Source organism: Flavobacterium sp. (genome assembly GCF_039930565.1).
GTDB lineage: Bacteria > Bacteroidota > Bacteroidia > Flavobacteriales > Flavobacteriaceae > Flavobacterium.
The window spans coordinates 1-42,091 of record NZ_JBDTTP010000032.1 but is presented as its reverse complement, the minus strand read 5'-3'; the positions used below and the strand labels follow the sequence as shown (position 1 = coordinate 42,091).

The 42,091-nt window shown below is 33.6% G+C and carries 42 protein-coding genes and 1 riboswitch; of the genes, 24 read left to right on the top strand and 18 right to left on the bottom strand.

What is annotated here, in order from left to right; all coding sequences use genetic code 11:
- Positions 1–210 precede the first annotated feature (210 nt).
- From ABI657_RS09990 to ABI657_RS09970, 5 genes are all read right to left on the bottom strand, one after another.
- Positions 211–666 carry a hypothetical protein gene (locus ABI657_RS09990; protein WP_348097111.1) on the bottom strand — a complete coding sequence of 152 codons (456 nt, stop codon included), beginning with the start codon at positions 664–666 and terminating at the stop codon, positions 211–213.
- A 348-nt stretch (positions 667–1,014) separates the two neighbouring features.
- Positions 1,015–2,433, bottom strand: coding sequence for an SDR family oxidoreductase (locus tag ABI657_RS09985; RefSeq protein ID WP_348097110.1), 1,419 nt, complete (start codon positions 2,431–2,433; stop codon positions 1,015–1,017).
- A gap of 6 nt (positions 2,434–2,439) precedes the next feature.
- The gene (locus ABI657_RS09980; RefSeq protein WP_348097109.1) at positions 2,440–3,123 is read right to left on the bottom strand and encodes an SDR family oxidoreductase; all 684 of its coding nucleotides are present in this window, start codon (positions 3,121–3,123) and stop codon (positions 2,440–2,442) included.
- Between the two features lie 36 nt (positions 3,124–3,159).
- Positions 3,160–4,464, bottom strand: coding sequence for an AarF/UbiB family protein (locus tag ABI657_RS09975; protein ID WP_348097108.1), 1,305 nt, complete (start codon positions 4,462–4,464; stop codon positions 3,160–3,162).
- Positions 4,464–5,123 carry a TetR family transcriptional regulator C-terminal domain-containing protein gene (locus ABI657_RS09970; protein WP_348097107.1) on the bottom strand — a complete coding sequence of 220 codons (660 nt, stop codon included), beginning with the start codon at positions 5,121–5,123 and terminating at the stop codon, positions 4,464–4,466. Before ABI657_RS09970 ends, ABI657_RS09975 begins: the two co-directional genes overlap by 1 nt.
- A gap of 97 nt (positions 5,124–5,220) precedes the next feature.
- On the opposite strand from ABI657_RS09970, the gene ABI657_RS09965 reads away from it, so the two are divergent.
- Entirely contained in the window at positions 5,221–6,132 is a 912-nt protein-coding gene (locus tag ABI657_RS09965) for a TIGR01777 family oxidoreductase (RefSeq protein WP_348097106.1), read from the top strand.
- Between the two features lies 1 nt (position 6,133).
- Here ABI657_RS09965 and ABI657_RS09960 read toward each other — a convergent pair whose 3' ends face one another.
- The 5 genes from ABI657_RS09960 to rmuC all read right to left on the bottom strand — a co-directional run bounded on the left by ABI657_RS09960 (position 6,134) and on the right by rmuC (position 9,668).
- Complete coding sequence (locus tag ABI657_RS09960; protein ID WP_348097105.1) at positions 6,134–6,706, bottom strand: YceI family protein; 573 nt, start codon at positions 6,704–6,706, stop codon at positions 6,134–6,136.
- 225 nt (positions 6,707–6,931) lie between these two features.
- Positions 6,932–7,327 carry a VOC family protein gene (locus ABI657_RS09955; protein ID WP_348097104.1) on the bottom strand — a complete coding sequence of 132 codons (396 nt, stop codon included), beginning with the start codon at positions 7,325–7,327 and terminating at the stop codon, positions 6,932–6,934.
- Positions 7,328–7,369: 42 nt separating this feature from the next.
- Positions 7,370–7,918 (bottom strand): acyl-CoA thioesterase, encoded by a 549-nt coding sequence (locus tag ABI657_RS09950; RefSeq protein WP_348097103.1) that lies wholly within the window; start codon positions 7,916–7,918, stop codon positions 7,370–7,372.
- A 5-nt stretch (positions 7,919–7,923) separates the two neighbouring features.
- Positions 7,924–8,289: a 6-phosphogluconate dehydrogenase gene (locus ABI657_RS09945; RefSeq protein WP_348097102.1), complete on the bottom strand. Its 366-nt coding sequence runs from the start codon at positions 8,287–8,289 to the stop codon at positions 7,924–7,926.
- A gap of 5 nt (positions 8,290–8,294) precedes the next feature.
- Positions 8,295–9,668 (bottom strand): DNA recombination protein RmuC, encoded by a 1,374-nt coding sequence (gene rmuC / locus ABI657_RS09940; protein ID WP_348097101.1) that lies wholly within the window; start codon positions 9,666–9,668, stop codon positions 8,295–8,297.
- A 208-nt stretch (positions 9,669–9,876) separates the two neighbouring features.
- Between rmuC and ABI657_RS09935 the strand changes: the two genes are divergently transcribed.
- Genes ABI657_RS09935 through ABI657_RS09915 form a run of 5 tightly spaced genes read left to right on the top strand, consistent with a single transcriptional unit; the run spans position 9,877 to position 14,317 of the window.
- Positions 9,877–10,755, top strand: a complete 879-nt coding sequence (locus ABI657_RS09935) for a protease complex subunit PrcB family protein (protein ID WP_348097100.1) — start codon at positions 9,877–9,879, stop codon at positions 10,753–10,755.
- A gap of 6 nt (positions 10,756–10,761) precedes the next feature.
- Positions 10,762–11,163 carry a hypothetical protein gene (locus ABI657_RS09930; RefSeq protein WP_348097099.1) on the top strand — a complete coding sequence of 134 codons (402 nt, stop codon included), beginning with the start codon at positions 10,762–10,764 and terminating at the stop codon, positions 11,161–11,163.
- A 50-nt stretch (positions 11,164–11,213) separates the two neighbouring features.
- On the top strand, positions 11,214–11,765 hold the full coding sequence (locus ABI657_RS09925; protein WP_348097098.1) for a sigma-70 family RNA polymerase sigma factor: 552 nt from the start codon (positions 11,214–11,216) through the stop codon (positions 11,763–11,765).
- Complete coding sequence (locus tag ABI657_RS09920) at positions 11,762–13,753, top strand: hypothetical protein (RefSeq protein ID WP_348097097.1); 1,992 nt, start codon at positions 11,762–11,764, stop codon at positions 13,751–13,753. The genes ABI657_RS09925 and ABI657_RS09920 overlap by 4 nt, the downstream gene beginning before the upstream one ends.
- 30 nt (positions 13,754–13,783) lie before the next feature.
- Positions 13,784–14,317, top strand: a complete 534-nt coding sequence (locus ABI657_RS09915; RefSeq protein WP_348097096.1) for a MepB family protein — start codon at positions 13,784–13,786, stop codon at positions 14,315–14,317.
- A gap of 66 nt (positions 14,318–14,383) precedes the next feature.
- Here ABI657_RS09915 and ABI657_RS09910 read toward each other — a convergent pair whose 3' ends face one another.
- Positions 14,384–17,800: a choice-of-anchor J domain-containing protein gene (locus ABI657_RS09910; RefSeq protein ID WP_348097095.1), complete on the bottom strand. Its 3,417-nt coding sequence runs from the start codon at positions 17,798–17,800 to the stop codon at positions 14,384–14,386.
- A gap of 235 nt (positions 17,801–18,035) precedes the next feature.
- Positions 18,036–18,407: a hypothetical protein gene (locus ABI657_RS09905; protein ID WP_348097094.1), complete on the bottom strand. Its 372-nt coding sequence runs from the start codon at positions 18,405–18,407 to the stop codon at positions 18,036–18,038.
- A gap of 141 nt (positions 18,408–18,548) precedes the next feature.
- Here ABI657_RS09905 and ABI657_RS09900 point away from each other — a divergent pair, with 141 nt between their 5' ends.
- From ABI657_RS09900 to ABI657_RS09890, 3 genes are all read left to right on the top strand, one after another.
- Positions 18,549–19,133, top strand: coding sequence for a pseudouridine synthase (locus ABI657_RS09900; RefSeq protein WP_348097093.1), 585 nt, complete (start codon positions 18,549–18,551; stop codon positions 19,131–19,133).
- Positions 19,134–19,208: 75 nt separating this feature from the next.
- Positions 19,209–19,664, top strand: coding sequence for a tRNA (cytidine(34)-2'-O)-methyltransferase (locus ABI657_RS09895; RefSeq protein ID WP_348097092.1), 456 nt, complete (start codon positions 19,209–19,211; stop codon positions 19,662–19,664).
- 2 nt (positions 19,665–19,666) lie between these two features.
- Positions 19,667–20,452, top strand: coding sequence for a hypothetical protein (locus ABI657_RS09890; RefSeq protein ID WP_348097091.1), 786 nt, complete (start codon positions 19,667–19,669; stop codon positions 20,450–20,452).
- On the opposite strand, the gene ABI657_RS09885 is transcribed toward ABI657_RS09890, so the two are convergent.
- The 4 genes from ABI657_RS09885 to ABI657_RS09870 form a co-directional block, all read right to left on the bottom strand.
- Positions 20,449–21,225 (bottom strand): ABC transporter ATP-binding protein, encoded by a 777-nt coding sequence (locus ABI657_RS09885; RefSeq protein ID WP_348097090.1) that lies wholly within the window; start codon positions 21,223–21,225, stop codon positions 20,449–20,451. The two genes, ABI657_RS09890 and ABI657_RS09885, sit on opposite strands and share 4 nt — an antisense overlap.
- 101 nt (positions 21,226–21,326) lie before the next feature.
- On the bottom strand, positions 21,327–21,740 hold the full coding sequence (locus tag ABI657_RS09880; RefSeq protein ID WP_348097089.1) for a GxxExxY protein: 414 nt from the start codon (positions 21,738–21,740) through the stop codon (positions 21,327–21,329).
- A gap of 73 nt (positions 21,741–21,813) precedes the next feature.
- Positions 21,814–22,782, bottom strand: a complete 969-nt coding sequence (locus ABI657_RS09875) for an iron ABC transporter permease (RefSeq protein ID WP_348097112.1) — start codon at positions 22,780–22,782, stop codon at positions 21,814–21,816.
- A gap of 61 nt (positions 22,783–22,843) precedes the next feature.
- Positions 22,844–23,986, bottom strand: coding sequence for an ABC transporter substrate-binding protein (locus ABI657_RS09870; protein WP_348097088.1), 1,143 nt, complete (start codon positions 23,984–23,986; stop codon positions 22,844–22,846).
- 95 nt (positions 23,987–24,081) lie between these two features.
- Here ABI657_RS09870 and ABI657_RS09865 point away from each other — a divergent pair, with 95 nt between their 5' ends.
- The 9 genes from ABI657_RS09865 (at position 24,082) to ABI657_RS09825 (ending at position 33,051) form a co-directional block, all read left to right on the top strand.
- A complete protein-coding gene (locus ABI657_RS09865; protein WP_348097087.1) occupies positions 24,082–24,459 on the top strand; it encodes a DUF5522 domain-containing protein in 378 nt (125 codons plus the stop codon).
- 137 nt (positions 24,460–24,596) lie between these two features.
- The gene (gene cobU, locus ABI657_RS09860) at positions 24,597–25,106 is read left to right on the top strand and encodes a bifunctional adenosylcobinamide kinase/adenosylcobinamide-phosphate guanylyltransferase (RefSeq protein ID WP_348097086.1); all 510 of its coding nucleotides are present in this window, start codon (positions 24,597–24,599) and stop codon (positions 25,104–25,106) included.
- Between the two features lie 5 nt (positions 25,107–25,111).
- On the top strand, positions 25,112–26,791 hold the full coding sequence (gene cobT, locus ABI657_RS09855) for a nicotinate-nucleotide--dimethylbenzimidazole phosphoribosyltransferase (protein ID WP_348097085.1): 1,680 nt from the start codon (positions 25,112–25,114) through the stop codon (positions 26,789–26,791).
- Positions 26,792–26,968: 177 nt separating this feature from the next.
- Positions 26,969–27,391: an IS200/IS605 family transposase gene (gene tnpA, locus ABI657_RS09850; protein WP_348097084.1), complete on the top strand. Its 423-nt coding sequence runs from the start codon at positions 26,969–26,971 to the stop codon at positions 27,389–27,391.
- 109 nt (positions 27,392–27,500) lie between these two features.
- Complete coding sequence (locus tag ABI657_RS09845; protein WP_348097083.1) at positions 27,501–28,298, top strand: adenosylcobinamide-GDP ribazoletransferase; 798 nt, start codon at positions 27,501–27,503, stop codon at positions 28,296–28,298.
- On the top strand, positions 28,283–28,846 hold the full coding sequence (gene cobC, locus ABI657_RS09840; RefSeq protein ID WP_348097082.1) for an alpha-ribazole phosphatase: 564 nt from the start codon (positions 28,283–28,285) through the stop codon (positions 28,844–28,846). Before ABI657_RS09845 ends, cobC begins: the two co-directional genes overlap by 16 nt.
- Positions 28,847–28,885: 39 nt before the next feature.
- Positions 28,886–29,118: riboswitch (cobalamin riboswitch) on the top strand.
- A gap of 26 nt (positions 29,119–29,144) precedes the next feature.
- Entirely contained in the window at positions 29,145–30,980 is a 1,836-nt protein-coding gene (locus tag ABI657_RS09835; RefSeq protein WP_348097081.1) for a TonB-dependent receptor, read from the top strand.
- Between the two features lie 3 nt (positions 30,981–30,983).
- Positions 30,984–32,015: a DUF5074 domain-containing protein gene (locus ABI657_RS09830; RefSeq protein ID WP_348097080.1), complete on the top strand. Its 1,032-nt coding sequence runs from the start codon at positions 30,984–30,986 to the stop codon at positions 32,013–32,015.
- A 52-nt stretch (positions 32,016–32,067) separates the two neighbouring features.
- The gene (locus ABI657_RS09825; protein ID WP_348097079.1) at positions 32,068–33,051 is read left to right on the top strand and encodes a T9SS type A sorting domain-containing protein; all 984 of its coding nucleotides are present in this window, start codon (positions 32,068–32,070) and stop codon (positions 33,049–33,051) included.
- Positions 33,052–33,126: 75 nt separating this feature from the next.
- On the opposite strand, the gene ABI657_RS09820 is transcribed toward ABI657_RS09825, so the two are convergent.
- Complete coding sequence (locus ABI657_RS09820) at positions 33,127–34,599, bottom strand: S41 family peptidase (protein WP_348097078.1); 1,473 nt, start codon at positions 34,597–34,599, stop codon at positions 33,127–33,129.
- Between the two features lie 239 nt (positions 34,600–34,838).
- Between ABI657_RS09820 and ABI657_RS09815 the strand changes: the two genes are divergently transcribed.
- The 6 genes from ABI657_RS09815 (at position 34,839) to ABI657_RS09790 (ending at position 39,177) form a co-directional block, all read left to right on the top strand.
- Positions 34,839–35,348, top strand: coding sequence for a sigma-70 family RNA polymerase sigma factor (locus tag ABI657_RS09815; RefSeq protein WP_348097077.1), 510 nt, complete (start codon positions 34,839–34,841; stop codon positions 35,346–35,348).
- Positions 35,335–35,820: a hypothetical protein gene (locus ABI657_RS09810; RefSeq protein ID WP_348097076.1), complete on the top strand. Its 486-nt coding sequence runs from the start codon at positions 35,335–35,337 to the stop codon at positions 35,818–35,820. Before ABI657_RS09815 ends, ABI657_RS09810 begins: the two co-directional genes overlap by 14 nt.
- 12 nt (positions 35,821–35,832) lie before the next feature.
- A complete protein-coding gene (locus ABI657_RS09805) occupies positions 35,833–36,408 on the top strand; it encodes a DUF4252 domain-containing protein (RefSeq protein WP_348097075.1) in 576 nt (191 codons plus the stop codon).
- Position 36,409: 1 nt separating this feature from the next.
- Positions 36,410–36,946, top strand: coding sequence for a DUF4252 domain-containing protein (locus tag ABI657_RS09800; protein WP_348097074.1), 537 nt, complete (start codon positions 36,410–36,412; stop codon positions 36,944–36,946).
- A gap of 156 nt (positions 36,947–37,102) precedes the next feature.
- On the top strand, positions 37,103–37,501 hold the full coding sequence (yiaA, locus tag ABI657_RS09795; RefSeq protein WP_348097073.1) for an inner membrane protein YiaA: 399 nt from the start codon (positions 37,103–37,105) through the stop codon (positions 37,499–37,501).
- Between the two features lie 191 nt (positions 37,502–37,692).
- Positions 37,693–39,177, top strand: coding sequence for a glycosyl hydrolase (locus ABI657_RS09790; protein WP_348097072.1), 1,485 nt, complete (start codon positions 37,693–37,695; stop codon positions 39,175–39,177).
- Positions 39,178–39,266: 89 nt separating this feature from the next.
- Here the strand turns inward: ABI657_RS09790 and carB are convergent, their stop codons facing one another.
- Complete coding sequence (carB, locus tag ABI657_RS09785; RefSeq protein WP_348097071.1) at positions 39,267–42,089, bottom strand: carbamoyl-phosphate synthase large subunit; 2,823 nt, start codon at positions 42,087–42,089, stop codon at positions 39,267–39,269.
- Positions 42,090–42,091 lie beyond the last annotated feature (2 nt).

Sequence of the window (42,091 nt, the reverse complement as noted above, 5' to 3'; positions counted from 1 at the left end):
ATACAACAAATTTAAAAAATTAAAAGTGTTGCATTAAGTTATTGAATTTACGAAAAGAGGTTTTTTCACAGCCTGACGTCCTGGCGCTTGGCGAGGTTGGGGAGTAAAGATGCGAGATTTTTCCATTAAACACAAATTTTCCAAGTACAAAACTATCTTTAAATTCAGCCTAAAACCCCAATCTCGCCAAACGGCTGTTAGCAGTAGCCTTTATTGTTCGTATTCTAAATTTATAAAGTTCGGGATTTTTTCATCATTTCTATTTTCCCAACTTTTGAATGTGAAATTTTCAATTTTTTCCATTTCAGTATCATCTAATTTTAAATTTGTTTGTTTACAAAAAGCTAAAATTGTTGCAAAACCGATTATTGTTGGATTTGTGTCTGTTGCAATTCTACCTTCTACTTTTTTAATTTTGATTTTCCATTTTTCATTACTTTTTGAAAAGGCAAATTCCAATCCATTTATAACTCCTTTTTTCCAATCTTCATAACCTTTCATAGGAACACTTTCTATATCTCCTTGTCTTTGCCAACCATCTCCACAATATTCTTCAATAATTTCGTTTCGTTCTTCATTTTTAATTATTTCAAGATTTATTATTGCGAAAAAAGGCTTTCCGTTTTTTATTTTCAATAATTTATAATCTAAGTTTTCATCAATCATTATAGTTCTTTAGGTTGTTGAATTCTCTGTTTTTTTCAAAGGTTACTGCTAACTAACTTATAGCTGCCATAAAATGGCTTCTATACCTCCATTTTTGGTTGGCTTTGTGCCATAAAGTAGCTTTTTTATCTGGCTAATATAGGAATAACTTTGATTAATCATTAAATATTAGGGCATTTACTAAAAGACTGTGAACGTTCAGTCCGATAGTCATTTTTAATTTATGATAGATCATTAATAATAAAAATACTATGAAACCTTAATTTTTAGCCCAGATGGGAACGGCATCCTTTTATGGCGGGGTTCGCCACAAAAGATAAAGTGTACAGCTGGATTAAGCTCCTGAAACTATTTAATTAGTTTATTAAGCATTCCGTTGAAAATAAAACCGTGAAAAGGAAGAACGGAATACCAGTATAATTTTCCTAAGATTCCTTTAGGTTTAAAAGTTGCCGCCTGATATAACGTATTGTGAATGATCTTAAATTCGAGCCAGGCTTCACCAGGTAATTTCATTTCGGCGTATAAAATCAGTTTTCCTTCTTTTTTATTGGCATACAGAACGCGCCAAAAATCGAGTACATCACCAGCATAAATAGTATGTTTATTGGTGCGTCCGCGTCGGGAGCCAACACCTCCAAATAACTTATCGATAAAACCTCTAAAACTCCAAAGCCAATCACCATAATACCAGCCAGTTTCACCTCCTATCGACCAGATTTGATTAATCGTATAATCGCGATCGAGAATTTCTTTTTTCCGTCTGTCAATGTAACAGCCTTTTTTAGGGACTTTTAAATATCCTGAAATATTGTGACTAAACCTGCCGCTAATTAGGGAATCTTTCCAACTTGAAACTACTTTATCTTCATTAACTTTTAATAAAGCCCTCGAAAGCGCTTCTTTGTAAGGAATTGGCTGAACACCTAAAAGTTCGTTGATACGATGATCACTGCAAATAACCTCAACTTTCATGCTGCTCACCAGAGCCGTTGCCAGTTTATAGGAAGTTGACGTTACAAAATACAGCCAGTACGATGACAGTTTAGGCGTCATAACCGGAATGGTAAAAATGTATCGTTTCAGATTTTTTGCTTCGGCGAAAGCCAATAACATTTCCTTGTAGGTTAAAATATCCGGCCCTCCAATATCAAAACTTTGGTTGTACGTAAGCGGATTTAAAAGCGATTTCGAAAGGAATTCCAATACATCATTGATCGCAATGGGCTGGCATTTTGTGTTGAGCCATTTGGGCGTAATCATGACCGGAAGTTTATTAATCAAATCACGGATTATTTCGAAAGAAGCACTTCCCGATCCTACTATAATTCCTGCTCTTAACGTGGTCAGCGGCACTGTTGATTTAGCTAAAATACTTTCGACATTTTTGCGTGAAGACAGATGTTTAGACAGTGATTTATCATTTACGATTCCGCTTAGATACAAGATTTGCTGTACCTGGGTTTGATTGATTCTTTCTGAAAAATTAGTGGCCGAAATACTTTCCAATTCATCATAATTTGTATCAGATCCCGACATGGAATGAATAAGATAAAAAGCAGCATCAATATCTGTTGGAATACTAACCAAAGTTTCCTTATCTAAAAAATCAACTTCGATGACCTGTACTTTTTGTTGAAACTCTTCCGGAATATAAAATCGGTTTTTATCTCTTACACAGCAAATTACATCATGATCTTGCGATACTAAAATAGGCAAAATACGTTTTCCTATGTAACCTGTAGCACCTGTTAAGAGAATTTTCATGGTTCGTTAGATTTTAAAAGTCACCAGACCATAATCCATTTCGAAAACCTGACCTGAAATAGAACTTGCTTTTTCAGAAATCAGAAAATCAACCATATTGGCGACTTCATCAGGTTTTAAATAGCTTTTCATGGGATGGCGTTCTATCATATTTTCTTTCATACGATCATTCCGCAGAATTGATGCTGCGAGTGAGGTATCGGTAATAGTAGGCGCAATAGCATTTACGCGTACTATGGGAGCCAGTTCAGCTCCAAGTGATTTGGTCAGGCCTTCGACACCTGCTTTTGCAGTTGCTATACTGGCGTGAAAAGGCATTCCTAATTTTGCCGCTACGGTGCTGAACAAAACGATTGAAGGCTGGTTACCTTTCTTTAAAACAGGCAAGTATTTCTGAATCACTTTTACGGCACCAATAACATTAATTTCAAAATCATTTCTAAAATCATCAATGCTTAAACCAGAAATTGGTTTTAGATTAATTGATCCAGGACAATAAATCAAAGTATCTATATTTTCGATATCAGGAAGTTCGTCCTGCAAAACGTCCAAACTAAAATGAGTCAGGTTTGAATGGCTAAAATTGGGTTCTGTCCGACTTATATTGAAAACATTGTTATGTTCTGATTGTTGCTGCAAAACAGCATTTCCTATGCCTTTACTTCCTCCAATGATGAGAATATTTTTCATTTTTATGTTTTATTTTATCATCATAATGATACTGAATTAATATTTTATATAATTAGCAACCACAATTTTCGCTTTTAAATCGAACATCAGATTATATAAGCCGAAGAAAGTACGATTCATGTAAATAAAATGTTTTGATCCGCGATTACCGTTCATTTTTTTGAGATTGGTATCATTAGAGAAACGTTCTCCTAATTTGGCAATGTTTTCGAAAAAGGTGGCATCGGCAAAGTCGAAATTTTCTTCCTGAAATGGTTTTGTAAAAAGGGATAATAAATCATGGAACATCTCGGTAAAATATTCAATTTCTGCAGGCGAATCATCGGTACGAAGGATCTCCAATTCGAATAATTTTTCGTTGAATCGATTTTTATCCGTAATCACATTTTTATTGATAAGATCAAAATATGGTACATAAAACTCATTTGGAATTTGTTTCATGCAGCCAAAATCAATTGCAATTAAATGGTTTTGATTGTCTACCAGAAAGTTTCCGGGATGGGGATCAGCATGCACTTTTTTCAAAACGTGAATTTGGTACATATAAAAGTCCCAAAGCGCCTGACCGATTTTATCACCGACTTCCTTGTCTGCATTTATTGCCGTAAATTCAGAAAGATGAATGCCCGTCATCCAGTCCATAGTGATGATTTTCTCTGATGAAAATTCAGGATAATACTTAGGAAAAAGAAGGTTTTCAATTTTACTGCAGGCTTTAACTACTTCCTCGCTTTGTTGGAGTTCCAGTAAATAATTGGTTTCCTCAATTAATTTATCTTCGACTTCCTTAAAATATTTATCGGAATCTTTTCCCTGCAGATTAAACATTCTGACAGCGATAGGTTTTACCAATGCCAGATCAGAAGAAATGCTATTAGCAACGCCTGGATACTGGATTTTAACAGCCAGTTTTTTATTGTCTTTAACAGCCAAATGTACTTGCCCAATACTTGCCGCGTTAACCGAATTAGCATTGAACTCATCAAAAACTTCATAAGGTGTTTTACCAAAATTAGATTTAAAGGTTTTTAAAACCAAGGGCGCTGAAAGTGGTGGAACTGAGAATTGCGACAAGGAAAATTTTTCAACATAGGCCTGAGGCAAAAAGTTCTTATCCATGCTAAGCATCTGAGCTACTTTTAAAGCACTTCCTTTTAGGCTTTTTAATCCGTCATAAATATCTTCGGCATTATTTTCATTGAGTTTATCGCGTGTCAAATCAGGATTGACTATTTTTTCAGCATAATGTTTTACGTAATTGACGCCTATTTTTGCTCCGGTTTGAACCAATTTTCCGGCTCTTTCAATTTTTGATGTTGGTATATAATCGATTGTTTTCATTATTTGCTGTATATTTTTTCTTTAAAGAGGAATTTCCCTAAATCTATCAGATGATTGAGTGGTGCGACATTCATTAATTCGAAAGAAGCGTTGACGGATTTTTCAATAAAAATATCTGTCTTTTCAAACGCCGCAGATTCATCATCCATCCAAAATTTTATGGTCATCATTAGCTGCAGCCAGGCACTTTCCTGAATGGCTTTTTCCTGAACTTTTTGAAGTTTCTGCTGTTCCAGTCTGTAATCATCAGTCAGGATTTCAGAAACATATCCTTTAAATGCTTCCCGAAGCGTGGTCAGCTGTACTAGATTTTTCAGCGGATTTCTGTCCATTTTTAGTGATTGCAAAACGTAACTTCTGTTCACGGTCAATATTTCGAAAAAGGTGAAATAAAAACTAAGCATTTTATTCTTCATATCATATTGCGCATAGTCCTCGTGCTGATGCAACAGATTGACAGCATTTTCAAAAAACAGCCTGAATATTTCTTTTTCTAAACTTTCCAATGTTCCAAAAAAAGTATAAAATTCAGCTTCCGTAAAGTGATAATGCTTAGCAAAATGATAAACAGATTTTGGCTTTTCGCCTTTTTCCAAAACCTCATTCATGTATTTTGAAACGATATCATCCTTTGTAATCATCTTTTTTTTAGTTGCCATTTCATTAAGTTTAGAATTTGCCTTAAAGATACGGAATGTTTAAGTATCTTTACTTATCGTTAAACAAAATCGAATGTTAAATATATCGTAAACTATTATGGCTAAAAATATCTTATTAACTGGCGGTAGCGGATTCATTGGCAATTACCTTACTAATATCCTGATTGCTAATGGATTTTCAATATCTGTACTAAGCCGAAGCAAAAGAAAAAACACCGATACCATTACCTATTACAAATGGGATTTGGAAAAAAATTACATTGATGAAAACGCCATTTTAAAAGCGGATTATATAATTCATCTGGCCGGAGAAGGAATTGTGGAAAAACGCTGGACGCAAAAACGTAAAAAAGAGATTATCGAAAGCAGAATACAGCCTGTTGAGCTTATTTATTCTGTATTACAAAAACATAATAAATCATTGGATGCCTTTGTTTCTGCATCAGCAGTAGGAATTTACGGAGCCGTAACCAAGCCTGAAATCTGTACGGAAAATACACCTCCAGAAAATGACTTTTTAGGAACAACATGCCAGCAATGGGAACAAGCTGCTGATAAAATTGAATCTTTAGGTATTAGAACCGTAAAAATCAGAACTGGAATTGTCCTGGGAAGAAACGAAGGTTTCTTAAAAAAATTAAATCCAGGTTTTAAAATGGGCTTTGGTACGATTTTAGGTTCCGGTGAACAATACCTGCCCTGGATTCATATTGAGGATTTGTCTCAGATATATCTAAAAGCAATATTAGACAGTGAAATTTCAGGGTCTTATAATGCTGCTGTAACAGATGACACTACCAACAAATCTTTTTCAAAAACTCTTGCCGGACTGTACGGTTACAAAATCTGGCTTCCGAAAACACCTTCTTTTATACTTAGAATTGCTTTGGGAGAAATGAGCCTTGCCATTCTCGAAGGAAGAAGAGTTTCCTCTGAAAAGATACAAAAAGCAGGATTTAAATTTGAATATAGTGATTTAAAAGAAGCACTTTCAAATTGTATCTCATAAATTATTTCAAAGTCAAATAAATTTGATCGTTGCTTTTAACTATTCCTGACAGCTTTGTATTTGCAGTTTTTGAAATCTTTGCAGTAACTTTTTCCGGAATTGAAATATTGAAATCGGAAATTGAAATTGGAAAATTTGAAGTAATCAGAAGCCCTTCATTAACTTTTTTAATTAATAGTTTAGTTTCTATGTCCTTAAATTTACCATGTATATACAATTTTCCATGTACTACATATTCCTTTTCTGAGGCGTTGATATCTTTCAAATCAAAATTGGTGATTTTTCCCTTAAACACTGCTTTTGGGTATCGCTCACTTTCCAGATAATTTTCATTAAAATGCTGCTCCATCAAATCCAGATTAAAATGAAAATCTTTAATCATAACAACACATAAAAATGTATTTGTTTTAGGCTCCAGCGTAATAGCAACTGTTCTGTTAACTGCTTTTATCTCTTCCAAAAAAGGTACAGTTGCTTCAAAATTAATTTCCCCTGAATTTGTTGTCAATTTTTCCTGTGCAATGACAGTATATGTAGTAAGCAATAAAATATATAATGTTGTAATTGTTTTCATAATCGTCAGCAATTAACAATTATGTCATCCGATAAAAAAATTAAATTAATGATCGAATGGCAGCACTCAGTGAAAATCTCCCATAATCAAATAATTATATTATTAGATGATTAGTTTTAAATTTACGAAAAATTCCAATGCTTAGTTGTCACTTATATGCTAAACTTTTGTGAAATCTTTAATGAAAACGATTTCTTAAAATTTAAACTGTGCTATTAAACTTACTTAAATATCCATTGAAGTACATATCTCAATCAAAAACCCATCCAAATCCCTTACATAAGAAACCATCTGCCCCCATGGTTTTTGATGAGGTTCACTTACCAGCCGGGCTCCAAATGAAGTGGCCTTCTGCACTAGCTCCGCTACATCATCAGTTATAAAACCCAATTCAATTGCAAATGGCCTATCAATTAAGCTGCTTTCTATAAACCCATCTTTTAAATTGGATTTTGCCAATGTTTTTGAGGCAAATGAAATTGTAGTTTCTCCAGTAACCAGATCTCCATAATCATTATCGGGAGTGATGAATTTTCTTGAAAAACCAAATGCATTTTCATAAAATGCGATCGAATCTGTTACATTTTCAACATATAAAATTGTATATCCAAACTTTACCATTTCTTTTTATTTATAATTACATAAGATGTTTAAAAATTACAATTATGCAATTTCAATTAAAACATTGTATTTTTCAAGACTTGCCAGATCCTCAATAGAATTTACCTTGGTTAACTTGGCATGTTCTTCGATTTCCTTTTTGACTTCAATTTGCTTGATGCATTTTCTAAAGCGCCGGACTTCATTTAAATCTGATAAAATAAGTCCTGGAACGGGTACACTATTGCCTTCCTTATCTTTTGCAACCATTGTAAAATAGGACGAATTACAATGTTTTACAATACCTGTCTGAATGTTTTCTGATTCAACCCGAATTCCTACTACCATTGAACTCCGGCCTACATAATTTACTGAAGCTTTCATTGTCACCAACTCCCCTACTTCTATAGGTTTTAAAAAATTTACTGTATCAACTGAAGCTGTTACACAATAATTACCAGAAAATTTTGATGCAGAAGCAAAAGCTATCTGATCCAGCAATTGTAAAATATATCCACCGTGAATTTTTCCACTAAAATTAGTGTGCGATGGTAACATAAGCTCTGAAATACTTATTTTTGATGAAGTAACGGTTTTAAAATCTGCACTCATATTGTTTATTTATATTTAAATGGAGAAGGCTCTTTTTCAACATCTATAACAAAAAATCGGGTATCACCCCACCAGCTAAATGTCTTATATCGTTCTACGTATGTTAATTTTACGTATTGACCCTGAAGGGCGTTTAGATCCTCAATTACTTTTTTATCGCTGTCAAGTACCGAAAAACTAAAAATCTGAGCACCTGAAATTCCCTGACTCAACTCCCCTTCCCATGTTTTTAAAGCTACCCCTTTATAACTCAGTTTGATTAATTCTCCTGAACGAAAGCCCTGACTGTAAGGAACATAATAAATATAAGCGAAATAAATTGACAGAATCAGCACCGAGGTTCCTGCAAGTATCAGTAAAATTTTTTTCATTGATTTTAATTTAAAGATTGATTTTCATCTGAATTTTCCGCTCTGGTAATAATAGCATCGGGAAGTGATTTTTTAGCCTTTGCGCCCATTTTCTTTAGTTTTTCCACACTTGAAATTAAATTTCCCCTGCCATCGACCAATTTGCTCATGGCACTTTCATATTCTGATTTAGTGTCTTTAATTTTATTACCAATCCTCAACAGATCCGCCACAAAACCTTCAAACTTATCATAAAGTGCACCAGCCTGTCTGGCAATTTCAAAAGCATTTTCCTGCTGTTTCTGATTGCTCCACATACTGTCAATTGTTCGTAAAGTGGCTAATAAAGTTGTTGGGGTAACAATCACAATATTTCGATCAAACGCTTTATTGTATAAAGTAGAGTCTTCATTTAGGGCAATGGCAAAAGCGGGTTCTATCGGAATAAAGAGCAAAACAAAATCAGGGCTTTCTATTTGATATAAATCATGATAGTTTTTATTACCCAATTGTTCAACATGTCTTTTAATTGAACTGACATGTTCTTTTAAAAAATCAATTTTAAGAATATCTGATTCTTCATTGATCCATTTTTCATAAGCGACCAAAGAAACTTTAGAATCGATAATCATTTTTTTTCCATCTGGCAGATTGATAACAACATCCGGAAAAACCCTTGAGCCTTGTGTATTTGTAAAACTTTGCTGTACTTCGTATTCCCGGCCTTTCTCCAGACCGGATTTTTCCAGAACACGTTCTAAGACCAATTCTCCCCAATTTCCCTGCATTTTACTATCTCCTTTGAGGGCTTTGGTGAGATTAAGTGTTTCTTTGCTCATTTGGGCATTCATTTCACTTAAGCCCAAAATCTGCTGGCGTAAAGCGGCATGGTAATCAATACTTTCTTTGTGCGTTTGCTCTACTTTTTGTTCAAAACCCTGAATTTTATCCTGTAATGGCATCAGGATATTTTTCATGTTTTCACTATTCTGTTCTGTGAATTTTGCCGACTTTTCTTCCAGGATTTTGTTGGCTAAATTTTCAAATTCTTTGGTAAATTTTTCCTGCAGGTTGGTTATTTCATTCTTTTGCTCCTTGTGTCTTTCCCATAAATTTTCAAAATCTACTTCTTTTTTGGAGAGCTGAATAGCCAGACTATCTTTCTCTGTTCTGATTGTTTCTTTCTCAGCATTGATTACATGAAGCTGCTTTTGAAAATTATTTCTATCAACATCAAACTGTTCCTTCTGTAATTGCAATTGATTCTGAAGTGCATTTAATCGTTCTTCCAAACTCACTTTTTCAGATTGGGATTTAGCAGAAAACAATATTCTCCCCAAATAAATACCGATGAATAATGCCACCAGGAAAATAAATAAAAACGAAAGTAAATCCCACATAACTATTTTTTAATTTATTTTTTTAAGTAAAAGTACGCAATAATACGTAGTACTTAATTTTAAAATTAAAATTTCACGAATTATTGATATTCTTAAATTAAATCAACAACTAAAGCTTTTTTTTTTAAAAGATTATGAGATAAAAAAAATACACGCAACCATTTCAATACGATGTCATCTTATTAGTATAACCTATTATAATAATATTATGAAAAAATTTATGTTTGGCTTATTTATAGCTTTTGGAATTAGTGCCTGTTCATTAGGTGATAATATCTCTGAAGATACATGCGGAGAATATACAAATGTCGCTTTCAGCGGTTTTCCTCTTTCGTGTAATTATACTCTTAAAAATCCCCCTCTCAATCCTATAGCATTTGTAGCAAATACACAAGAAAAAATGGATTCGTATTTTACAAAACATGCGAATAGTTGTCCAAATCCAAGTGATCCAACCATCGATTTTACAAAATACGTATTTGTTGGGATTTTTTCAGGAGAAAAATCAACTAACGGTTATGGTATCAAAATTACTTCTATAGTAGAAAACAGCTGTAATTTAGTGATCAATTTTTACGAGCATGGTCCGCAGTCAGGAGAAGCAATAACACAAACACCAACAAATCCTTCTGATTATGTACTGATTCCTAAAACAAGCAAACCCATTTATTTTAATAAAACATTAGAAAGTCCGGATAAGATAATAATTGGAAGTTTTGACGGAGCCTGTACAGGATCAGCAGCATGCCAGCAATTTTATCAATTAAATGATTATAATATCATGAATTACCTTAATGTTGTTTATGGAAGTTATGAATTTACACAGTACAAATACAATGCTGTAATAAAAAGAGGCGATTACACTCTGTTTTTAAAAACGATTCCAACTGAAATTTTAAATATCAAAGGACAAACTAAAACGTATGGTTCTCCTGATAGTGGTGATAAAAAAGGCGTTTATTTTGAATTACGCCAAGGATCCGTGGTAACAAAAATTTATATTGATAACGATGATACAGAGGATCAGAGTGCTGAAATAAAAGCTTTCAAAAAAGCAATTCAGGATAAAATTACAGCGCTAAAATAATATCTGATGCTAAAAAAACGAATGCTGTTTTTCATTATCTTTTGTGTATTTACCACTGCATATTCTATAGATTCAATTACCTATGAAACCAGCAAAATAATTAATACATGGGTTTGGGAGAAGTCAATAGGAGGATTGAACAATCCTTATATTGCTACTCCTCGAACAGCTGGTTTTAAGAAAAAAATTGTTTTTACGAATCAAGGAAAGGTAATTACCTATAAAAATGATATCGAAATTAGAATCAGCACCTATGAAATTAAAAAAGGGAATTGTGTTTCTGATAATATTGAGAATGACCTGATTACGTTTGAAGGCAAAACATACATTATAGAAAAGCTTGATAATCAAAACCTAATCCTGTTAAGCAATAACGAAGAAGGCTCCCGGACAATTTATAAAAAATAGTTTAGGCGCTTTAAAAAACTTATTTTTGTTAAACCAAATTAAACCACTTTTTGAAAAACGATTTAGAAATATACATACAACAATGCATCCAGAATGACAGAGCAGGACAACTGAAAATTTATCAGTTGTTCTCTCCTGTTTTATATGGTATTTGTTTAAAATATATGAAAAATGAAGACGATGCCAAAGACGTTTTTCAGGAAGCTTTTATTATCGCTTTTCAAAAAATTCATCAATATAAGTTTGAAGGAAGTTTTGAGGGATGGTTAAAGCGGATTTTCATTAATAAACTAATCGAAACTTTAAACAAAAAGAAAAAGGAAAGTTTTTTTCTGGATGTTTTTGATCCTGAAACTGATTTTACAGAAGAAGAGGAACTCGAAGTCTGTACTGTTCCTCAGGAAAAACTACTCGAATATATTCAGGATTTACCTGACCAATACCGATTGGTCTTTAATTTATATGTTTTTGAAAAAATGAAACACAGGGAAATTGCCGAACATCTGAAAATTTCAGAAGGAACATCAAAATCAAATTTAAACAGGGCCAGAAAAATTCTGCAAAAAAGAATTTTGAGTATAAAAAATTTTAAGACAGCATGAAAAAGCAAAAAATAGAAGACATTTTTTCATCAATGGAAAACTTTTCAAGTGTTCCTCCACCTGAATTATGGAATAATATTGAAGAAAAACTGCATGAACCGAAAAAGAAAAAAATAACTATTATCTGGTGGTCTATTGCGGCCAGCCTTTTAATTAGTTTGTCAATTCCGTCTGCCTTATATTTTAACTCTGATTCTGAAACGTCCAATCATAAAATTAATAGTTTACAAAATAATTCGTTGGTTAATGAGGAAAACAGCCTTAATACACGAAAAAATAAAACCCGTTCTATAGAAAACAATAGTTTAGAAGAAACTATAAAGCCGGATAAAGATACAGGTAACGATATCTTTTCTCCTGAGGAAAATGAACTTGTTAATTCAGATAATAATCCGTCTATTTCAAATGAACACAAAGCTGCCAGCATTGTTTCAAATGATAAAAAAGACTGGAATAGAAAAACAAATAATTATACAATTTCAAAATCAAAACAGCATCAGAATTCTAATTTACATGATGACGAGAATTTGCTTATACGAAATAAGAAAGAAATAGCAGGCAATGAGAATACAACAGCTAATACTCTTTCAGGAGAAGAAAGTCAAACAGATAAAAAAATTGTTATAGGAAATTCAAAACAAAATCACAATTCTGATTTACATGATGACGGAAATCTGTTTATCCGAAATAAGAAAGAAATAGTAAGTAATCAAAACACAGTTGCAAATACTGTTTCAAGAGAAGAAAATCAAACAGATCAAAAAATTGTGAGCGAAAATTTGAAACAAAGTCAAAAATCTGATTTTCATGATGACGAAAATCTGTTGATACAAAATAAGAAAGAAATAGCAGGCAATGAAAAGACAGCTGTTACTACTCTTTCAGCTCAGCAAAATCAAACAGATCAAAAAATTGTTAGCAGAAATTCAAAACAAAATCACAATTCTGATAATCTTGCTTTCAAAAATAAACTTTCAAAAAATGAAGCACTAGCATTCAATACCAAAGAAAAAGATGCGGAAAACATTTTTAATCAAAAGGATACCACTATAATTGCTTCTAATAAATTTGAAAAACACACAAACACAACCGATAAAAATAATGAGAAATTAAAAACTGAAAACTCATCAACCGAAAAAGCTATCGCAATTAATTCCGGAAACACATCTCAATCTGATGTTTTATTAACTGTTGAAGATTCTGTTCAGTTAGCAGAATTACAAAATCTGGAAAAAGCCGTAGCAGAATCCAAAACCAAAAAAGACGAAGAAATCAAAACGGTTTCAAATGCTGAAAAATGGTCACTAGAAGTATTCGCAGGAGTGGCCAACTCTGAAAATTTAGGGAAGGATAAAACTCTGGGAAATGTTAACCAGTCTAAACAGACTAATACGTATGGAGTAAAAACAAATTATAAACTTAATAAGAAATGGGCAGTCAGTTCAGGCTTAAAAATTAATGAATTAGGACAGAGTGTTGCAAATGTTTCCTACATCAACAACCAACAAGCTTTATCATTTCCAAGTACAAGCGACTATTTAAATCAAAGTTCCGTTTTAGTTAAACAGAATATAACAAACAATTCAGCTTATGTATTTGTCCCAAACAACACAAAAAATTCATTAAAAAGCGATAATTTTCAAACCGGAACTATAGATCAGAGTTTAAAATATATCGAAATGCCTTTAGAAGTTTCTTATGCTATCTTTAATAAAAACAAAACCAGTATCAGCTTAAACACAGGAGGGTTTGTAGGGAAGTTGATTTCTAATAATGTATCGCTGGACGGAACATCTATAGGAGATAATCTTGAAGCTAATGATTTTGTTTATGGATCGCTGTTAAGCAGTACCCTGCAATATCGTTTATATAAAAAAACGCATATTTTTGTAGAACCGGGAATGAATTACTATATCAATCCTTTAAGTAGCCAATCTTTCAATCAGTTTCAATGGGCTTTTAATTTTGGACTTAATGTTTCGTTTTAAGTTGTAATTTTACTCCTTAAACTCAATAATATGACTAATTTGAGCATTTGGCGTACTGCTGAATTGATTCCTTCTGATTTAATTTCAGCCAAAAAGCTGATTTACGACATTTGTAATCTGCAATGTTCACAACCTGAAGCTGAGAATGAAAGTACTGATTATAGTGCTTATCGTTTTATGATAAACGGAAAATCAATTTGTTACCGGATTGCTAAAACTACTCCAACAAAAAATGGGCAGTTTGTTACTTTATGGAAACGAAACCCTTCCGGAATTATTGAACCTTTTGATTCTTCAGATGCCATAGATTTCGTTATCATAAGTGTTCGAAAGGAAAATAATTTTGGACAATTTATTTTTCCAAAATCAGTTTTATTGCAAAAAGGAATATTTTCAGGACCAAATAAAGAAGGTAAAAGAGCCACAAGGGTTTATCCGCCCTGGGATGTAACCACGAGTAAACAAGCGCTGAAAACACAGCAATGGCAGCTGGATTATTTTTTAGACCTTTCTGATAAAGAGACCATAATTTCAAGAACAAAATTATTATTTAGTTTTGAATAAAGCTTTTTTAATGATCATAAAAAAAGGCAGTTCGGATTGAACTGCCTTTTTTTATGATCACTTTTTTTATTTTTTAATTACTTTTCCTTTAAATACAACTTTGCTGTTTTCTGTCAAAGTATAAATATAAATTCCTTTTTGTAAATGACTTAGCGGAATTACAGTAGTAGTTATATCCTCATTTGATTTAACATCAACAGGACTTGCTGTCAAACGTCCGTTAATGTCATACAACCTTAATTTCAAATTTTTCTCTTTTTTACTTTTGACAAGTATGTTTACCACATCAGTAGCAGGATTAGGAAATGTTTTTATTGCAAATCCATTATTTTTATCAAAATCGATTGTAGCCAGATTATCTTCTTTCAGATCAAAACGGGCTATTACCGGACCGTGATCTGAAGTTGTATTTGTGTAGTTTGAAATATCAGTACGCGGATCATAAACAGCAATTGAATTGGGGATATATTCATCTGTTAATTCATTTGAAATAACAATATGATCCAAAAATCCGCTTGAACTCAAATAGCTGTAAGCACCAGCCTGACTAATTCCTAATGTAAGTGCATTATAATTATTGGCATCATTAACAAATGCTTCATAGGATGAAGGATTTGGTGTGATGACAGATGCTTTTACATCATCATTAAAATCTCCTAAAAGCATAAGGTTAGCATTTGGATAATGAACATCCAGACTGTCTTTTAACAATTCGGCGTCATATTTACGCATATTGTATCTTGAAATATCAGAACCGCTGTTGGCACGTGCATGAAGATCAATTAGTGTGATTTGTTTTTTAACACCGCCAATATTCGTTTCTATTTCTACTAAATACGGTAAACGTCCTGATGAGAAAAAACTGGATCCGTTACCACCTGGATAATTTGATAAAGTTGTAGTTCCGGCACGAACATCATCATATAATTTTTTAAACATGACACGGGTCTTTTTTACAGTAGTAGTTTGTGTATTATAAAGTACTACTAACTTCTGGGGAGGGAAATTAGGGTCGGCTGCGTTAAAGGAATAGGACCATGATGTAGAAATGGTTTTATCAAATGTTTTTCCGTTGATATTTAGTTTCTGTATCAACAAATCTAATGATGGATCATCAGAGACTTCCTGAACCACATAAACATCTGCATTTAATTTGTTCATCACTTTTGCAGCATTATCAATTTGCAGGGCATCATCAGTTGGACCAAATTCAACCCCATCAGTCCCTTTTACATCCGTCCCAAAAAATTCTAAATTGTAGGTTGCAACATCAAAAGTGTCTGCTTTTGGGAAAGAAGAACCAGTTAAAGATCCGATTTGTTTGTTTAATGAAGTACCGGTTACAGTTAGTGTACCAGAAATAGCTAACGCTTTTACAGAAGGTGTAAATCTTGCGTAAATAGTTTTTCCTGCTGATGCATCAAGAGCATTTACAATAACATTTGACTGAAACGAATTATCATCTAAAGACAATTCATAATCAGAAGGAGCCGTAAGTGTAACATCTCCATAACCTTCGGCTTTAAAAATAAAAGACTGACTGGCAGAAATACTATTTGCATTGACATCGCCAAAATCTAAAGTAGGGTTTGAAGCGACATAGCCTGTCTCATTTGTAATAGCAATATCATCTAAAGACCATTCTGCAGCAAAATTGGTTCCTCCTGCTGTGGTTTCATAAACCCATGCCAAATACGTGTGACTCGTTTTATAATTTCCTAAATCTATATATTGTGACTGCTTATATGTTCCTGTTGTAGTGGGAAAATCACCTTGTAATTCTGTCCACGTTGCCGTTTCAGGATTGCTTTTACCATCATAATCTACTGAAACCATTAATTTTAAATCGTTCCCTGCATAAAACTTACGCGAATAAAAAGATAACAACGGAAATTGACCAAATGTATCCAAATGTAATTTTGGTGAAATCAGCCAGTCTTTACTTGCTCCGGTATCAGAATATCCGTTCATTATAACGGCTCCTGCTCCTGAATTTATATTTCTGGCAACTGTTGTAGTCACCCAGCTGTTTACATTTCCGGCAACATTATATTGTTTCCATCCACTATTATTTAAAACATTGACATCATTAAATCCTTGCAAATATGGATTAATTCCTGTACCTGATAAAACAACATTTTTTGTTGCTGCACCTGTTGATTGATGTGTTATTTGTCCTGAAAAAATACCAGTTGAAGTTGGTGTAAAACGAACATATACTATTTGCGAGGTGTTTCCGGTAAAATCAATTGCATCATAAGTAACAGCAGAGAGAAAATTGATATTATCTTTAGAAACCGTAAAGTTTGCCGATGCAGTAACCAATAAATCATTGGTAAGGTTTTTTCCCTGAATTTGATAAATAAAAGTGTCAGAAGTAAAATTAGTTTCTGAAAAGCCTAAATCAAGTGAAGCAATTGTTGTTATTAAGGATGGTGTAGCAACACTTGAAGTCGTTACATCTACTTGATTAACGGTTGCCTGTATATTTCCGGCTAAATCTTCCGAAACGGAAAAAACTGAATAAATTGTATTAAGGCTCAAACCAGAAAAAGTCTTCACATAAACCTCTGAATTATCTGTTATGTCTAAAAATCCTGATTCTAATGGAGCTGAATTGTTAGCATCAGTACCCGCTTTTATTTGCGTTGCACTTGGCGCGGTACTTCCTGAAGGCAACAGCACATAATATGTTTTTCCCAGTTCATCTATTTTATTCGAAAAATCAAAACTGTCTGATAAAATATTATCTGCTTTTGGGTAACCGCTTTCACTTAAGGGAGCAGTTTTATCACTTTTAATATCAATATTATCAATGGCAAATGAAGGACGGGAACCTGCCGAACCCGCATATTGCCTTGCAATCCATCTTATTTGAATTATTGGCTGATTATTACATTCTGCCGGTAATGTTACTTTTATTCTTTGTGGGTTTTGAGGGGTGGTAATACCCGATCCAACTTGCAAAACTGTTCCGCTTAAATATGCAGAAGAAGGAATTGTAATAAAAACGCCCGAAGTACCTAAACGATATTGCAAAGCCATTTCTAAAATACGGTTATTCGAACTGGTTCCATCGTAAGGATTACGAATTACCATTGCATCATATTGAACCTGTATTGCTGATTCTCCAGTGCCCGACAAAGCAAAACCTAAAGCAAGATCAGCACTTCCACTGTCTAAAAATCCAAGTTTTCCATTATAATTGTGAATATTACCACTATTAGTAGAAGCACTACTATTGGCAATCAAATTTCTATCACCAGTTAAGGCTGTACTATATGCTGTTGCAGGTGCTGTAGCAGTTGCTGCCCAACCCTGAAATCCAGCCGGATATGTTGTTACTGATGCAGCAAACGAAAAATTCTGAGTATAAGGCAACGTTTGGGCCGTAGGCATCGTCTGGGCAAATAGACTTCCAGTGAAGCAACAATAGAAGCTTAAAAAGGCCATTAAATTACGTAAAGTGTAAATATTTCTCATAAATTAAAAATTGAGTTTAAGAGGCTAAATTTATAGTCTTTAAAGTTAAGCGAATATTATAAAACTATAAAGTTATTAAACGCATTTTTATAAGCATTTATCAAAATAATTTAATTATTTTCTGATTCTTTCCATTATTCTCACACATAAAGCCATTTTAGAAAGATTTTTCAATATTTAAAAATGGCTATAATTTCTGTTTTATAAGATCGGAAACACCTTTTTTAACGGCAGGTTACTGCTCATCTAATTTCATATTTCCTCTGTCTTCATGATTATCGGGATTAGAATTTGGATATCGATTTGGCGTTATATCCGAATTTAGATCCTTGTTTTCGACTGTTTTTTTCGCTTCTTCATCTGATGAAACACCACGATTTGCATTAGCATTCTCCACATTTACATCACCTTTTACTTTTTGGATATCCTCGTTTTCATTTCGTGCCCTTTCTACTGTTTCTTTATTCCCTTGTTTGTCGGCAACAACTTCTTTTTTTAAATTTGCATCTTCCGATTTTACGTCATGCGAAACATTTTTTCCTTTAGATTCGTCTGTATTTTTTTGTACTCCGTTTATCTTTTTAGAGCCTAAATTATTCGTTTCCATATTTTATTTTTTAGTATTAATACTTAATATTACGAATTTTGAAGTTGAAAATTAATTCCTTTAACATAGCTTTTGGTTTATTAAGGAATAATTTTCAATGCTTATCAAACAAGACTATCTTTGCATTCAAAAAAAAATAATATGCACCAACACTTTATTCTTTTTAAACCTTACGGCTATCTCAGCCAATTTATTTATGAATTAAAAAGGAAGAAAAAGCTTTTGGGAGAATTATATGATTTCCCCAATGGAACAATGTCCATAGGAAGGCTTGATGAAGATTCAGAAGGCTTGCTTTTTCTGACCACTGACGGAAAAGTAAGTGAACAGATAAGAAGTAATAAAGTGGACAAAGAATATTATGTTCAGGTTGATGGTATAATTACGTCTGAAGCGATTGAACAATTGCAAAAAGGAGTTGAAATTGGTTTTGATGGTGGTAAATACACCACCAAACCTTGTAAAGCTTTTATAGTCTCTGATCTTCCGGATTTTGGACCAAGAGCCAAAAAAATCAGGGACGAGCGACACGGGCCAACTTCATGGGTTTCGATAACAGTTAATGAAGGAAAGTTTCGCCAGGTTCGAAAAATGACGGCCGCCGTTGGTTTTCCGACTTTGCGTTTGGTGCGTGTTCGGATAGGAAATGTACATTTGCAAAATCTGAAAGCAGGTGAAGTTTTGGAAGTTACTTCCTTTCAATTAGATAATGTGTCAATTAGATAATTAGATAATTTAAAAATATGTCAATTAGATAATTTATTTTAATCTTTTAATCTTTTAATCTTTTAATCTAAAATAATGCTAAACGTTGTTCTTGTAGAGCCGGAAATACCAAACAATACCGGAAACATAGGAAGATTATGTGTGGGAACTGAAAGCCGATTGCACTTAATTCATCCTTTTGGATTTGTGATTAACGATAAAAACCTGAAACGTTCCGGACTGGATTACTGGGTACATCTTGACGTGACAGAATATCAGAATTTAGAAGAATGGATTCAGCAGATTCCGGATTTGTCACGTGTGTTTTTGATGAGTTCGCATGCTGAAAAGTCATATTTGCAAACTGATTTTCAGGATGGAGACTGGCTGGTTTTCGGAAAAGAAAGTGTGGGTTTAAGCAAGGAAGTTTTAGCTCGTTTCGAAAATCATTTAACGATTCCGATGTCGAAACTAATCCGTAGTTTTAATATTGCTAATTCTGTGGCTTTTGTGGTTGGGGAAGCTAAAAGGCAGATTGGATTGAAAAGATAATTATGGATAAGATTGTTACCGTTAATGAAGCTTTAAAAAAAGGTAGAGCAAAACTAGTTCTCTTGCCGACGATGATCATTGTAGGAACTATAAGTTTAGGCCTTTTGTTATTTTATCTGGAAATAATTACCGGATGGATTATTCCCATAACTTTCATTGTTGGTTTTTTATCTGGCTGGCTAGTGTGGAGCTATTACGTAAATAAATGGAAAATTTGGGCTTTTGAAAATGTACGGAATGTACATGAGTTAAAGCAAAAGGCAATAGACGAGAAACTAATTTGGCAAAGTGGAAGCTGGTTTGAAAAAAGTGAGTTCAAAAGTGAAGAGCAAAAATCAAAACTAAAATTATTAGAAGGAAAATTTCGTGAAAAGGATATCTTCACAGATGACAATACCGTACCTGAGGAAACAATTATTTACTATTCAACTATTACATTAATAACTAAATTGTCAATTTATCTTTCCTCTCTTTCTGCTATAACTTATTATTTTTTCGAAAGTATTTGGATGATAATAATCTCCTCAGCTATAGGCTTTTATCTAATCTATGATCTAACTAAAAAATTACGAGATGAAAAGCCTCAAATTATAATAAACACCAAAGGTATTCAATTGAAAAATAAAAAGTTAGTTTACTGGAATAAAGTACGTAATGATAGCATTTCAGGCAATTATCTAGTATTTAATAATGAGGAAATCGATGTCGAGGATTTTAATATAAAAAATCATGAACTGGAAAATGCACTTCATGTTTACAGAGTACGCTTTGAAAAAAACAATTCTTAAGTTACTATAAACTTCCCTTTTTCAGCATCAAAAACAATATTTTCATCCTTGAACAAAGTTGCAAAACTTCCTTTTGAAATTAAATTACAAGGTTCATCCTGCACTACCATTTCTGGTGTCATGATAATCATTTCATCGCTCAACTGAATCGCCAAATCGATATCGTGTGTCGAAAATAAAATACATTTTTGGGTTTCCTGAGTTAGTTTTTTCAGCAATTTAAACAAGGAAACTTTGTGCAATAAATCAAGATGTGTTGTGGGTTCATCTAAAATGATAAGTGGCGTATCTTGTGCCAATGCTCTTGCTATTAAAACCTTTTGTAATTGTCCATCGCTGATTTCGAAATGTCTTTTTGAAGCTAAATGTTCGATTTGTGTCAGTTGCATCGCTTCCTGAACTTTTTCGATATCGGCTTGGGATAAAGTTCCTATCCAGTTGGTGTAAGGCTGACGGCCCAAAGCGATTAATTCAAATACGGAAAGGTTGCTTGACGGGAGTTTTTCGGTTAAAACCAAACTTAGATTTTGCGCTAAATCTAAAGGTTTGTAGGTGTTTATATTTTTATCATTCAGAAAAACATTTCCAGATAAAGGCTGCTGAATTCCGGTAATGGTTCTCAGTAAAGTAGATTTCCCAATTCCGTTGGCACCAATTAGAGAGATTAGTTTTCCTGAAGTCAGATTCAAATTTAGATCTTGTGCAATAGTCACAGCTGTTTTACCGGACTTATAACCAATACTTAAATCTGTTGTTGTTAGGATATTTTTCATTTTTATACAGATACTTTTTTTTCTAACACATAGAAACATAGATACTATTTTAACTTAAAAGTTTAGTTTAGATTTACTTGTAAAATTCACATAGTCTTGACTTATAAGTTAGGTAATAATTTGAAATATTCGTTTACAAATGTTCTTTGCCCTTCTTTGAAGATATTAAAACAGTTGAAATTAATTATGATCCCTTTCGGAGCTTTTAATAGTTTCATATAAGTTAAAAGTTGAGCCTGGTGTATTGAATTGATTTCAGAAACGGTCTTCAACTCAACTACCAAGCAATTTTCAACAAATAGATCACATCGTAAATCTGCAGTCAATTCTTTATCTTTATAAAGTATTGGAACTTTCATCTCTGTGAAAAAATTTAATTTTCTTTGTGAAAGCTCTTCTTTCAAACATTGATGATAAACATTTTCTAACAATCCTCTTCCTATTATTTTATGGACTTCTATTGAGGCCCCAACAACTTCATACGTTAAGTCATTCAAATACTTTTGAGTAATCATTAATTATCTAATTGAAATAAAAACTATGTTTCTATGTGTTTAAAAAACTAATATAATAAATATTTGTAAGTTATTACGTAAAATTTCTTTTTCTTACCAATAACCAAATCACAACCGGAGCACCAATTATTGACGTAATCGCGTTTATGGGAAGCGTAATATCAAAGCCCGGCATTTGAGAAACTACATCGCAAAACAACATTATGATAGCGCCATAAAACAAGGTACTCCAAAACAAAACAGCATGATTACTGGTATGAAAAGTCAGTTTTGCAATATGCGGAACTGCTAATCCTATAAAAGCAATCGGACCTGCGAAAGCTGTAATACTTCCTGCCAGAATGCTGGTGGCAAAAATGATGATCAGTCTGGCTTTGTTGTAATTCATTCCCATACTTTTTGCATAATTTTCTCCCAAAAGCAAGGCGTTTAAAGGTTTGATGCTGGTAGCACTTAAAGCTAAACCCAAACAAACGCAAACTGCTAAAACACAAATAGATTTCCAGGAAAGATTTCCGAGATTTCCCAATGACCAAAAAGTAAATTTCTGAAGCTGTTCGGCAGTACTGAAATAGGTTAAAACGCTCACAATTGCCGTGGTAAAACTTCCAAACATCAATCCGACAATCAGGATTGCCATTGTATCCCGTAATTTTTGTGAAACTACTAAAACCAATAGCAAAACAAGTGTACTTCCAAAAGTAGAAGCCAAAACGATTCCGTAGGATGACAAGGCAATAATTTGTAGAAAAGGCGGTAAAAAACCTGCTCCCAAAATTACAAACGCCACTCCTAAACTTGCTCCGGAACTTAATCCCAAAACATAAGGCCCTGCAAGTGGATTCCGGAATAAAGTCTGCATCAGCAAACCGCTTATTGATAATCCGGTTCCCACTAAAACTGCTGTAATAGCTTTGGGTAAACGGTAGTTGATAATGATATATTCCCAAGTTGATTTAGTGGCCTGACCTCCGGTTAGACTTGTATATACCTCTTTAAACGGAATAGTGACAGAACCTAAACTAATGCTGGTAAAAAACATTAAAATAAGTCCCAAACCAAGGAGAATAAATAAAATCGTATTGCGCTTTTTGTCTGCCAATTTAATTCAGTTTTGAAGCAAAAGTAAACTCATAGCTTGGCAATAGATCCGGATGAAAAATCTTGATATAATCTTTTAGAACCAAATCGGGGCGGCTTGGAGATGTTTCATAATAAATGGTTCCTCCGGTTGCACCTAATTTTCCTTCGAACGTGTAAATGGTTTTATTTTTAAAAGCATCAAACTCGCTGTAATGTGGATTCATTTTTGCGAATTCATTCAATGATTTTACTGATCCTGTTGCAATCCAAAAATGGGCAGATTTGGCTTTGTCGAGTATTTTTTCGAAAGACAATCCCTGGCTTCCTGATCCTTCCAGGCTGGCCCATAAATAATTGGCCTGTGCATCTTTCATAAATTGTGCCACCCAGCTATTTCCTTTGGCGACGTACCAGACATCTTCGTACATGGAACCATATAAAACGGTTGAAATTGCCGGTTTTTCAGCTACTAATTTTTTCGCCTGATTGTAACTTGTCACGATTTTATCAAACAATTCTTTTGCTTTCTCTTCTTTGCCAAATAAGGCTCCGTAAAGTTTAACCCATTCGGCTTTTCCTAGTGGAGACTGCTCCATCCAATCGGCTTGTATCAAAACATTCAAACCGCTTTTTTTCAAATTGTCGAGCATTGGATTGTTGTTGTCCACCCCAAAAGTTACAATTAGATCCGGTGATAATTCTATTAATTGTTCTATGTTTAATTTTTCGTTCTGACCCACATTTTTCACTGAACCTTTGTCAATTAATGCTCTGGTTTTCTCTGATGAAATATAATCGGTATGTGGAAAACCTGTCAGTTTATTTTCGACATCGAGCATTTCAAGAAACGGAATATTAGTTGTGGAAGTTACTACAACCGATTCCAAAGGAACTTTGATTACTGTATATTCGTGTAAACTATCCGGAACTTTTGCGTCTTTCTCTGTTAAAATATAAGTAAAATTTTTATTGGCGTTCGGCCACGGATTTGAAACTGTTACTACAGAATATCCTTCGTGTTTTACAATAGAAAGTCCTGAAGCATATTCGATATAATTTTTTGCAATTTTGATTTCTGTAACTGCTTCAGTTTCATTTTTTTTACATCCGGTAAGAATAAAAAATGATATAAAGAATACTGATTTTGATAAAGAAATTTTCATATTTCATGTTTTGGGTAAGAACAAAGGTAGCGCAATTTCTAAATTTCCTGTTTATTTTTAATCGTAAAAAATTCAACAAACTGTATCTTTACATCATGAATGCAATAAAAACAAAGATCTGTTCGGGATGCCAATCCGCTTTTCGATGTGGTGATATTTCTGCTGAAGAGAAATGTTGGTGCAATGATTTCCCTCCCATTTTCGATCTTTCTGAAGAATCAGATTGTCTTTGTCCCAATTGTTTTAAGGAAGCCTGCGAAGATAAAATTGAGGCTTATATTGAGACAATTACACCTGAAACAGCTCTTGCAAATAAAGCAATATCATTGCCCAAAAAAGAAAAACTAATTGAAGGAATTGATTATTATATTGAAAATGGCAATTACGTTTTTAAAGCCTGGTTCCATTTGAAAAGAGGAAGTTGTTGCGGAAACAGTTGTCGTCATTGCCCTTATCAATTTAAAATTTACTAATAAACTAAATAACTGGTATACCGAATTGCGTTAGGGATAGCAGTGGAAAGCCCACAGCAAAATGAAATGGAATGGAATTTTGCGAGGACTTGAAACGAATAGCCCGACCGTAGGGAACGCCCAAATAATACTAAAAAATGATTTACTTAATTACCGGCGGTGAACGGTCCGGAAAAAGCAGTTATGCACAAAATTTAGCTTTACAACTTTCACAAACACCAATTTATGTCGCTACGGCAAGAAAATGGGACGATGATTTTCAGAACAGAATCGATCGCCATCAGCAGGAACGGGACGAAAGATGGACGAATATGGAGAAAGAAAAACAGTTGAGTGAAATTGATTTTTCAGGAAAAGTTGCCTTGATTGATTGCGTAACGCTTTGGCTGACGAATTTTTTTGTGGATACCAAAAATGACGTAACTTTAAGTTTGGAAGAGGCTAAAAAAGAATTTCTTTTGATGGCTGCCCAGGAAAATGCCACCCTGATAATTGTAACCAACGAAATTGGAATGGGCGTTCATGCAGAAACGCATATCGGCAGAAAATTTACCGAACTGCAAGGCTGGATGAATCAGTTTCTGGCTTCGAAAGCTGATGAAGTGGTTTTGATGGTTTCTGGAATTCCGGTTAAGATAAAAGGTTAATTGCTATGAGTTATTTAGATGATATTTTAAAATCGCGTCGTGATACCCGACACTTTACAACTGACGAAGTTCCGGACGATGTGATTCAGAAAGCTTTGCAGGCCGGACATTGGGCACCTTCTGTTGGTTTGACAGATGCTACGCGGTATTTTATCATCAAGTCGGCTGAAGTAAAAAGTGCAATTAAGGATTTATTTTTGGATTATAATAAAAAAGCAGAAGAACTGACGGATAATCCAGAGCAAAAAGAACATTATAAATCACTGAAACTGGAAGCAATTGAAGAAGCACCAATTGGACTTATTATTGCCTACGACAGATCAGTTCTCAACCAGTTTACGATTGGAACCGTTGGAAGTAATGAAGCGGTAAAATTCAGTTCGGTTTGTGCGGCACAAAATATCTGGCTTTCGCTAACAGAACAAGGTTACGGAATGGGATGGGTTTCTATTTTGAATTATTATCAATTTAAAAAAATACTCAATTTACCTGATAACATTGAACCTTTGGGCTATTTCTGTATTGGAAAACCCGCTACGAATTACGACAACCAACCGATGCTGCAGCAATTAAGCTGGAAGCAAAAATCAGAAACTCCGAATTGTACCGAAATTAAAAATATTGCGGAAAGTTATGTTGCTGAATTCAATTTAAAGGTAAAAACTGAAGCTAAGAATTCAACAAATTTCAATCAGCTTTTACAAGAAAAAATAGATTCTAAAACGAAACCTGTTGGTGCTTTGGGAACTTTGGAAACTTTGGCTTTTCAGTTAGGAACGGTTTTTGAAACTTTGGAACCAAAAATTACAAAACCAAACATTGTTGTTTTTGCAGCAGATCACGGTATTGCAAATCATGGCGTTAGTGCTTATCCGCAAGATGTTACGCGTCAAATGGTAGGCAATTTTTTGGAAGGCGGTGCTGCAATAAATGTTTTTTGCAAGCAGCATAATATCGAATTATCTATTGTAGATTCAGGAGTCAATTATGATTTTCCTACGAATACTAAATTGATTAATGCAAAAATCGCAAAGGGAACGCAATCCTTTTTGAATGCTCCGGCAATGAGTGAAACCGAATTGCATTTGTGTTTTGAAAAAGGAAAGTCAATTGTTGAAGCTATTGGAAAAACAGATTCCAACTGTATTGGTTTTGGTGAAATGGGAATTGGAAATACGTCTACAGCTTCGGTTTTGATGAGTCTTTTGACTGGATTTTCTATTGAAGAATGCGTTGGAAAAGGAACCGGAGTTGATGACGAAAAACTGATTCAGAAACAAAACCTGCTCAAAAAAGCGATTGAAAATTATTCCGGTCCTACCGAATTAATGCATCAACTTGCCTATTTTGGAGGTTTTGAAATTATACAAATAGCAGGCGGAATATTAACGGCTTTAGAAAATAAAATGATTATTCTGGTTGATGGTTTTATTTGCAGTGTGGCGTTTTTGATTGCTTCAAAAATAAATCCCGACATTCATAAAAATGCCGTTTTTTGCCATTGCTCAGCCGAAAAAGCACATCAAAAATTATTAGATTATTTACAGGCAAAACCAATTTTAAATTTAGATTTGCGTCTTGGCGAAGGAACCGGCTGTGCTGTAGCCTTTCCTATTTTAAAATCAGCAGAAGCTTTTTTGAATGAAATGGCGAGTTTTGAGAGTGCTAAGGTGAGTCGGAAATAGTTGTGAGCCGCGACTTTATTGGCAGCAACAGTTTGAATAGCCTCCTGCTTTAGGAAATTATTTAGATATCAAAAGGCTTTAGCCAAACTTTTACTTTTGGCACATTCCATAAAACTCAAACCTGAATTAAAAACAGAATTAAATTTTCAGAAATACATTTAATCAAAACTTTGACTCATGTCACTAATTAAAGTTTACATTCATTTTGTTTGGAGCACTAAAAATAGAGTTCCCTATTTGAACACATCAGAATTGCGTCAGAAAGTTTGGAATCATATTAAAGGAAACGCTAAAGAAAAAGGAATTTTTATTGATTTTATAAATGGATATTCAGATCACTGCCATTGCCTTGTTTCATTAGGAGTAGATCAAAGTATCCAGAAAATCATGCAATTAATTAAAGGTGAATCTTCATTTTGGATTAATAAAAATCAGCTGACCAAAGAAAAGTTTGAGTGGCAGGATGAATATTTTGCATTTTCTGTTTCAGAATCTATAATTGATAAGGTAAGAGATTATATTAAAAATCAGGAAGAGCATCATAAAAGAAAAACTTTTCAAGAAGATGAAATCTTTACGAAATTTGGACTCAACAAATAGAATTCGGCTAAAGCTTTTTCCATATATCTTACATTATCCTCCAGCTAAAGCAGGAGGCTATTCAAATAAAGATCTTTCAATCTTAATCAAAATAAAAACAAATCTTTCAATGAAAAAAGAACTACATATTTTCTTTACCTGCTTAATGTTTTATACCCGAATTCCCTGTCCAAAAAAAATTGATCATAATCCGGATTATTTAAACAAAGCAACACGCTATTTCCCTTTAATCGGCTGGATTGTTGGCAGTATTTCATTTTTAGTTTTTTATATTTCTTCGCTTTTTCTATCAATTGAAACCGCTGTTATCCTCTCATTTATTGCTTCAGTACTAACCACCGGAGCTTTTCATGAGGATGGCTTTGCAGATGTCTGCGATGGTTTTGGCGGTGGCTGGACCAAAGAAAAAATTCTGACAATCATGAAAGACAGTGCTATTGGAGCGTATGGAGCTATTGGTCTGGTTTTGCTTTTTTTATTGAAATTCAAATTGCTTTCAGAATCAATTTCACTTTATCAAATCAATACTACAATTGGCCTTTCTCAAATTTATCTATTGTTTGTTTCAGCTCATGCTTTGAGCCGTTTGGTAGCGATTTCTATTATTTTCACACATGAATATTCGCGTGATGACGCTTCAAGCAAAAGTAAGCCTATTGCAAAAAAACATAGTTGGAAAGAAGTTTTCGGTTCATTTTTCTTTGGACTGCTTCCGTTATTTGTGCTCTCGTATTTTCAATATAAAATTCTGCTTGTCCTACTTCCCATTTTCCTGACACGTTATTTTTTAGCACGTTATTTTCAGAAATGGATTGATGGCTATACAGGAGATTGTTTAGGTGCAACGCAACAAGTTTGTGAAGTTATTTTTTATTTAAGCCTTCTTTTTTTATGGAAATTTATTTAGTCCGTCATACGGAAACCATCTGCGAAAAAGGAATTTGTTACGGACAATCTGATGTGGATTTGGCTGAACCTTTTGAAAATACTTTTGAAAATATACTGTCGCAATTACCTAATGAAGCAATCATTTTTTCGAGCCCATTGAAACGATGCGTTACTTTGGCAAAATACATTCAAAACAAAATCAAGACCATTTCTTATCACGAAGATACCCGATTAATGGAAATGAATTTTGGCGATTGGGAAATGAAAAACTGGAATGACATTCCACCTGAACAACTTAATCCATGGATGGAAGATTTTGTAAATATTGGTGTTTCCAATGGAGAATCTTTTGTTGAATTACACAAAAGAACCGAGCGTTTTTTATCAGAGCAAATTTCAAAAAAAACAGATCAACCAATTGTTATTGTTGCTCATGCCGGTAGCATTAGAAGTTTTTTATGTCATCATACTTCATTGCCTTTAAAAGATGCTTTTCAGAATAAAGTTGATTTTGGGCAAGTCATTAAAATAGATTTTAAGCCTTGTTTTGTTTCGAAATTATTTTAAAAAGTAAAACAAATTTGAAATTTACATTTTTTTAACTTTATCTTTGCACCCAATTAAGGTTGTGTTTTGAATTTAAAAACACATTAAAAGGGAATCAAGTGACTGATTTTAAACATTTTAAAATTAAAAATCTTGAGCTGTACCCGCAACTGTAAGCTTAGTTCTTTTTAAGAATGCTTGTTGTTATCTACAAAACCACTGTCACGCTGCGTGATGGGAAGGTAAACAACAAGACGCAAGCCAGGAGACCTGCCTTTATAACAAATATCGAACTCTCGGGAAAAAGAGTGTAGAAATTATGACTTTAAAAAAACGTTTCGCTTTTTGCCTGCTTCTTTTGTGCCAGATTATTTTGGCGCAGCATGACTCTGTTACCAAATTAAAAGAAGTTGTAGTTTCTGACACTAATCTTAAAAATTTTTCCAATACACAATCTGTACAAAGGTTAAGCGATTCTCTTATAAATAAAAACCAGGCTTCCCTTACATCACTTTTAAATTACAATACTGTAATTTATTTTAAGGAAAATGGCTTAGGCATGACCTCTTCACCTTCTTTTAGAGGAACTACGTCACAACAGACAGTTGTTGTCTGGAATGGAATTAATATCAACTCCCAGCTTTTGGGCCAAACGGATTTTAATACTATTTCTACAAGAAGTTTCAATTCTATTGATGTAAAAGCTGGTGGCGGAAGCGTTGTTTACGGAAGTGGTGCAATTGGAGGAACGATTCATCTTAACAATGAGTTGAAATTTACCGATACCTTCAAAAATGACCTGCAAATTAATTATGGTGATTTTAATACCTTAAGTGCTATTTATGGAATTACTGCTGCTACAAAAAAAATAAGTTTAGACGTTAGTTTTACACGAAACAGCTCTGATAACGATTTTAAATTTGTTGGTCAGGAAGGCAGAAATACAAACGGCCAATATTATAATAATGTTCTTGATGTGGCTTTTGGATATAAAATAAACACTACAAACAGCATCAAACTTTACAGCCAGGTTTATGATGGGGAACGTCACTTTTCATTAACATCACCTAACGCAACCAAAACAAAATATCAGGATTATAACACCCGTAATTTATTAACCTGGACAAGTTCCTTTAGCAAATTTAATTCTAATTTGAAACTGGCTTACATAACGGAACATTACAACTATTTTGAAGACATCAAAAGAGATGGATTTACTTCAGGCGGTGTCAAAAGTTTTATTGGAAAATACGATATTGATTATGAATTATCATCAAAAATAAAAGTCAGTACTATTTTAGATTATACGAAAAATAGTGGAATTGGTTCAGGAATTGGAAAAAGCAGTCGTGAAATTGGCGGAGTAAGTGTTTTATTTAAACACATGCTGACAGAAAAATGGAATTATGAAATTAGTGGGCGAAAAGAAATATCGGATGTTTACAAAAGCCCTATACTTTTTTCTGTTGGATCCCGCTATAACTTTTCAGATTTTTATCAGTTTAAACTAAATTTATCCAGAAACTACAGAGTTCCAACTTTCAATGATTTATATTGGGAAGGCAGTGGAAATCCTGATTTAAGGCCCGAAAGCTCCTATCAGGCAGAAATAGGTAACCAGTTTAAATATAAAAACTTACGATTAAGTATTACCGGATATGCGATGAAAATTAAAGATATGATTCGCTGGCTGCCTAACAATAGTGGAAATTGGTCACCCGTAAATACCGACAAAGTATCAATTTATGGAGCCGAAGCTCTTTTGGGATGGCAAAAAAATGTAAACAAACATACTTTTGATTTTAGCGGAACGTATGCTTACACTGTTTCTTTGGATGATACTACTAATAAACAGCTATTTTATGTTCCTTATCACAAACTTACAGGATCATTATCCTATTATTATAAAAAATTGTCTGCCTACTATCAAATAATGTATACAGGAGAAATCTTTACCACTTCTGATAATAACCCAAAATACATTCTGGATGCCTATAATGTTTCGAATGTCGGAATAGATTATAATTTCAGCAAAAAGAAAATCTGTAAAATAGGCTTCAAAGTAGCCAATCTTTGGAACGAAAAATATGAAGCTTTGCCCAGCCGTTTTATGCCAGGGCGAAATTTATCTATTTATTTAAACCTTAATTATTAAAACATGAAATTAAAAAATCTTTATTTAGGAATTATTGCAACTGCCTTTTTATTTACTTCTTGCAGCAGCGATGATAATACAGAAAATGATATTCCGTTAGGAGCATATGACAATGGTGTATTAATTTTAAACGAAGGGAATTTTGGAACGCCAAATGCTTCAGTATCTTATATTTCGAATGATTTAGAGACTTTCCAAAACAACATATTTACTGTTGTAAACCCTGCAAAAGTATTAGGAGATGTAGCACAATCATTAAGTTTTAGTGATGATAAAGCATATATTGTAGTAAACAATTCTAACGAAGTAGAGGTTGTTAACAGATATACTTTTGCAAGCCTTGGAACCATTACTGAGAAACTTGAAAACCCTCGTTACAGTGTAGTTTTGAACAATAAACTATATGTAACAAATGCTATCTCTGAAGCAGTGACAGTTTATGATGCTACAACGTATGCTTATATAGCTTCGATTCCGGTAAACAAAACAATTGAGAAAATTGTGGTGGCAAATAATAAACTTTACGTTATGAACGCTGCTTATGGTTACGGAAATGAAGTAACGGTAATCAATCCTTCAAACAATACTATTTCTAAAACTCTTATTCTGGAAGACGGTGTAAATTCTATTGAAGAAAAAGATGGAAGTGTTTATGTATTATGCGGAAACGACACTCAAAGTAAACTATATAAAATTAATACAACAACTGACAATTCAACATCTCTGGAATCTACTACTTTAAAAGGGGCATCAAATATGGATATTGATGGAAGTAAAATTTATTACACTCAAGAAGGAGATGTCTATGCAATGGATCTGAATGCTGCAAGTTTTAGCACAACTCCCATATTTTCTACTACTTATGTACAATATTCTACTTTTTACGGGTTTGGAGTTATTGATGGAAAAATTTACTCCGGTAATGCAAACGGATTTACAAAAGACGGAATTGTAACTGTATATTCTTCAACAGGAACTGTTTTAAAAACAGTAAATGTAGGAATTGGACCAAACGGATTTTATTCAAACAATTAGAAAAACAAAATGCCCTTATAGTTTTTTATAAGGGCATTTAAAACTAATAAATATGATAAAAAAATTACTTTATAGTTTATTATTTACATCTTGTCTAATGACAGCACAATCCTACGCACCTGCTGCAGGACAAGTGGGTACTACCGCAATTCCTAAAAACAGCACCCTATTTGTAGAATGGGCAACTGGAATTACAGTAACAAGAGGCCTTCAGGACATCTCTAAACCAAATGGTCCCTATGCAAATGTTGGCGACAATAATAGCGCCATTGGCGGCTCAGGTACATCTGTAGTATCATTAGGAGATGGAGGCAGTGCTATTGCAACTTTTGCTGCACCAATTGTAAACGGATCCGGATATGATTTTGCCGTTTTTGAAAATGGATTTCTAACTGGTGGTCCCGGATTTGCGTTTTTAGAGTTAGCTTTTGTGGAAGTAAGTTCAGATGGAGTTAATTTTTTCAGATTTCCATCTCACAGTGAAACACAAACAGCTACACAGGTTGGCTCCTTTGCCGGAATTGACTGCCGTTACATTAATAATCTGGCTGGAAAATATATTAGTGGTTACGGAACTCCTTTTGATGTTTCAGATATTCCGGACAATTTACTGCTGGATAAAGACAATATTACCCATATAAAAATAATTGATGTTGTTGGAACAATTAATTCCCTTTACGCTACATATGACAGTAAAGGAAACATCATAAATGAACCGTATGCAACAGCATTTGGCTCAGGAGGATTTGACTTGAACGCTATTGGTGTAATTAATCAAAAAACAATGTTAGGCAATAACGATTTTGAAGAAAATTCAATAAGCCTATACCCAAATCCTGCATCAGATATTGTTTATATAAATAATAATGAACAAGAAAGTAGCATTACAATTTATAATATCACTGGTCAGATCGTTAAAAAACTATCTAATGGCTATCATAAGGAAATTGCGGTTTCTGATTTAAAAGCCGGAACTTATTTATTTGAAGTAAGTATTCAGGAAAGAAAAACTATTAAAAAAATAGTCATAAAATAATTCTTAGAGAATTAGTTTTTGTTTTTGGACTTTTGTTAAAAAGGCTTTCATTTCTGAAAGCCTTTTTTTAATATATTATTTTAATGCTTTTAAAAGCCCTTCGGGAACTTTATCAACATACATTTGGTTTCTTATACCTCCCATTGCCTTCGAGTCTATGAAAGTTGGTAATGATTGTGCTCTGTTCTGTTGTATTCTTTTTGCCGTTGCCCCGGTAATTTGAGAAATAGCTTTATTTAGCAAAGGTTCAGACTGATCTCCAAGAACACCCATAGTAGAAACATATTCAAGTTGCTGATATGTAGGTTCCAAACCATCAGTATAATCACCAAAATCAGATGCGTTTACTATTTTTAAAACTAAAGGCTGCATCGCATACTTATGGCTTGGATTAACATCTTTCTTATTAAATGTTTCCGAATCATATAAAGTGATTGAACCAACATTTTTCCCCACAGTTTTATCACCTATCTGCACTACAGTAACATAAGGCTTCAATCCGTTAATAACCAATTCACTTGCTGAAGCAGTACCATCAGTAGTTAAAATATATACTTTAGTCAAATTCAGACTATTGATAGGAGTTGCATTAATTTTATCCGTAAACCTATTATTAAGCAATTCTGAATCCTCACTTGCAAAATAGGCATTAATTTTATCATTCCATTTTTGCTTAGAAAAAATCTGGTCTTTAAATTGTCCCGTAATCATACTCGCCAAATAAGTCGCAGTCTGTACTGAGCCACCTCCGTTATATCGCAAATCTAAAACTAAATCGGTAACTCCTTCTGATTTCAATTGTGCAAAAGCAGCATTTAGCTGTAAATCATAATTAGCATAAAATCCATTGTACATCAGATATCCAATCTTATAACCTCCTGAAGTAATTACCTTATTGATGTAAACAGGGTTTTCATCTAAAATTGTTTTAGTCAATGAAACCGATTTTCCGTTGGGAGTTATTGTATTATTACTTAGATCAGCCATATTTAAGGTGTAGCTGTCTAAACTTAATAAACTTTGATAATTGGAGATTGTAAGTTTGGTTCCGTTAATTCCAGTGAAAAGGTCACCCCTCTTAATGCTTTTTGATGAAGCATCTGAATTTGGTAAAATGTAACGCACATACCCTACCAAATCATCTGAATTTTGAGAAACCCTACTCAGCCTGAAATCAATACCATCACTTTTTGAAGTACCCTGAAGCTCTTGTTCTAAAACGGTGTAGTCATCAACTATCCAGCTAAAACGGTCAATTGCACCTCCGTTAGGAAATTTACTATCCGGTTTATTTAATAAATCTTCAAATAAATCTTCTGGCTTTGAATATCCTGCTAAAAAAGAATTCAAAGCTTCCTGATTTGCAAAACGGTTATCAGCTAAATTCGGAACATCGGCCTGCCATAAATAATACTGATTTAGTCCTTTCCAAATAAAATCATTCACTTGTAAATCAGCCGGAGTATCAACATCATCCTGATCATCACAAGATTGCAAACTGAATATTGCTAAAAATAAAAGGATAAGACTTTTTAATATTGTTTTCATAAAATTGGTTTTCAATAAAGTATTAACGTAAAAATAGTACCTTTAGTTTTAACTGTAATAAATTTACGGTTTTTTTTACAACATTTTTTTAATGTGAATGTAACAAAAATAAAACTACTTCGTCTTGACTATATAAGTTAACAAACCAAACCTGGAATATGCAATGAATCCGACTGTAAATTAGTCGTAAAATCAAAATATTTTAATGCATCTGACTATAATAAAAAAAATAACCAGACATGAATCAAATTGCATTTATAGAATTAATTAATCCTTTTAAAGACAAAGTTTTTCGTCTGGCAAAACGATTACTTACCAGTACTGAAGAAGCCGAAGATGCAACTCAGGAAGTAATGGTAAAGTTATGGAACAAAAAAGACAACTTAGATACCTATAATAATATTGAAGCTGTTGCAATGACAATGACCAAAAATTATTGTCTGGACCAGTTAAAATCAAAACGGGCCGGTAACCTTAAAATAGTACATAACAATTATACCGATCGTGAACCGCAATTAGATAAAAAACTGGAAGACTCTGATAGTTTAGAATGGGTTGGAAAAATAATGAGCCAGTTGCCTGAACAGCAACAAATATTAATTCAGTTACGAGATGTTGAACAATACGAATTTGATGAAATTGCAAAAATTGTCAATATGAATGAAACTGCTATTCGTGTGGCACTTTCGAGAGCGAGAAAAAAAATAAGAGAATCAATGATTAATACACATCAATATGGAATTAGATAAAATAGAAATAATATTAGAAAAATACTTTCAGGGAGAAAGCACTATTGCCGAAGAAAAAGAATTAAAAGACTATTTTTCCTCACCAAATGTTGCGCAGCATTTACAGCAATACCAACCACTTTTTGGTTATTTCTCTCAGGTAAAAGAACAAAAATCGACGCAGGTACCCGAGAGCCTGGTCCGAACAGACAAAGCAATTCCACTACAAACTAAAAAACGAAATGTAGCGTGGTTATCAATTGCAGCTTCTGTTGTTGTTTTACTGGGAATTGGAACCTATTATGTAAGCGAAAAAAATACACCGCCGGTTGTAGCGCAAACAGAATTAGGAACTTATGATGATCCTGAAGAAGCTTTAGCCGCAACGCAAAAAGCTTTGGCATTATTATCAAACAAAGTCAATGTAGGTATCGAAAGTGTACAATACATTAAAGAATACGAACAATCAAAAAACAAAATTTTCAAACAATAAACAAATAAAAAAATGAAATCAACGATTCAGGAATACAGAAAAAACAATAAAAAAAGCATGACTAAAAATTTCATCATAACAATAGTTTTAGCTTTTTTTACCCATGCTTTTTATGCCCAAAATGCATTTGATAAATTTGATGGTCAGGATGACGTAACCTCAGTAATTGTCAACAAAAAAATGTTTGACATAATGAGTAAAGTAAAAGTAGACCCGTCTGATAAGGAGACACAACAATATATGGCTTTAATAAAAAAACTGGATAACTTGAGAGTATTTACTACAAAAAATGCTAAGATAGAAGCGGACATGAAGCTTTCTGCAGATAAATACATTAAATCAGCAAACCTTGAAGAGCTGATGCGTATTAATGATAGTGGCAAAAATGTAAAAATTTATGTAAAATCGGCTGTCAACGATACTAAAATAAAGGAGTTATTCATGTTTATTGATGGTGCAAAAAATGAAGATACTGTATTGTTGTCTTTAATCGGCAATTTTGATTTAAATGAAATATCAGTACTGACTGACAAAATGAAACTGCCAGGCGGCACAGATTTAAAGAAAGCCTCAAAAAGCAAAAAATAAGATGAAAGCATATTTTTTTACCTCAGCCATTTTAGGACTATTAACTTTGATAAGTTGTAATTCTGAACCATCACTACAAAAATATTTTGTAGAAAATACAGACAACAAGAATTTCATTGCACTTGATGTATCACCCAATATTTTAAATATTGACAAGACAAAATTATCTGCAGAACAAACTGAAGCTTTGAATTCTTTTGATAAAATGAATATTTTGGCATTCAAGGCTAATGATAAAAATCAGGCACAATTTGAAACAGAGAGAGCAAAAGTAAAAGCAATTTTAAAAAATCCAAAATACCAGGAATTAATGAAGGTTGGTTCCGGTAAAGATGGCGCTTCTGTAAGTTTTGTTGGTACTGATGAGAACATCGAGGAATTCATAATTTTTGCTAACAGAAAAGAAAATGGTTTTGCTGTAGTGCGTGTTTTAGGAAAAGATATGAATCCAAATAACATCATGACACTGATGTCAGTTTTGAAACAATCCAATATAGACTTAGAGCAGTTAAAGCTTTTGCAGGAATTTGTTAAATAATAACTGCCATATTAAATAAAAACAGCTCCACTATGGAGCTTTTTTTATTTAAAATATTTGAAAGATTTTACCTTGCAAAACCTGTTCTATTTATAATAATGTGAACTGAATTTAATTATATTTGTTGTCTAACCAAAAAAAGATTACTAAATAATTATGGTACAAAAAACATCAAATGCTTTTATAGCAGCATCATGGGTAGCTCTTGGAGCAGGAACAATAGGATTTATAGTTGGACTTGCAAGAGCGGAAATGCTGTTAAATGAAAAAGGATATTATTTCACAGTATTAATGTTTGGATTATTTGCTGTAGTTTCATTGCAAAAAAGTGTAAGGGACAGACTTGAGAACCTTCCTGTAACAGATATGTATTATGGCATCTGTTGGTTTGGAACACTTTTATCCATTGTGTTATTGATTGTTGGATTATGGAATGCAACCATTTTACCAAGTGAAAAAGGCTTTTATGCTTTTGCTTTTTTACTAGCTTTATTTGGCGCTATTTCTGTACAAAAAAACACCCGGGATAATATGTCGTTCAATCAAAACGAATAATATACAATAAAAAAGGCTTCATAATGGAGCCTTTTTTCATAATAATTACAAAACAAATAATACTTTATCTAACTTTTGATAAAATTAAAGTCATATTAAAGTTGATGCATTTTTGATATGAAATTAAATAATAAACTAAAGTTACGTTGAAATATATTTGGAAATTAATTTAAAACCAAAAAACCTCTTTTATGTTAAAAAAGTTAGCTTTCGCTTCATTCTTGTTAGGAACAATATTTTTCGACAATAATTATGCGCAGGTAAGTCCAAAACGCGGAATAGCGTATGGATATCATACTGTAGCTGATTTGAATGCTTTAAGACCTGGGATTTCCTGGTGGTATAATTGGTCGCCAGTACCAGATTCACAAGTTGATTCTGATTATGCCACACTTGGTGTCGAGTTTGTTCCAATGGCCTGGGGTAAGATAAATAATCCTGATGCGTTTATTGCAACCATAAAACCAGGAGCCAAATACTTATTAGCTTTTAATGAACCTAACTTTAATGATGGTGCAAGATTAACACCTCAGGAAGCTGTAGATGCATGGCCAAATATTGAAAAAATAGCCGCAGCAAAAGGGTTAGAGATTGTCAGTGCTTCTCCTGCCTTTAATGGCCCTTCCAATTATGGCGGATACCAAAGTCCAATTGCATGGCATGATGAATTCTTTAGTCTTTGTCCAACCTGTAAAGTAGATTATATTGCATTTCACACTTATGATGCTACCTCGGGAGATATTGTTGGAGTAACATCATTATTAAAAAAATACAACATACCAATTTGGGTTACAGAATTTGCAAATAGAGTAGTACAATCGGCTACTGATAAAACCAATTTCATGAAGAATGTTGTAACTGCTTTTGAAAATGATCCTGATATTTACCGCTATTCCTGGTTTACCGGCAGAGTGCCTGCAAACTGGACTGATATGCTCGAAGGGCAGTTGCTTGGGGCCAATAGCGGAGAAATAAAACCCATAGGGACAGCGTACCTTAACGTGCCTTACACTACAAAAAAAATGAATGTACCAGGCAGAATCATTGCTAATAAGCATTACCGCCGTAAAGGAACAGCATTACAAAACACAACCGACGGAGGAACTACTCAAAATGTTTGCTTTGCTGATGCAGGAGATTGGAATGAATATATGATAAATGTATCTAAAGCGAGTTCTTATAAAATGACCTTTAGAGTAGCTTCCTTACTTGAAGGCAAATTTGATATTAGCGTAAATGGTGTTGTAATAAAAACAGACGAAACTTTTCCGGCAACAGGCGGGTTACAAACTTACACAGATAAAATTGTCACCGGAATTAATTTACCCCAAGGTGAAAATTATATCAAACTGCACTATAAATCAAAATTTAATTTTAATTATATTGATGTTTTAGATGAAGGTGTCCTTGGAATTAATGATATCATTTCTGAAGATAAGACAATGGTATTTTACCCAAATCCTTTCACAAACGAAACTTCAATAAAAATTAAAAGCGAAACTACTCAACAAATAAATATGAAAATAATTGATATGAAAGGTTCGGTTTGTTTCTCCGGAACTGATTTTTATACCAATCAGGCTATAACTATAGGAAATCAACTGAGTACAGGAATTTACACTGTAGTTGCCGTTTATGGAAATACAAAAAGAACATTTAAGGTAATAAAGAATTAAAACTTAAAAAGAAACAAATATAGATTGTCAAAATACATTTAATAAAAAAAGCTCCATAAATGGAGCTTTTTTTATATCAGGATTTGAGATTATTTACTCAAATACATTTTTCTTCTGGAGTACAATTCATAAAACTGATCATCTTTTAAGTCATCTATAAACAAAATGCTTTCTCCTGTTGATTTCATCTCCGGACCTAATGCTTTGTTTACATTTTGGAATTTACTGAAAGAGAAAACCGGCTGTTTGATCGCGTATCCTTTTAATTGCGGGTTAAAATCAAAATCTGTTACTTTATTGTGTCCTAACATTACTTTTGTAGCGTAGTTCACATAAGGTTCTCCGTATGCTTTTGCAATAAATGGCACTGTACGGGAAGCTCTGGGATTTGCTTCGATAATGTAAACGGTATCATCTTTAATCGCAAACTGAATGTTGATTAAACCAACTGTTTTTAAAGCTCTAGCAATTTTTTCAGTATGATCTTTTATCTGTTGCATGACGAATTCTCCCAAGTTAAAAGGAGGCAAAGTAGCATTACTATCTCCGGAGTGCACTCCGCAAGGTTCGATATGCTCCATAATTCCGATAATATAAACATTACCGTCAGCATCACAAATGGCATCTGCTTCCGCTTCTATTGCTCCTGCCAAATAATGATCTAATAATAATTTATTTCCTGGAATCGTTTTCAATAAATTAATAACGTGCTCTTCCAGTTCTTTTTTGTTGATTACAATTTTCATTCCCTGACCTCCTAATACATATGAAGGACGAATCAATAAAGGGAAGTCCAAAGTATCAGCAAGTGCAGAAGCTTCATCAGCCGTTTCTGCGATTCCGAATTGTGGAAAAGGAATATTTAATTCTGTCAATAATTCAGAGAAACGTCCTCTGTCTTCGGCTAAATCAAGCGCATCAAAACTCGTTCCGATAATTTTCACTCCATATTTAGACAATTTTTCAGCTAATTTCAAAGCAGTCTGGCCACCTAACTGAACAATAACGCCTTCCGGTTTTTCATGTTGGATAATGTCATAGATATGTTCCCAGAAAACAGGCTCGAAATATAATTTATCAGCCGTATCAAAATCAGTCGAAACGGTTTCAGGATTACAGTTGATCATAATGGTTTCGTAACCGCATTCTTTTGCAGCCAAAACTCCGTGTACACAAGAATAATCAAACTCAATTCCCTGACCAATTCTGTTTGGCCCTGAGCCTAAAACTATAATTTTCTTTTTATCCGTTACAATACTTTCGTTATCTACATAACGTTCGCCGTTTGCTTTTTCGATTTCAGCTTCGAAAGTAGAATAGTAATAAGGTGTTTGTGCTTTAAATTCAGCAGCACAAGTATCAACCAGTTTAAACACACGGTTAATATTCTGTTCCATACGCAAAGTATGCACTTCACTTTCAAGACAATTCACCATGTGAGCAATCTGTCTGTCGGCAAACCCTTTTTGTTTGGCTTCAAGCAAAAGTTCTTTAGGAAGATTAGATACTTTATAGTTTGAAATTTCTTTTTCTAAAGTATAAAGTTCCTCATATTGTTTTAAGAACCACATATCGATTTTTGTGATTTCATGAATACGGCTCAATGGGATTCCCATTGCAATCGCATCATAAATTACAAAAACACGATCCCAGCTTGCAAAAGTCAGTTTCTCGATAATTTGTTCGTAGTTCGTATATCCTTTTCCGTCAGCACCTAAGCCGTTTCTTTTGATTTCTAATGATTGAGTCGCTTTGTGTAGTGCTTCCTGGAACGAACGTCCAATTCCCATTACCTCACCAACCGATTTCATCTGAAGCCCTAAAGTCCTGTCAGCTCCTTCAAATTTATCAAAGTTCCAACGTGGTATTTTTACAATTACATAATCCAAAGTAGGCTCAAATAAAGCCGAAGTAGATTTTGTAATTTGGTTTTGCAGCTCATCTAAATTGTACCCTAAAGCCAGTTTAGAAGCAATTTTAGCAATTGGATATCCTGTTGCTTTAGATGCCAAAGCAGAAGAACGGGACACACGAGGATTAATTTCGATAGCTACAATATCTTCTTTTTCGTCTGGCGAAACTGCGAATTGTACGTTACAACCTCCTGCAAAATTTCCGATGCTACGCATCATTAAGATCGCATAATCACGTAATTTCTGGAAAGTGGTATCTGATAAAGTCATCGCCGGCGCAACGGTAATCGAATCTCCGGTATGAATTCCCATTGGATCCATATTTTCGATCGAACAGATAATCACAACATTATCATTTTTATCTCTCAAAAGTTCCAATTCATATTCTTTCCAGCCTATTAAAGCTTTGTCGATCAAAACTTCATGAATAGGTGACATTTCTAATCCGTAGGTTAGTTTTTCGTCAAAATCTTCTTTATTATGTACAAACGCTGCTCCAGTTCCTCCTAATGTAAATGAAGGACGAATAACTAATGGAAACCCGAATTCCTGTGCAATTTCTTTTCCTTCAAGAAAGGAAGTAGCTGTTTTAGCTGGTGCAGTAGGAACATTTATTTTTTGAAGCAATTGTTTAAACTGCTCTCTGTCTTCCGTAATATTGATGGCATTTACATCAACTCCAATCATTTTTACTCCAAAATCCTCCCAGATTCCTTTTTCATCCGCTTCCAGACACAAATTCAAAGCCGTCTGTCCTCCCATCGTTGGCAAAACAGCATCAATTTGTGGATGCGCTTTAAGAATTTCAATGATCGATTTAGTCGTTAAAGGTTTCAGATAAATATGATCGGCCATACTAGGATCGGTCATAATTGTCGCTGGATTAGAGTTGATCAGGATAACTTCAATTCCTTCTTCACGGATAGAACGTGCAGATTGAGATCCTGCATAATCAAATTCACAAGCTTGACCAATAACGATAGGTCCTGAACCTATTATTA

Excerpts from the sequence above, each read along its gene's own strand:
- rmuC (WP_348097101.1), bottom strand. The coding sequence starts at position 9,668 with ATGTGGGATTTACTTTCGTTTTTATTTATTTTCCTGGTGGCATTATTC.
- cobT (WP_348097085.1), top strand. The coding sequence starts at position 25,112 with ATGAGTTATTTAGATGATATTTTAAAATCGCGTCGTGATACCCGACAC.
- ABI657_RS09920 (WP_348097097.1), top strand. The coding sequence starts at position 11,762 with ATGAAAAAGCAAAAAATAGAAGACATTTTTTCATCAATGGAAAACTTT.
- tnpA (WP_348097084.1), top strand. The coding sequence starts at position 26,969 with ATGTCACTAATTAAAGTTTACATTCATTTTGTTTGGAGCACTAAAAAT.
- ABI657_RS09930 (WP_348097099.1), top strand. The coding sequence starts at position 10,762 with ATGCTAAAAAAACGAATGCTGTTTTTCATTATCTTTTGTGTATTTACC.
- ABI657_RS09955 (WP_348097104.1), bottom strand. The coding sequence starts at position 7,327 with ATGGTAAAGTTTGGATATACAATTTTATATGTTGAAAATGTAACAGAT.
- ABI657_RS09880 (WP_348097089.1), bottom strand. The coding sequence starts at position 21,740 with ATGATTACTCAAAAGTATTTGAATGACTTAACGTATGAAGTTGTTGGG.
- ABI657_RS09810 (WP_348097076.1), top strand. The coding sequence starts at position 35,335 with ATGGAATTAGATAAAATAGAAATAATATTAGAAAAATACTTTCAGGGA.
- ABI657_RS09890 (WP_348097091.1), top strand. The coding sequence starts at position 19,667 with ATGGATAAGATTGTTACCGTTAATGAAGCTTTAAAAAAAGGTAGAGCA.
- ABI657_RS09790 (WP_348097072.1), top strand. The coding sequence starts at position 37,693 with ATGTTAAAAAAGTTAGCTTTCGCTTCATTCTTGTTAGGAACAATATTT.
- ABI657_RS09970 (WP_348097107.1), bottom strand. The coding sequence starts at position 5,123 with ATGGCAACTAAAAAAAAGATGATTACAAAGGATGATATCGTTTCAAAA.
- ABI657_RS09915 (WP_348097096.1), top strand. The coding sequence starts at position 13,784 with ATGACTAATTTGAGCATTTGGCGTACTGCTGAATTGATTCCTTCTGAT.
- ABI657_RS09990 (WP_348097111.1), bottom strand. The coding sequence starts at position 666 with ATGATTGATGAAAACTTAGATTATAAATTATTGAAAATAAAAAACGGA.
- ABI657_RS09935 (WP_348097100.1), top strand. The coding sequence starts at position 9,877 with ATGAAAAAATTTATGTTTGGCTTATTTATAGCTTTTGGAATTAGTGCC.
- ABI657_RS09910 (WP_348097095.1), bottom strand. The coding sequence starts at position 17,800 with ATGAGAAATATTTACACTTTACGTAATTTAATGGCCTTTTTAAGCTTC.
- cobC (WP_348097082.1), top strand. The coding sequence starts at position 28,283 with ATGGAAATTTATTTAGTCCGTCATACGGAAACCATCTGCGAAAAAGGA.
- ABI657_RS09875 (WP_348097112.1), bottom strand. The coding sequence starts at position 22,782 with ATGTTTTTTACCAGCATTAGTTTAGGTTCTGTCACTATTCCGTTTAAA.
- ABI657_RS09865 (WP_348097087.1), top strand. The coding sequence starts at position 24,082 with ATGAATGCAATAAAAACAAAGATCTGTTCGGGATGCCAATCCGCTTTT.
- ABI657_RS09905 (WP_348097094.1), bottom strand. The coding sequence starts at position 18,407 with ATGGAAACGAATAATTTAGGCTCTAAAAAGATAAACGGAGTACAAAAA.
- ABI657_RS09945 (WP_348097102.1), bottom strand. The coding sequence starts at position 8,289 with ATGAAAAAAATTTTACTGATACTTGCAGGAACCTCGGTGCTGATTCTG.
- ABI657_RS09870 (WP_348097088.1), bottom strand. The coding sequence starts at position 23,986 with ATGAAAATTTCTTTATCAAAATCAGTATTCTTTATATCATTTTTTATT.
- ABI657_RS09800 (WP_348097074.1), top strand. The coding sequence starts at position 36,410 with ATGAAAGCATATTTTTTTACCTCAGCCATTTTAGGACTATTAACTTTG.
- ABI657_RS09805 (WP_348097075.1), top strand. The coding sequence starts at position 35,833 with ATGAAATCAACGATTCAGGAATACAGAAAAAACAATAAAAAAAGCATG.
- ABI657_RS09825 (WP_348097079.1), top strand. The coding sequence starts at position 32,068 with ATGATAAAAAAATTACTTTATAGTTTATTATTTACATCTTGTCTAATG.
- ABI657_RS09820 (WP_348097078.1), bottom strand. The coding sequence starts at position 34,599 with ATGAAAACAATATTAAAAAGTCTTATCCTTTTATTTTTAGCAATATTC.
- ABI657_RS09830 (WP_348097080.1), top strand. The coding sequence starts at position 30,984 with ATGAAATTAAAAAATCTTTATTTAGGAATTATTGCAACTGCCTTTTTA.
- ABI657_RS09965 (WP_348097106.1), top strand. The coding sequence starts at position 5,221 with ATGGCTAAAAATATCTTATTAACTGGCGGTAGCGGATTCATTGGCAAT.
- ABI657_RS09900 (WP_348097093.1), top strand. The coding sequence starts at position 18,549 with ATGCACCAACACTTTATTCTTTTTAAACCTTACGGCTATCTCAGCCAA.
- ABI657_RS09950 (WP_348097103.1), bottom strand. The coding sequence starts at position 7,918 with ATGAGTGCAGATTTTAAAACCGTTACTTCATCAAAAATAAGTATTTCA.
- ABI657_RS09835 (WP_348097081.1), top strand. The coding sequence starts at position 29,145 with ATGACTTTAAAAAAACGTTTCGCTTTTTGCCTGCTTCTTTTGTGCCAG.
- ABI657_RS09895 (WP_348097092.1), top strand. The coding sequence starts at position 19,209 with ATGCTAAACGTTGTTCTTGTAGAGCCGGAAATACCAAACAATACCGGA.
- ABI657_RS09980 (WP_348097109.1), bottom strand. The coding sequence starts at position 3,123 with ATGAAAAATATTCTCATCATTGGAGGAAGTAAAGGCATAGGAAATGCT.
- yiaA (WP_348097073.1), top strand. The coding sequence starts at position 37,103 with ATGGTACAAAAAACATCAAATGCTTTTATAGCAGCATCATGGGTAGCT.
- ABI657_RS09975 (WP_348097108.1), bottom strand. The coding sequence starts at position 4,464 with ATGAAAACAATCGATTATATACCAACATCAAAAATTGAAAGAGCCGGA.
- ABI657_RS09960 (WP_348097105.1), bottom strand. The coding sequence starts at position 6,706 with ATGAAAACAATTACAACATTATATATTTTATTGCTTACTACATATACT.
- ABI657_RS09845 (WP_348097083.1), top strand. The coding sequence starts at position 27,501 with ATGAAAAAAGAACTACATATTTTCTTTACCTGCTTAATGTTTTATACC.
- ABI657_RS09885 (WP_348097090.1), bottom strand. The coding sequence starts at position 21,225 with ATGAAAAATATCCTAACAACAACAGATTTAAGTATTGGTTATAAGTCC.
- ABI657_RS09815 (WP_348097077.1), top strand. The coding sequence starts at position 34,839 with ATGAATCAAATTGCATTTATAGAATTAATTAATCCTTTTAAAGACAAA.
- cobU (WP_348097086.1), top strand. The coding sequence starts at position 24,597 with ATGATTTACTTAATTACCGGCGGTGAACGGTCCGGAAAAAGCAGTTAT.
- ABI657_RS09985 (WP_348097110.1), bottom strand. The coding sequence starts at position 2,433 with ATGAAAATTCTCTTAACAGGTGCTACAGGTTACATAGGAAAACGTATT.